Source organism: Marinomonas sp. 63XJN7_9_ISO-PGPR-S23-217 (assembly GCF_056173515.1).
Genome location: NZ_CM149678.1, coordinates 5025001 through 5082671, shown reverse-complemented (window position 1 = coordinate 5082671; position 57671 = coordinate 5025001). Strand labels below are relative to the sequence as shown.

51 protein-coding genes are annotated in these 57671 nt (G+C 45.4%); 38 read left to right on the top strand and 13 right to left on the bottom strand.

The window, feature by feature from the left end; genetic code table 11:
* Positions 1-8: 8 nt before the first annotated feature.
* From AC0VYI_RS23570 to AC0VYI_RS23550, 5 genes are all read left to right on the top strand, one after another.
* On the top strand, positions 9-1091 hold the full coding sequence (locus tag AC0VYI_RS23570) for an ABC transporter permease (protein ID WP_199478106.1): 1083 nt from the start codon (positions 9-11) through the stop codon (positions 1089-1091).
* Positions 1091-1885, top strand: a complete 795-nt coding sequence (locus AC0VYI_RS23565; RefSeq protein WP_199478107.1) for an ATP-binding cassette domain-containing protein — start codon at positions 1091-1093, stop codon at positions 1883-1885. Before AC0VYI_RS23570 ends, AC0VYI_RS23565 begins: the two co-directional genes overlap by 1 nt.
* Before the next feature lie 109 nt (positions 1886-1994).
* Positions 1995-2999, top strand: a complete 1005-nt coding sequence (locus AC0VYI_RS23560) for a substrate-binding domain-containing protein (protein ID WP_475446003.1) — start codon at positions 1995-1997, stop codon at positions 2997-2999.
* Positions 3000-3089: 90 nt separating this feature from the next.
* On the top strand, positions 3090-3674 hold the full coding sequence (locus tag AC0VYI_RS23555) for a mechanosensitive ion channel domain-containing protein (protein ID WP_475449842.1): 585 nt from the start codon (positions 3090-3092) through the stop codon (positions 3672-3674).
* Positions 3675-3834: 160 nt separating this feature from the next.
* The gene (locus AC0VYI_RS23550; protein WP_475446001.1) at positions 3835-4110 is read left to right on the top strand and encodes a hypothetical protein; all 276 of its coding nucleotides are present in this window, start codon (positions 3835-3837) and stop codon (positions 4108-4110) included.
* 23 nt (positions 4111-4133) lie between these two features.
* Here the strand turns inward: AC0VYI_RS23550 and AC0VYI_RS23545 are convergent, their stop codons facing one another.
* On the bottom strand, positions 4134-5309 hold the full coding sequence (locus tag AC0VYI_RS23545) for a thiolase family protein (RefSeq protein WP_475446000.1): 1176 nt from the start codon (positions 5307-5309) through the stop codon (positions 4134-4136).
* Positions 5310-5470: 161 nt separating this feature from the next.
* Here AC0VYI_RS23545 and AC0VYI_RS23540 point away from each other — a divergent pair, with 161 nt between their 5' ends.
* The 19 genes from AC0VYI_RS23540 (at position 5471) to AC0VYI_RS23450 (ending at position 25046) form a co-directional block, all read left to right on the top strand.
* Entirely contained in the window at positions 5471-7411 is a 1941-nt protein-coding gene (locus AC0VYI_RS23540; RefSeq protein ID WP_475445998.1) for an acetoacetate--CoA ligase, read from the top strand.
* Positions 7408-8592 carry a thiolase family protein gene (locus tag AC0VYI_RS23535; protein ID WP_475445996.1) on the top strand — a complete coding sequence of 395 codons (1185 nt, stop codon included), beginning with the start codon at positions 7408-7410 and terminating at the stop codon, positions 8590-8592. The genes AC0VYI_RS23540 and AC0VYI_RS23535 overlap by 4 nt, the downstream gene beginning before the upstream one ends.
* A complete protein-coding gene (locus tag AC0VYI_RS23530; RefSeq protein ID WP_475445994.1) occupies positions 8589-9026 on the top strand; it encodes a Zn-ribbon domain-containing OB-fold protein in 438 nt (145 codons plus the stop codon). The genes AC0VYI_RS23535 and AC0VYI_RS23530 overlap by 4 nt, the downstream gene beginning before the upstream one ends.
* Entirely contained in the window at positions 9016-9465 is a 450-nt protein-coding gene (locus AC0VYI_RS23525) for a MaoC family dehydratase (protein WP_475445992.1), read from the top strand. Before AC0VYI_RS23530 ends, AC0VYI_RS23525 begins: the two co-directional genes overlap by 11 nt.
* Before the next feature lie 2 nt (positions 9466-9467).
* The gene (locus tag AC0VYI_RS23520; RefSeq protein WP_475445990.1) at positions 9468-10685 is read left to right on the top strand and encodes an MFS transporter; all 1218 of its coding nucleotides are present in this window, start codon (positions 9468-9470) and stop codon (positions 10683-10685) included.
* A gap of 103 nt (positions 10686-10788) precedes the next feature.
* Complete coding sequence (locus AC0VYI_RS23515) at positions 10789-11640, top strand: GntR family transcriptional regulator (protein WP_475445988.1); 852 nt, start codon at positions 10789-10791, stop codon at positions 11638-11640.
* A 341-nt stretch (positions 11641-11981) separates the two neighbouring features.
* Positions 11982-12272 (top strand): hypothetical protein, encoded by a 291-nt coding sequence (locus tag AC0VYI_RS23510; protein ID WP_475445986.1) that lies wholly within the window; start codon positions 11982-11984, stop codon positions 12270-12272.
* A 14-nt stretch (positions 12273-12286) separates the two neighbouring features.
* Positions 12287-12943, top strand: coding sequence for a class II aldolase/adducin family protein (locus AC0VYI_RS23505; RefSeq protein WP_475445984.1), 657 nt, complete (start codon positions 12287-12289; stop codon positions 12941-12943).
* Between the two features lie 69 nt (positions 12944-13012).
* Positions 13013-13966, top strand: a complete 954-nt coding sequence (locus AC0VYI_RS23500) for a sugar ABC transporter substrate-binding protein (RefSeq protein WP_475430071.1) — start codon at positions 13013-13015, stop codon at positions 13964-13966.
* 92 nt (positions 13967-14058) lie between these two features.
* A complete protein-coding gene (locus tag AC0VYI_RS23495) occupies positions 14059-15573 on the top strand; it encodes a sugar ABC transporter ATP-binding protein (protein WP_475445982.1) in 1515 nt (504 codons plus the stop codon).
* Positions 15570-16559, top strand: a complete 990-nt coding sequence (locus tag AC0VYI_RS23490; protein WP_475430069.1) for an ABC transporter permease — start codon at positions 15570-15572, stop codon at positions 16557-16559. Before AC0VYI_RS23495 ends, AC0VYI_RS23490 begins: the two co-directional genes overlap by 4 nt.
* A gap of 10 nt (positions 16560-16569) precedes the next feature.
* Entirely contained in the window at positions 16570-17553 is a 984-nt protein-coding gene (locus AC0VYI_RS23485) for an ABC transporter permease (protein WP_475430068.1), read from the top strand.
* A gap of 10 nt (positions 17554-17563) precedes the next feature.
* A complete protein-coding gene (locus AC0VYI_RS23480; RefSeq protein ID WP_199478123.1) occupies positions 17564-18526 on the top strand; it encodes a carbohydrate kinase family protein in 963 nt (320 codons plus the stop codon).
* Positions 18527-18584: 58 nt separating this feature from the next.
* Complete coding sequence (locus AC0VYI_RS23475) at positions 18585-19343, top strand: SDR family NAD(P)-dependent oxidoreductase (RefSeq protein WP_475430067.1); 759 nt, start codon at positions 18585-18587, stop codon at positions 19341-19343.
* A gap of 10 nt (positions 19344-19353) precedes the next feature.
* A complete protein-coding gene (locus AC0VYI_RS23470; protein WP_475445981.1) occupies positions 19354-20796 on the top strand; it encodes a flavin-containing monooxygenase in 1443 nt (480 codons plus the stop codon).
* A 13-nt stretch (positions 20797-20809) separates the two neighbouring features.
* A complete protein-coding gene (locus AC0VYI_RS23465) occupies positions 20810-22231 on the top strand; it encodes an aldehyde dehydrogenase family protein (RefSeq protein ID WP_475445979.1) in 1422 nt (473 codons plus the stop codon).
* A gap of 171 nt (positions 22232-22402) precedes the next feature.
* A complete protein-coding gene (locus tag AC0VYI_RS23460) occupies positions 22403-23239 on the top strand; it encodes an ion transporter (protein WP_199478127.1) in 837 nt (278 codons plus the stop codon).
* 47 nt (positions 23240-23286) lie between these two features.
* Entirely contained in the window at positions 23287-23913 is a 627-nt protein-coding gene (locus tag AC0VYI_RS23455) for an RraA family protein (protein ID WP_475445977.1), read from the top strand.
* A gap of 278 nt (positions 23914-24191) precedes the next feature.
* On the top strand, positions 24192-25046 hold the full coding sequence (locus AC0VYI_RS23450; RefSeq protein ID WP_475445975.1) for an alpha/beta hydrolase: 855 nt from the start codon (positions 24192-24194) through the stop codon (positions 25044-25046).
* A gap of 143 nt (positions 25047-25189) precedes the next feature.
* Here the strand turns inward: AC0VYI_RS23450 and AC0VYI_RS23445 are convergent, their stop codons facing one another.
* From AC0VYI_RS23445 to AC0VYI_RS23430, 4 genes are all read right to left on the bottom strand, one after another.
* Positions 25190-26086 carry an EamA family transporter gene (locus tag AC0VYI_RS23445; RefSeq protein WP_475445973.1) on the bottom strand — a complete coding sequence of 299 codons (897 nt, stop codon included), beginning with the start codon at positions 26084-26086 and terminating at the stop codon, positions 25190-25192.
* Between the two features lie 181 nt (positions 26087-26267).
* Positions 26268-26402, bottom strand: a complete 135-nt coding sequence (locus tag AC0VYI_RS23440) for a hypothetical protein (RefSeq protein WP_475430060.1) — start codon at positions 26400-26402, stop codon at positions 26268-26270.
* A 1-nt stretch (position 26403) separates the two neighbouring features.
* A complete protein-coding gene (gene cydB / locus AC0VYI_RS23435; protein ID WP_475445971.1) occupies positions 26404-27402 on the bottom strand; it encodes a cytochrome d ubiquinol oxidase subunit II in 999 nt (332 codons plus the stop codon).
* Positions 27399-28820, bottom strand: a complete 1422-nt coding sequence (locus AC0VYI_RS23430; RefSeq protein WP_475445969.1) for a cytochrome ubiquinol oxidase subunit I — start codon at positions 28818-28820, stop codon at positions 27399-27401. The genes cydB and AC0VYI_RS23430 overlap by 4 nt, the downstream gene beginning before the upstream one ends.
* A 373-nt stretch (positions 28821-29193) precedes the next feature.
* Here AC0VYI_RS23430 and AC0VYI_RS23425 point away from each other — a divergent pair, with 373 nt between their 5' ends.
* Positions 29194-31122, top strand: coding sequence for an ATP-binding protein (locus tag AC0VYI_RS23425; protein ID WP_475445967.1), 1929 nt, complete (start codon positions 29194-29196; stop codon positions 31120-31122).
* Positions 31109-32488: a sigma-54-dependent transcriptional regulator gene (locus tag AC0VYI_RS23420; protein WP_475445965.1), complete on the top strand. Its 1380-nt coding sequence runs from the start codon at positions 31109-31111 to the stop codon at positions 32486-32488. The genes AC0VYI_RS23425 and AC0VYI_RS23420 overlap by 14 nt, the downstream gene beginning before the upstream one ends.
* Positions 32489-32498: 10 nt before the next feature.
* Here AC0VYI_RS23420 and AC0VYI_RS23415 read toward each other — a convergent pair whose 3' ends face one another.
* Positions 32499-33401, bottom strand: a complete 903-nt coding sequence (locus tag AC0VYI_RS23415; protein ID WP_475445963.1) for a LysR family transcriptional regulator — start codon at positions 33399-33401, stop codon at positions 32499-32501.
* Positions 33402-33508: 107 nt separating this feature from the next.
* On the opposite strand from AC0VYI_RS23415, the gene AC0VYI_RS23410 reads away from it, so the two are divergent.
* On the top strand, positions 33509-34909 hold the full coding sequence (locus AC0VYI_RS23410; RefSeq protein WP_475445961.1) for a M20 family metallopeptidase: 1401 nt from the start codon (positions 33509-33511) through the stop codon (positions 34907-34909).
* Between the two features lie 85 nt (positions 34910-34994).
* On the opposite strand, the gene AC0VYI_RS23405 is transcribed toward AC0VYI_RS23410, so the two are convergent.
* Positions 34995-36290, bottom strand: a complete 1296-nt coding sequence (locus AC0VYI_RS23405; protein WP_475445959.1) for an MFS transporter — start codon at positions 36288-36290, stop codon at positions 34995-34997.
* 434 nt (positions 36291-36724) lie between these two features.
* Between AC0VYI_RS23405 and AC0VYI_RS23400 the strand changes: the two genes are divergently transcribed.
* Positions 36725-38653, top strand: a complete 1929-nt coding sequence (locus tag AC0VYI_RS23400) for a methyl-accepting chemotaxis protein (RefSeq protein ID WP_475445957.1) — start codon at positions 36725-36727, stop codon at positions 38651-38653.
* On the opposite strand, the gene xseA is transcribed toward AC0VYI_RS23400, so the two are convergent.
* Positions 38650-40011 carry an exodeoxyribonuclease VII large subunit gene (gene xseA / locus AC0VYI_RS23395; RefSeq protein WP_475445955.1) on the bottom strand — a complete coding sequence of 454 codons (1362 nt, stop codon included), beginning with the start codon at positions 40009-40011 and terminating at the stop codon, positions 38650-38652. The two genes, AC0VYI_RS23400 and xseA, sit on opposite strands and share 4 nt — an antisense overlap.
* Before the next feature lie 93 nt (positions 40012-40104).
* Here xseA and guaB point away from each other — a divergent pair, with 93 nt between their 5' ends.
* The 8 genes from guaB (at position 40105) to AC0VYI_RS23355 (ending at position 49391) form a co-directional block, all read left to right on the top strand.
* On the top strand, positions 40105-41571 hold the full coding sequence (gene guaB, locus AC0VYI_RS23390) for an IMP dehydrogenase (protein ID WP_199478136.1): 1467 nt from the start codon (positions 40105-40107) through the stop codon (positions 41569-41571).
* Positions 41572-41697: 126 nt separating this feature from the next.
* Positions 41698-43275, top strand: a complete 1578-nt coding sequence (gene guaA, locus AC0VYI_RS23385) for a glutamine-hydrolyzing GMP synthase (RefSeq protein WP_475445953.1) — start codon at positions 41698-41700, stop codon at positions 43273-43275.
* 575 nt (positions 43276-43850) lie between these two features.
* Complete coding sequence (locus AC0VYI_RS23380) at positions 43851-44492, top strand: hypothetical protein (RefSeq protein ID WP_475445951.1); 642 nt, start codon at positions 43851-43853, stop codon at positions 44490-44492.
* On the top strand, positions 44489-45196 hold the full coding sequence (locus tag AC0VYI_RS23375; protein ID WP_475445949.1) for a hypothetical protein: 708 nt from the start codon (positions 44489-44491) through the stop codon (positions 45194-45196). Before AC0VYI_RS23380 ends, AC0VYI_RS23375 begins: the two co-directional genes overlap by 4 nt.
* Positions 45186-45863, top strand: coding sequence for a hypothetical protein (locus tag AC0VYI_RS23370; RefSeq protein ID WP_475445948.1), 678 nt, complete (start codon positions 45186-45188; stop codon positions 45861-45863). The genes AC0VYI_RS23375 and AC0VYI_RS23370 overlap by 11 nt, the downstream gene beginning before the upstream one ends.
* A 108-nt stretch (positions 45864-45971) precedes the next feature.
* Positions 45972-47684: an ATP-dependent nuclease gene (locus AC0VYI_RS23365; protein WP_475445946.1), complete on the top strand. Its 1713-nt coding sequence runs from the start codon at positions 45972-45974 to the stop codon at positions 47682-47684.
* A complete protein-coding gene (locus tag AC0VYI_RS23360) occupies positions 47666-49105 on the top strand; it encodes a UvrD-helicase domain-containing protein (RefSeq protein ID WP_475445944.1) in 1440 nt (479 codons plus the stop codon). The genes AC0VYI_RS23365 and AC0VYI_RS23360 overlap by 19 nt, the downstream gene beginning before the upstream one ends.
* 94 nt (positions 49106-49199) lie before the next feature.
* A complete protein-coding gene (locus AC0VYI_RS23355; protein WP_475445942.1) occupies positions 49200-49391 on the top strand; it encodes a hypothetical protein in 192 nt (63 codons plus the stop codon).
* Between the two features lie 299 nt (positions 49392-49690).
* Here the strand turns inward: AC0VYI_RS23355 and istB are convergent, their stop codons facing one another.
* From istB to AC0VYI_RS23330, 5 genes are all read right to left on the bottom strand, one after another.
* Positions 49691-50431, bottom strand: coding sequence for an IS21-like element helper ATPase IstB (gene istB, locus AC0VYI_RS23350; protein WP_475443432.1), 741 nt, complete (start codon positions 50429-50431; stop codon positions 49691-49693).
* A gap of 9 nt (positions 50432-50440) precedes the next feature.
* Positions 50441-51973 (bottom strand): IS21 family transposase, encoded by a 1533-nt coding sequence (istA, locus tag AC0VYI_RS23345; RefSeq protein WP_475443430.1) that lies wholly within the window; start codon positions 51971-51973, stop codon positions 50441-50443.
* A 190-nt stretch (positions 51974-52163) separates the two neighbouring features.
* Positions 52164-53408, bottom strand: a complete 1245-nt coding sequence (locus AC0VYI_RS23340) for an MFS transporter (RefSeq protein ID WP_475445940.1) — start codon at positions 53406-53408, stop codon at positions 52164-52166.
* A 416-nt stretch (positions 53409-53824) separates the two neighbouring features.
* Complete coding sequence (locus tag AC0VYI_RS23335; protein WP_475445938.1) at positions 53825-54766, bottom strand: LysR family transcriptional regulator; 942 nt, start codon at positions 54764-54766, stop codon at positions 53825-53827.
* Positions 54767-55149: 383 nt separating this feature from the next.
* Complete coding sequence (locus tag AC0VYI_RS23330) at positions 55150-56283, bottom strand: MFS transporter (RefSeq protein ID WP_475445937.1); 1134 nt, start codon at positions 56281-56283, stop codon at positions 55150-55152.
* Between the two features lie 321 nt (positions 56284-56604).
* Between AC0VYI_RS23330 and AC0VYI_RS23325 the strand changes: the two genes are divergently transcribed.
* Positions 56605-56730: a hypothetical protein gene (locus AC0VYI_RS23325; RefSeq protein WP_475445935.1), complete on the top strand. Its 126-nt coding sequence runs from the start codon at positions 56605-56607 to the stop codon at positions 56728-56730.
* Between the two features lie 105 nt (positions 56731-56835).
* Complete coding sequence (gene sfsA / locus AC0VYI_RS23320) at positions 56836-57558, top strand: DNA/RNA nuclease SfsA (protein ID WP_475445934.1); 723 nt, start codon at positions 56836-56838, stop codon at positions 57556-57558.
* Positions 57559-57671 lie beyond the last annotated feature (113 nt).

The following is a 57671-nucleotide window of genomic DNA, read 5'->3' as shown; positions in this document are numbered from 1 at the left end:
GTGACTCTATGAGTTCAACCGAACAAAAAAACTCAACAGCAGTGCTTGATCACGATAAAGTGGCAGATCAAGCTCAGGTTTACGAGGCCCGTTTTGAGCATAAAGAAACGCTTGTGCAGCGTTTTAAAAAGTTTCTTCATCATTACCCAGTTGCTGCCCCCAGTATTGTATTGTTACTGGCTATTTTCTGCTTTAGCCTGATTGTTGGCGGCCGTTTTTTATCGGCTTTTAACTTGTCGTTGGTGTTACAACAGGTGACCATCATCGGCATGGTAGGGATTGCTCAAACGCTGATTATTTTAACCGCAGGGATCGACTTGTCTGTGGGTGCCATTATGGTATTGGCATCCGTGGTAATGGGCCGTATGGCGATCGATTATGGTCTTGATCCTTGGTTGGCATTATGTGTGGGAATCGCCGTTGGTGCTGTCGCCGGTTTTATTAATGGTTCATTAATTACACGTCTGAAATTGCCACCTTTTATTGCTACATTGGGCACGTGGAACGTCTTCTTCGCGTTGAATTTATGGTACTCCAATAGTGAGACCATTAGAGCAGAAGACATCTCGAATACCGCTCCGCTTTTACAATGGTTAGGCAACACGATTGATGTGTTTGGTGCTCAGTTAACCTACGGTTCCTTGTTAATGTTGGCGATGTTTGTGGTGATTTGGTACGCCTTGAACTGGACCGCATGGGGGCGACATGTTTATGCCACGGGTGATGATCCAGCGGCGGCGAAGTTAGCCGGTATTCGTACCGACCGTATTTTGCTCTCTGTGTATATTTTAGCGGGGATTGTTTGTGCATTGGGTGCTTGGGTATTGATTGGTCGTATCGGTTCCATCAGTCCTCAGGCTGGTTATACTACGAACTTAGACAGTATTACTGCTGTGGTAATTGGCGGTTGTAGTTTGTTTGGTGGGCGAGGTTCAATCTTCGGCACGTTAATTGGCGCATTGGTTGTGGGCATTTTCCGCAATGGCTTAGCCCTAGCCGGTGTTGATGTACTTTGGCAAGAGTTCACTGTTGGTATCTTGATTATTGTTGCCGTCGGTGTTGACCAGTGGATCAGAAAAGGAACAGCATAATGACAACCAATACAAACCAAACCCCGATTCTGCAAACCAAGAGTTTAGTGAAACGTTACGGCAGTGTAACGGCCATTGACCATGCGGATTTTGAGTTATATCCGGGCGAGATCTTAGCGATTATTGGCGACAATGGTGCGGGTAAATCTTCCTTGATTAAGGCCTTATCTGGTGCTCTAGTGCCAGATGAAGGGGAGATTCTACTGGATGGTCAGCCAGTAAACTTTAGTTCGCCGATGGAAGCACGTGCTTTGGGCATTGAAACGGTCTATCAAAATTTGGCGGTTTCCCCAGCGCTCAACATTGCGGATAACCTATTTCTGGGACGCGAAATTCGCAAACCCGGAATCTTAGGCTCGGTTTTCCGTATGTTAGATAAGAAAGCCATGGAACAAAAAGCCAAAGACAAAATGACAGAGCTCGGTTTAATGACCATTCAAAACATTAGCCAAGCGGTGGAGTCTTTGTCGGGAGGTCAGCGCCAAGGGGTGGCTGTGGCGCGCTCAGCCTTATTTGGAACCAAAGTCGTGATCATGGATGAGCCTACCGCCGCATTAGGTGTGAAAGAATCGCGTCGGGTTTTGAATTTGATCAAGGAAGTTCGAGACCGAGGCTTGCCAATTATTTTGATCAGCCATAACATGCCTCACGTTTTTGAAGTAGCGGATCGTATTCATATTCACCGCTTGGGTAGACGTGCTGCTGTCATCACGCCGCAATCTCACTCTATGTCTGAGGCGGTAGCCATTATGACGGGAGCGTTAGAGGTAAAAAGCGACCCACAAGCCGCTTAATGTTTATTCATAGATACACACAGAGCGTCTATGTCTTCTGTGTTGCTCAATGGAAAAACGGCTTTCAATACTTGGAGCCGTTTTTTTCTCCAAGTAGAGGTTCTGCTCCATGCGTCGCGTCGCAGTATTGAAATCCTATGGGCGTTTTTCGCGTTTACATTTTTTTAGAGGACGATTACTTTCCTGTTTAGTGTTCGCGTTATTTGCCACCGCGTTGTTTGCCGCAACCCCCGTGCCATCAAGTTCGATAGAGGCGAAAAATGCGTCAGTGTTGAAGTCGATCGGTATTAGTGTCTCTGACCTTGGTAACCCTTATTTTGTCAAATTGATTGATGCAACCGCCGCCACAGCTAAAGAACTGACAGGCGGCCCAGTAAAAATGTTAATTCATTCCGATGCCTATGATTTAGATCGTCAAATCAAGCAAGTGAATGAATTTATTAAAGCGGGTGTCGATCTGATTATTCTAACGGCTGCGGATCCATACAAAATTGCTCCTGTGGTGGCAAAAGCTCAGCGGGCTGGCATTAAAGTCATTGCTGTGGATGTGAATGCCCAAGGGGCAGACGCGACCATCACCACGGATAATGTGCAAGCAGGAATGGAGGCGTGTGAACGACTTGCCAAGCAAATTCACTATAAAGGCAACTTTGTTATTATTAACGGGGTCTTAGTGTCGTCAGTAGTGGAGCGTGTGGCTGGCTGCAAATCGGTGTTGAGTAAATACCCGAACATCTCTCTGCTAAGTTACCGTATGAATGGCAGTGGTAGCGTCGATGGAGGAATGGAAGTCATGACCTATTTGATGGAAAAATACCCTCATATCGATGCCGTATTTGCCATTAATGATCCTACCGCACTAGGGGCGCTTCAAGCGGCACAACAAGCCGGCCGTAAGGATTTTATTATTGCCTCAGTGGATGGCGCTACGTTTGCCGAAAAGATGATTCACCAAGAGAACCAATGGGTGGCAACGGCGGTTCAGCGTCCGAAAGAGATGGCTGCCAAAGCGGTTGAAATTGGTCTTGCTCTGCTTGAAGGACGACCTGTGCCCCAGCGTTTTATTCAAATTCCTTCTGTTTTAGTGGAAAAGCCCCTTCCAAAGACACAATAATCGGTTATTTCATGCCATGATATGCGAGAATCTCTGAGAAATGGTTCTCGCTTATTTTATTGCGCGCAGGCTTAAAAGGTATTTAGAGTGATGAAGATCATGGTGCAAATTGGTTTAGTTGCTTTGCTGGTTGTTGGTTATATTGTAATCAATCGTATTATGCGGAGCAGTGTGGAATTGCTGGGTCATAAAAATGGGACAAGTGAGGTTCGCTTGCGCTATGTGACCAAAATGATGCAGCTTAGTTTGACCGCTTTGTTTATTATGCTGGCTTGCATTGTGATGGGGGTTGGATACGGTCAGCTGGCGGTATTTTTTTCCTCTGTGTTTGCTGTGGTCGGTGTGGCTTTGTTTGCCCAATGGTCGATTCTAAGTAATATTACTGCCAGTTTGATTATCTTTTTTGCTTTCCCATATCGTGTTGGTGATTGGATTCGTGTGGCCGAAAAAGATGAAGACGTACTTGGCCAGATTACTGATATATCAAGCTTTCATGTCATTATTCGTCGTTTTTCTGGTGATATTGTGACGTACCCAAACAGCTTAATTTTACAAAAACCTGTGGTACGTTTTGATAATGAGGCCGCTGCTCGGGCGATGAAAGAACGTATGGACGATGGAGGAAAAGATCGCCCTCAAACAGTACCCGATAATCCCCTGCCAAAAAAACCTTAAGCGATTGTTTCACAGTCTTCAGATCGCCTCACCATGGTTGTGACACGGACTGTCGGCGGTCCTATATGGAGGGTTTGAGTAAAAAATAGTCAATTTTTTAATTTTTGGTGTATTTTATGTCATAATAAAACGCTCTCGTACCTCATACGGAGAGTTTGATATGCAATCTGACCCAAAAGATTTATTACAGCAAAATGATAAGCTGGTTCATTCGGACGCGCTAAAAGTCAAATCCCATGTGCAAAGACCGCAGGAAGATTGGGTTTTACATACTTTGATGATCGAAGGCTACGATGTCCCCTTCCGTTTTAAGCGACAAGGAAAATACCGTACGTTGCGCGGATCCCGTGTTAACCTGACCTACTACCCAACGCAAGAGGTAGTGGCTGGTATTTCCATGGAAATTATGAAAGTCGTTCGAGTAAAACGGACTTAGTCAAAAGCTTAATGATTTGACTTTCAACATAACTCAAGGCAAATCGCTACGCCCATTCCACCGCCAATACATAATGTCGCAAGACCTTTTTTTGCTGATCGACGCTGCATTTCGTGCAGTAAAGAAACGACAATGCGACAGCCAGACCCAGCTAAAGGGTGGCCGAGGGCAATGGCTCCGCCATTTACATTGACGATTTCTTCTGCAATGCCGAGTTCTCTTAAGACGATGATCGATTGTCCAGCGAAGGCTTCATTGATTTCTGCCAACTCTATTTGTTGAATGTTCCATCCAGCGAGTTTTAGTGCTTTTTTTGATGCTCCTATCGGACCTAGCCCCATGTCCATGGGGGATAATGCGAAAGAGGAATAAGAGGCGATACGTACAATAGGGTCTAATTTTGCCTCTAATAATGCGTGTTTACTCGCCACGAGAACCGCAGCCGCACCATCGTTTAGCCCCGATGCATTGCCTACGGTGATGGTTCCTGTTTCCGAAAAAGCGGGCTTAAGCTTAGCCAGCTTTTCCAACGAAGAAAGATAAGGATGCTCATCTTTAGTGAAGTAGGCCTCTTCCCGTTTGGACGGGAGTCTGATCGAGGTTAACTCAGAGTCAAAGCGATTGGATAGTAGAGCGTTATTGGCTTTTATTTGTGATTGATGGGCGAACTGATCCTGCTCTTCTCGTGATATTTTCCACCGAGTAATAATGTGTTCGACTGTCTCTCCCATGTGAATATTATGGAAAGCATCCCATAAGCCGTCTGTGATCATGCTGTCTTGAACGGTTAGCGGACGTTGTCTTGCCGCAATCTGATTAGTCAGAATCAGTTGAGGCGCATTACTCATGGAATCTTGTCCACCAGCGATAATGAGGTTGGCATCTCCCGCTTTAATTGCTTGAGCAGCAAGGTGGATAGATTTTTGACCGGCACCACAGACTTTGTTGACAGTGAATGCACAGGTATTGCTTGGCAGTCCTGCGAGCAGTGTGGCTTGTCTAGCGGGATTCTGACCTGCTCCGCCAGCCAACACTTGGCCGATGATGACCTCATCCAGCAGGGTTGGATCTAGGTCTACATCCCTTATTAAGTGCGCGATAACCTGGGCACCGATTTCAGCCGCGTTCATGCTTGCTAATCCTCCTGAAAGCTTGGCTATAGGAGACCGTTTACCCGCCACAATGTAGACCTCTTTCATAATATCAACCTGTATATATTGATTGTTATTGTTTTATTTAATATCTAAGTATAACCAGAATGTTGATTTCTAGGTATACTTAGAATAGTCTTAATTATGAGGTAAATACAAAAATAACAATAAATCGTGCGTATTAAGCACATTGCTAAGAGGTATGTCATGTGAAAAAGCCACTGTGGTCACCGACACAATCAATGAAAGAAGATTGTGCTTTAACGCGTTTTGCTAAGCAGGCAGGCATACCAACACAGGATTATGATGCGTTGCATCGTTGGTCAATCAGTGATCTAACGGGCTTTTGGTCTCAGCTATGGGACTTCGCAGGTGTTATTGGCGAAAAGGGCCACGACGTATTTATTCCTAATACTGAACAATGGATGACGGAATCGCAGTTTTTTCCTTCCGCTCGACTGAATCTGGCAGAGAACCTACTGAGAAGAACGGGTAGCGCTCCTCTTGTTATTGAAACCAATGAATCAGGCGAACGCCATGTCTATAGCGCTGATGACGTGCGCGAAGAAGTAGCCCGTGTTGCGCAAGGCTTGAGACAAGCAGGCATTAAACCGGGTGACCGTGTGGCAGTCGTAATGCCCAATAAATTGTCGTGTTTAGTTACACATTTGGCTACATTAGCGGTCGGTGGAGTGTGGACTTCTTGCTCCCCAGATTTTGGTGTAGAAGCCATTATTGACCGTATCGGTCAGGTAAACCCCATATTACTTTTCGTAGAAACAAGCTTTCAATATGCTGGTAAACAGCACGACATTTCTCAATCGGCTCTCATACTAGCGCAGCGTATCGACAGCGTTGAGCAACTGATTATTGTCGGTGAACACAGTTTAACGACACAAGATAATTTCATACATTGGACCGATTTTGGCAGACAAGCGGACCTGCATTTCACCCGTGTTGGATTTAATGACCCAGCCTATATTCTGTATACATCAGGCACAACGGGGGCTCCGAAGGCGATCATTCATCGTACCGGTGGGGTATTGCTACAACAATTGAAAGAGCATCTTCTGCATAATGATGTTCGCGAGGACGATCGTGTATTGTGGTATACCAATACCGCTTGGATGATGTACCACTGGATCGTTGCGGCACTTGGCTGTCATGCGGTGTTAGTTCTCTATGATGGAGCGCCTATTTTAAAGCAAAAGGACAGACTGGATTGCGCACCTTTATGGCGCGTTGTCGAGCAAGAAAAACTCACTCATTTGGGGATTTCACCAAAATATCTTGGAACGCTTACAGAGGCAGGCTTTGAGCCAAAGCAGAATTTTAACCTAACTTCTTTGCGTTGGCTGTTGTCAGCTGGCAGTCCTGTTGCGCCGAATCAATATGATTGGATCTATGGTGCCGTTTCAAAGCAAGTTGGCTTTGCGTCCATTTCTGGTGGTACGGAATTGATGGGTTGCTTCTTGCTTGGCTCGCCTTGGCACGTTTTGCGAAAAGGCACCTTGACAACAAAAGCTCTCGGTATGGCCGTTAATGTTCTTGATAATCGGGGAGCACCGGTGATTGGTCGCCAAGGGGACCTTGTGTGCACTGAACCTTTTCCTTCCATGCCCATATCCTTCTGGGGCGATGATGGTTTAGCGCGTTATAAAAAAACTTATTTCGCTGATAGACAGGAAATTTGGGTTCATGGGGATCATGCCCAATTGAATGCAGATGGCACGGCGGTAATATACGGTCGTTCCGATAATACTTTAAATCCCGGTGGCGTCAGAATAGGTACCGCTGATATTTATAATGCGTGTGATGGCATAAAAGAGATCGAAGACTGTGTCGTGTTTGGTCGTCCGATTGAGGGAGATGAAGAGATTGTACTGTGCATTCAGTTAAGAGAAGGCGCGTTATTCAATAATGATTTGGTTCATTTCATACGCAAAAGCATTCGAACCGCTTGTTCTCCCCGCCATGTCCCGGCTGCCATCTATTTAGTGGATGAGGTACCTTATACATTAAATGGTAAGCGTGTTGAGGGTGCCGCTCAGTCTTCCTTATTGGGTAAGCCTGTTACTAATGTAGCTTCGTTGCAAAATCCCCAATGCCTTGAGCAATATAAACACCTTGCCCAGGAGAGTGCCTTATGAGCCGTCCAAAGGCAGCCATTATTGGTGTGGGAGAATTAAAACCTTGTCGAGTAACTGACGGTGCAAGTACGTTAGGTATGTTGGCGCAGGCATCTGTTTTAGCATTGCACGATGCGGGCATCGATAAAGCGGATATTGACGGATTATTAGTTGGTCCTCAAGTAGGAGAGACGCCCCAGCATGTTCCAGCTACCGTAGCCGAATATCTTGGTCTACAACCTAGCATGGCAAATGTTGTAGATTTAGGAGGGGCTTCTGGTCCGGGTATGATTTGGCGCGCAGCGGCCGCTATTGAAGCGGGAATGTGTCACACCGTACTGTGTGTGTTAGGGAACCATCGTAATCAAGATGCACTAAGAAGCCCTAATCGTAACCCCATTCGTGAATTTGATGTTCCGTTTGGCGCGTCAGGCGCTAATGCGACCTATGCACAATTAAAGCAAGCGCATATGGCAAAGTATCAATCGAAAGATGAAGACTTTGCTTTAATTACCCAGTGGGCTCGCCATAATGCTCAGCATCACCACCATGCTATTTTTAATGGCAAACCGTGTGATGCCAACGACGTGTTACAGTCCCCCCTCATAGCTGAACCCTTGCATTTGTACGAGATCGTCATGCCAGTGGCGGGAGCCGAGGCGGTAATTGTAACATCGGTGACGCGGGCACAAACCATAAATAACCCCGCTGCGTATTTATTAGGGGCGGGGGAAAAAGTAACGCATCGAGCATTATCACAAGCACCTGATCTGACTTCTGGTCCGTTGAAGCACGCTATGGCGCACGCCTTTAAGCAATCCAATACTTCGATTTTTGATATGAGTTTACTGTCGCTGTATGACTGCTACACCATCATGGTGGCGCTTACCTTAGAAGACAGTGGCATTTGTCCTGCTGGCAAATTTGGTGACTTCATACGTAGCAACACCTTTGGATACGATGGTAGCTGTCCTTTGAATACGCACGGTGGTCAGCTTGGATTCGGGCAGCCAGATTTAGCGGGAGGCATGACACATGTGGTCGAAGCTGTTCATCAGCTGAGAGAGTCTGCAACGGGACGGCAGATACCTTCAGCCCAATACGCCCTTGTGACAGGAAATGGTGCTACCTTATCTGAAGCGGTGGCGCTGGTGCTCGGTAGTGAAAGTGTCGCACTAGGAAAGCCTGGAGTGGGTCGATGAAATATACCCATTTCGCAAACTTAAAAGTGCCTGGGCCGACTAAAACTCCCCTTACGGAACCGTTTTGGCAAGCGGCGGCAAAAGGTGAGTTACACATACAATATTGTGAACGTTGTCATTCGTATGTGTTTTATCCGCGAGAAGTGTGTCCCTTTTGCTGGAGTAACCAACTGACCTGGCGTCAGCTGTCTGGACAGGCAAAGATAAAAACTTACACCACCATCTGGAAGCCAGGTCATCCTAGTTGGGCGTCAGTGACGCCTTACACTGTGGGGATCATTCAATTAGCAGAAGGGCCAAGTATGCTGGCCTTATTGTTATTAGAGCGAGAGCAATTAGAAATTGGTTTGCCTGTGAGTTTTAAAACCATAAATTTGGGCGGTCAAATGATGCCTGCCTTTACCATCCCTGAGGATCAATACCATGACAAATAAAAATAACGCTTGGACCAATACGATGCATGCTCAGCCCGCAGTGGGAGACATTGCCGAAATCAGCCGAACGACTTGTGCGGAGGACATTACTGCCTTTACCCAAATGACAGGCGATCATAACCCAGTTCATTATGACAAAGCGCTTGCGGAAAAAACGCCATTTGGCAAAATTATTGTGCAAGGTGGCGTGTCTTCCGGCATATTGAACGCGGTGGTCGCAGAACGCTTACCTGGGCCGGGAACCGTGTTTTTAGGTGTACAATGGAACTTTAAGAAAGCTGTGGGTGTCAATGAAACGATTACAGGTCGTGTTGAGGTGACGAGCGTTCGAGACGATAAACCTATTTGTCAGTTGAAAACTACGGTCTTGGATAGTGAAGGCGATGTGTGCATTGAAGGAACCGCTACGACTTATACCATGCCATTGAAGGATCTTTAATAATGTCAGACCAAGCTGCAGGCCGATGGCCCGCCCTGATGGTGATATGTATTGGTGTGGTAGGGGTGTTGGCCACTTGGTTCTCTGCAACGGCCATTATTCCTGAATTAGTCAAGGTATGGCACTTATCCAATGATGACGCGTCTTGGTTAACCAATGCTGTGCAATTGGGGTTTGTCATAGGAGCCTTATCTGCTTCTTTAGTGAATTTGCCGGATATTATTCGCCTGAATCGTTTGATGGCCTTGTCAGCGTTATTAGCGGCGGTAGCGAATGGTTTGTTGTTGGCCAACCCATCGATAGAAATAGCGATCCTATTGCGTTTTTTAACGGGCATGTTTTTGGCTGGTGTTTATCCCGCAGCGCTTAAGTTAATGGCAACTTGGTTTACTAAAGGCAGAGGGTTAGCGCTGGGTTTTTTGATTGGTGCTCTGACTATCGGTTCATCTGCTCCTCATTTATTTCGTGCTGTTACCGACCATATTCAATGGCAGTGGGTGGTATTAGTATCGTCTACAACCTCGCTATTGGCGGCGATCTTGTTTGTTTGGAAGGTCAGGGAAGGCCCTTATGCTTTTGGTAAAGCGCTATTTGATCCTAAGCAATGTTTGAAAGTCTTCACATCTAAGCCTTTATTTCTGGTTAATATGGGATATTTTGGTCACATGTGGGAGCTTTATGCCATGTGGGCTTGGCTGTTAGCCTATGCCAACGCTGCGTCCCATCATTTGATATCTTTTCCTTTTGGTTCGCCATCCATGTTTTGTTTTATTGTGGTGGCATCAGGCAGTATTGGGTGTGTTTTAGGTGGAGTGTTGTCAGATCGTTTTGGCCGTTGTTACACCACGATAGGCATGATGTTGGTTTCTGGTTGTTGTGCTCTGTTAATGGGGTTCGTTTTCGATGGTCCAGGTTGGCTATTGGCCATCGTTGCAGTGGTTTGGGGAATTAGTGTCATTGGTGACAGTGCGCAGTTTTCGGCCGCCGTAACCGAATTAGCGGATAAAGATTTTGTAGGTACTGCATTGGCATTGCAGCTAGGCGTTGGCTTTGCTCTTACCGTAGTCGCTATTTCCATATTACCTATTTTGGCGAATGCATTAGGCAGTTGGCAATGGGTCTTTTTGATATTAGTTCCGGGACCAATGATTGGTATTGTCGCAATGGGGTTATTACGGACATTACCTGATGCGGGAAGGTTAGCGGCAGGGGCTAGGTAAAAAGCATTGAAGAAAAAATATAAAGCATATTTTTACTGGATTGTAACAAACAGGCATAATGAAATATTGAAGAACTCAATAGGTTATAAGGACAGTAAAATAGATGAATGGCAGTGAAGTGGATCGGCGAAGCAGGGGGCGACCTAAAAATGATGACAATAATAGTCCCGCAGCGAAAGCATTACGCCACATGGCAGAAGACCGTGCTTTTTTTGATCGGAAATCCCATACCCCTCTGTGGGTGCAGTTTAAAAACGCGCTAGCAGACAGAATTCATTGTCAGGTTTTATTACCTGATATGCGTCTTCCTTCAGAGCAAACCATTTGTGAGATTTTTAGTGTTTCTCGTTCTGTGGTTAGAATGGCGTTAGGAAGCTTAGCGACAGAAGGGTTACTTTACAAAGTGGCGAGAACGGGCGTTTTTGTTGCTCAACCACGTATGGAAACGAACTTCCTGACGTCCAATATGTCTGTTCATGCCGATTTAGAAGCCCGTGGTTACAAGGTGACCTCGAAGACATTTGAATTTAATCGAGTACAGGCTGATGATGCTGAAATACGTGTATTTAATCTTCCAAAAGATGGCTCTGTGGTGCGTATTGGGCGAATTTATTATTCGGATGGGGCGCCTATTACCCACACCATTATTTCTTTGCCTGGCTATAAGGTGCCTGATTTCGAAAATTTAGACATAGAAGATAAATCTATGTTTCAGCTTTTAAAAGACCGTTATGGTTTAGTGGCTAAGCGGGCTGAGCGTTGGTTCACCGCAGCGATGCCGTCGGTGGAAGTATGTGAAAGGCTAGCTTTAAGTGGCGATCAACCAGTGATTGCTATCGAATCTATTGCCTATGACACGAATGATATGCCATTGGAGTTCTATCGAGCTTACTATAACTCTGCTGTGGCTCGTATCCATGTGTCGACAAGCAATACTGCTTCTGACGTTAGTTAAATACTCCACCACAATGGCTGTGTCTTACCATACTCATCTATGACCTTTGTTTTAGCGAAAAACAAAGGTTTTTTTATTCCTTAAAAGCACTATTTTAGACTTCCATATAAGAGCATCTTTCCCTCTCCTACCAAGCCTAAACTTTTATTTTTAGCTGATTAAACGGGCCTTTTACTCTTCATATATTAGCTAATTTCTAGTAATAACCAAAAATAATTCAATTTCTGGTCATTACCAGATTGACACGGTCGAATTTTATACACTATAGTGGTTTTAGACAGTCTGAACTCAGACTCAATTGGTGATTCGTTGATAATAATAAATAGAAAAATGAGATCGACATGAACTATCCAGATATTTTTGATCTATCAAAAAAAGTCGTTGCTATTACAGGTGCTGCCAGTGGTATTAGACTTGAATCCTCAGCTTTTGCTGCTTGCGGTGCTAATTTGGCGTTCATGGATCTCAATGACTTATCTCTAGAATCGCTAAAGCATCCCCTTCTTGATCAATACTCAATCAGAATTACATCCTATTCAGAAATCGCTGAGCTGACTCTATTTCTTGGATCAGATGCATCTACTTATTTAACAGGGGCCGTCGTGTTTATCGACGCTGATACCTGTCTTTAAACATGAGGGACATAATGAAAAACATAACAGAACAAACGGAAATCGAAATACGTCAAAGTATTATTGATGCGTGTATTGCCATGAATGCTTCGCAAATTAACCAAGGAACGTCGGGTAATATTTCGGTGCGTTTCGGTGAAGGGATTCTGATCACACCGACGTCGATGCCATATAACAAAATGACACCTGAAGACATTGTCTGGATGGGATTCGACGGACAAATTATTGGCACCAGAACGCCTTCCTCTGAGTGGAATTTCCATCTGGAAATCATGAGACATAAGACGGAATCCAACGCGGTCGTCCATGCTCATCCTACCGCCTGCACAACCTTATCGATTATGGAAAAAGGCATTCCGGCCATTCATTACATGGTCGCTGTCTGTGGTGGCCATGACATTCGCTGCGCTCCATATGCAACCTATGGGGTAAGCCAGTTATCAAAAAATGCATTGCAAGCCTTAGAAGGGCGTTCCGCTTGCTTACTTGCCCACCATGGAATGATTGCCACGGCGACATCATTAGATAAAGCTATGTGGTTGGCCGTAGAAGTGGAGACGCTCGCGAAACAGTATTTAGGTTGCTTGCCCATGGGGGAGCCGCCTTTGTTATCAGAAGAAGAAATTCAGACTGTTATCAATCGTATGTCTGGTTATGGTCATACGGACTGATGATAGTGAAATTGGCTGAGTCGCATTTGTTGCTGAACCAGCATTTATCCACAACATAGGAAAATCAAGATGCAATCAAATAAAAACAAAAATCGCACAATGATAACCACTGCTATTTTCTCCCTTGCTTTAGCAGCAAGCTCCTACGCAATGGCGGCAGATAAGCTGCCGTTATCTGGTAAAACCGTGGGCGTTACGATTATTGGTACTGATCATGACTTTGATCTAAAAGCCTATCAAGGTCAGATCAATGAATTAAAAGCATTAGGAGCAAAGGTGATTGCATTGGATGCGAATCGTAACGACCAGACTCAGGTCAGTCAGATTCAAACTCTGATTGCGCAACGTCCCGATGCCATTATTGAACAATTGGGTAACCTGAAGGTGCTTAATCCATGGTTGAAGCGAATTAAGCAAGCCGGTATTCCGTTGTTTACTATCGATACGGAAACGCCTTATGCGATCAATAATACGACTTCGAATAATTACAGTATTGGTTCTGAACTGGCTCTGCAAATGGTGAAGGACATGCATGGCGTCGGTAAGGTTGTGATGTTTAATGGTTTTTCGTCTGTACCTGTTTGCAAGATTCGTTTAGATGAAATTCGTTATGTATTTAAGTCGTACCCTGGCATCAAAATTATCAAGCCAGAGTTACGCGATGTTATCCCAAACACAGTGCAGCAAGCTTATTCTGATATGTCGGATATGCTGACTAAGTATGGCCCTGGCTCTGGACTAAAAGCGGTTGTTGCTTGCTGGGATGTGCCTATGATTGGTGCCACTCAGGCAATTGAAGCGGCTAAACGCACGGATGTAAAAACTTATGGAATAGATGGCAGTCCTGAGTATGTGGCCATGGTGCGCAATCCAAAATCACCCGCAGCAGCCGTGGTCGCTCAACAACCCTATGAAATCGGTAAGCAAGCCGCTAAAAACGTTGCCACCTATCTGAATGGTGGCTCAGTCCCTTCATTCACTTTGGTGCCATCCGTATTAATTACAAAAGCTGGCAAAAAATAGCGTGACTGAGTCCGCAACAGAATAGCCGTTTGATTAAACATGCCTGGAGGATATCGAGTCATGTTTAATCGCTGATTTCTAGGGGGAAGCACATGAATTCAATCGCAGTAGAAATGCGAAGTGTATCCAAGGTATTTGGGCCAGTCAAAGCGCTAAATCAGGCATCACTGATTATTGAGTATGGCACTATCCATGGCATTGTTGGGCAAAATGGCGCGGGTAAGTCCACTATTATTAAAGTGTTGGCGGGGATCTATCGTCACGATGAGGGTTCCGTGTTTGTTGGTGGGAAAGAACTAAAAAGTATTACACCGAAATCGATTGAAGAGAGCGGCGTTCATTTTATCCACCAAGATCGTTTATTAGTAAGCACCGCCACAGTTGCAGAAGCGATTTTCTTGCGTAACGAACCAAGATTTGGTCCTTTCATCAATCATCGCAAAATGAATGCTCAAGCCGCTGAGCTGTTAAAGCAGTATTTCGATTTGGATCTCGATCCTAGTACGTTGATTGCTGACCTTTCTACAGCACAACAAAAAATTGTGCAGATTACCCGATCATTGAGCCAACAGGCCAAAGTACTGGTGCTTGATGAGCCAACCGCCGCGTTGGTGACGAAAGAAGTGGATCGCTTATTTACGGTATTACGTCGTCTTAAAGAAGAGGGTATCGCCATTGTTTTCATTTCCCACTACATGTCAGAGATTGAAAATATTTGTGACACGGTGACCGTGCTACGTAATGGTGAAAATGTGGGACAAGTCTCTCCTAAACAAGTGGGCATTGAAAGAATCGTTACTATGATGACTAATCGGGATACCTCAGAAATGTACCCTAAACGAAACATTAAAGTAGGGTCTCCTGTCTTGGAAGTGAACAACTTATGCCTCAAAAATCATTATCAAGATGTGTCTTTTAACGTGGGCGCTGGGGAAATTGTTGGCATTGCAGGATTATTAGGTTCTGGTGATAAAGAAGTATTACAGAGCTTATTTGGCTTAACACCTCCTGACAGTGGTTCAATCGCTATAGATGGAGCGACTCATCAGTTAAATAGCTCGGTTAATGCTGTTGAAAATGGCATTGCTATGATACCTGAAGATCGGCGAGCTCACGGTGTTGCGGTTAGTCTTTCCATTGCTGAAAACATCTCATTAGCCTCAGTGAACAACATCTCTAAGGGTGGTTTTATTAATCGACGGCAAGAGGCTCAGTCGGTTAATGCTTTAATTGAAGAATTGGGTATCAAAACGCCAAGTGGAAATATGTTGGTGAGTAATCTTTCTGGTGGGAATCAACAGAAAGTGGTTGTAGCAAAATGGTTATCTTGTGATAGCCGAGTCTACTTATTAGATGAGCCGACTGTAGCCGTTGATGTTGGTTCTAAGATTGAAATTTATGGTTTGATTAATCGTTTAGCTTCAGAGGGAAAAGCCATTGTTTTTGTCTCATCAGACTTTGAAGAAGTGGCTGAAATGTGTGATCGCATTTTGGTGATTTATAAAGGTGAAATGATTGGTGAATACAAGGGTGGAGAGATTGATGCTGAGCAACTACTTGCCGCTGTATCCGGTAAAAAAATAACCATAAATAGGAGTGCCCTATGAAACTCCAAACCGATAAAACTGACACGAGTTCAAATGGATATACCCTACAAAAAATGGCGATACGGTTGGGCGCATTTGCCGCCTTTCTAGGCATCATGATCTTTTTTGCCGCAACGGCGAGAGGGTTTACGTCTAGTTACAACATTCTAAACATTGTTGAGCAATCTGCGATTCTAGGCTTTTTAGCTTTTGGTATTACCGTGGTGTTTATTGGAACGGGTACGGATGTACAAAAAGGAGGTATTGATCTTTCTATCGCTGCGAATGCTGGGTTGTGTACTGCTGTTTACGCCGTGCTATTAGAAGGGGGATATGGTGATAGTGTCGCGATTCCGGCAGCCATTGTAACAGGGCTGGGCATCGGCTTTCTGAATGGTTTTGCGGTGGTGACACTGCGTATTATGCCGTTATTAAGTACGCTTGCAGTTATGAATATCGCCGCAGGTTTAGAGCTGGTCGTCACGCAAAATACCGTTATTGGAGCCTCTTCTCCTGTTTTAGATATGCTTGCTTTTGATAAATTTCTGGGGATTAGTGCGTTAGCTTGGTGTCTCATTATTGGCTCCATTTTGATGGTTTGCATTATTCATTTTAGTCCTTTGGGGTTGCGACTCTACTCGGTTGGGGGAAACCTCGAAGCCGCAAAATCCGTGGGAATTCATACTGGTCGCTACATATATGGAAGTTATTTGTTCTCTGGGTTTGCGGCTGGTGCCGCCTCGATATTAATTGTCTCGCGATTAAGTTCCTCAACGCCAGGGACTGGTTTGTTATTGCTTCCTGTATTGGCTGCCGCATTGTTGGGCACAGTGTTTTCAAGACGCTTTGTACCTACCATTGGCGGTACTTTATTAGCAGTGCTTTTCATTGGTGCTTTATCGAATGGCTTCCAACTTTTGGGGATTTCTTCCTATTGGGTGAGCGGCGTTCAGGGTGCCCTTATTCTGGTGGTGGTCGCCATGACTTCATTTGCTAAAAAATCATAGGGGAAACAATATGACTGTTAATAATAAGAATTTTGCCCCAAAACTCTCAGTAGAGTTGCTTTCAAATTATGCTGTTTATGTCGCTTTTATTTGTATATTTGTTGTGTTTTCAGTGGTGGCTAATGGTTTTTTAAGCATTGATAACTTTGCGAATTTGATCGCCAATAAAGTGGTGCTGCTAGCTATCGTATCATTGGGAATGACTATTGTGATTGCTGCTGGTGGCATTGACTTGTCGGTGGGTGTTTCCATTGACCTTGCTTCAATGGCATTTATCATGATGATTGGAGCTGGTTTTAACGCCGTCTTGGCTGTCATTGTCGGCATTTTGATAGCGGCTTGTGTCGGGCTAACCAATTCCCTGTTGATAAATAAACTCAAAATCGACCCTTTCTTAGCGACATTAGGTGTGTTGTTTATTGGTAAGTCCGTACAGCAACTAGCCACACATGGCGGATCCCCAATCTATCTGACAACAGGCGCTTTTTCGGCACCGTTTGATGCGATTACTGGTACGTCTTTGTTTGGTATTCCAACACCTGTTTGGGTGCTTGTCGCCTGTATTGTGGCAGTGTATTTAGCGTTACACAGAGGGAAATTTGGTCGTTATGTGAATGCCTTAGGGGCTCAAGCCGGTGTGGCCAAATATTCAGGTATTCGTGTGCCGCTGCAACTTACCTTAGTGTTTGTCTCATGTTCTGTACTTTGCGGTATTGCAGGGATTTTGCTTTCTTCGACGGTGCGTTCTTATGTCCCGTTGGCTGGCGACGCGTTTTTGCTTGATGCTATTGGGGCTACCTTTATCGGAACTGCGATTAGTAAGGAGCGCAAGCCTTCTGTCTTCGGAACGATTTTAGGTGTGTTGCTTTTGGCAATGTTGAGAAATGGGTTGTTACTGGTTGGCTGGAATTTCTTCTGGCAACAAGTGGGCATCGGTGTACTGGTCTTCATCGTGCTGGGACTGTCTTTTGGTCTTCGTAAACGTACGGAATAAGGGGAATAAAATGCCAAGTTTTGATGTGAGTTCTGTGGGTTTTGCTGTTCTTGATATTTTAGGCTACCCAGTGAGTCGTATTCCCGAAGGTGGACACGCTGATTTTATCGAGCAAATACGAATGACCGTGGCAGGGACCGCCGCCGCGACCGCTGTTGACTGTGCCATTTTGGGGTTAAATACGCGCATGGTGAGTACCGTTGGTACCGACGAAATGGGCGATTTCTTGATCAATAAGATGAACCTGTTTGGTCTTGATACAGCATTGGTTCGACGTGACGACAGCGTACAAACATCCGCAACCATTTTACCGGTTCGGCCGAATGGTGAGCGTCCAGCATTACATGTACCTGGAACTGCGGCAACGTTTGATGTGGCTGAAGAAGATATGGAAGCGGCGCTGGACGCTAACATTATTCATATTGGTGGTACAGGGTTACTGCAAACATTCGATGGCGTCAACACGTTGAATTTTATGCAAAAAGCGAAAGCACTTGGCCGTATCACCACATTCGATTTAATCCAAGCGACACCGGAAACCACCGCACTGGTTCTCCCCTTACTTTCTTATATTGATTATTTCATTCCTTCTATAGAAGAAGCCTCGGCTATGGCTGGCTTGGCATCGCCTATTGAGGTTGCTAGGTGGTTTAAAGAACGAGGCGTGAAGAATGTCATTTTAACTATGGGGTCGGAAGGCGTATATGTTGATCCAGACCAAGGTTTGCCCTTTTCCTTAGCGGCCCATGACATTGAGGTTGTGGATACCACGGGGTGTGGCGATAGTTTTTCCGCAGGTGTCATCGTGGGATTAGCCAAAGGCTGGACGCTGCAAGAGAGTGTCCGTTTTGCTGGTGCCGTAGCGGCCAAAGTGGCGATGGGGCTGGGCTCTGATGGCAAGCTGATTTCTTTTGACGATACTTTGCATGCAATGAATAGCTGGCCGTTAAAAACGCTTAAAGCGCCATGTTAGCAATACCAGAATCGCACTAAGTGTTGACTATTTTTAAAACAAGAATAAGAGGTTCGTTATGTCTGATTTAACAAATAAAGTCATTTTGGTGACAGGGGCCAGTCGAGGAATAGGCCGAGCGCTTGCGGAAGGGGTCGCTCAGCATGGGGCAGATGTGGTTATTTGCGATTTGCCGCGTGAATCAAAAGGCTTAAGTGAAGTCCAGTCTGCGATCGAAAAGCTAGGTCGTAAATGTTGGCTATTTGGCGTTGATATTACTGATAAGAGTGCAGTGGAGAACATGGTGGCCCAAGCGACGAAGCAGGCAGGGCATATTGATGTGTTGGTGAATAATGCTGGCATTCTTAAACCATCATTGTTGGAAGAGCTTAGCGAAAGCGATTGGGACGCGCATTTTGCTGTTAACGGCAAAGGCCTATTGTTTGTGACCAATGCGGTTTTGCCTCAGATGCGACAACGGAAGAATGGACGGATTATCAATATTGCGTCGATTGCGGCTCGACAAGGTGTGCCAACACAAGGGCATTATGCTGCAACGAAAGCGACAGCGGTCACCTTAACTCGTGTTTATGCTCAAGAAACGGGCATGGACGGTATAACCGTCAATGCTATTTGCCCAGGTATCATTTTAACGGAAATGGGTAAGAATAATCTGGGGTCTGAGGAGGCGATTAATCATTGGAAGGAGGTCGCAGCACTTAAACGTCTTGGTGAGCCAAGTGATATTGTTGGCCCAGCGGTATTTTTTGCCTCTGACCTAAGCTCTTTTGTGACTGGGCAAGCACTGAATGTTTGCGGTGGGATTTATTTTCACTAAGGAGGTCATTATGGAATCGGTAGCAATTATTGGGGGAGGCCCAAGTGGCATCGCGGCTGCTCGCTATTTGAAATCTCAAGGTTTCGCCCCGGTGATTTATGAAAGCTATAGTGAAGTTGGTGGACAGTGGGCCTGTATGAACCCTAATTCCGGTGTGTGGCCTCAAATGCGCACTAATACAGCGAGAATGGTGACGCGTTTTTCTGATCTTGATCATGGAGACGATATTGCCCTGTTTCCGAAAAACACTGATATCCAGCAATACTTAAAAGAGTATTTGGACGTATTTGATTTAGCCGGCGTGGTTCACACCAATACGCGCCTTACATCGTTATTTCGAGTGAATAGTACATGGCATCTTGAACTCGATCATGATGGTGAAGTGGAACAGAAGACCTTTGATAAAGTGGTGATTGCAACAGGGGCTTATAACAATCCTGACATCCCCAATATTGAGGGATTAGCTGAATTTTCAGGGGATTGTGGTGTGATTCACGCGTTTCATTATGACGACCCAGAGCGCTACCGAGGGAAAAAAGTACTGGTGGCTGGAGGCAATATCTCTTCGTTAGAAATTGCGTCAGATTTAGCCATGCTGGGGACTGAAAGTGTGACAACGACCATGCGCCGCCAGCGCTATGTCATGCCTAAGTTGATTACGGGAACGCCTACTGAGTGTTTTGCCTTTACTCGTCGTGCGGCACTTTGGCAAGAACAGGCAAGTGCTGAAGCGTGGGCCGCAGAGACCCGTGAATTTATACTGAAATACTCTGGTAACCCTGCTTGGTATGGTGCGCCAGAGCCTGATGAAGATGTTCGTGTTGCAGGTACTACGGGCAGTCAGCATTTTTTGCATTTGATCGCAGAAAATAGGATTACTTGCAAACCTTGGATCGCCAGAGTGGAAGGCCGAGTCGTCCATTTCACGGACGGTAGTCAAGCAGAGTTTGACGGCATTATCTTTGGCACGGGTTATAAGTTGAACTTGCCATTTCTAAGTACGGAATTACGGCAGCAGCTAGAACTGTCCAGTAAACACATTACCTTAGCAAACCATACCTTCCATCCCGATGTACCGAACTTAGCATTCATGGGCCTATGGGGGCAAATTGGCCCTTACTTACCCGTGCTTGAACAGCAGGCCAGATATCTTGCCTACAGTTGGAGTGGATTGAATCCTCAAGATGAAGAGACCCTCCGTTCCGCTTGCAAAGACAGTGTGAACTCGAAAGGTAAAGATTTATATCAACACGTGCAGACGATTAAATTTGCTCGCCTGAATGGTTCCGACCCTGAAGGAAAAGTCTCTGAACAAGTGGCAACACTGATTAATGATCATCCGGTGACAGCCTTGACCTTTAAATTAGTGGGGCCAGATGCCATGCCTGATGCCTATGAGCAATTACAGCAAGAGTCGATGCGTTTCGGCTTAAAACCCACGTCTTTGCGTTGAAAAGGAAACTGCTATGAACAATATCGACAAATTTTATATTAATGGTCACTGGGTAGCACCGCATGGCACGGAAAAGCATAAACTCATTAATCCTGCAGACGAAAGCTTTCTCTATGACATTCCGATGGCTAATCAACAGGATGTGAATGCCGCTGTTCAAGCCGCACGACAGGCGTTTGATGCATGGCAATTAACCAGTAAAGCAGAACGACTGACGCTTCTGCGTCGATTATTAGCACTCTATAACGAGCGATACGACGACATTGCTGCGCTGATGACCAAAGAAATGGGGACGGTATTGTCTTTTTCTAAAGATGCTCAGGCTTGGGTGGGACGTGCTCATCTTGAAGCTGCGATTGATGCATTGGATGAATTAGAACTGGAAACTATGCAAGGCGATACTCAGTTGTCTTACGAGGCAATTGGTGTATGTGGTTTGATCACGCCTTGGAACTGGCCGATGAATCAGTTGGTGGTCAAGGTCGCTCCGGCCTTGGCAGCCGGTTGTACAGTAGTAGCAAAGCCATCGGAGTATTCACCGTTATCCTCGCTTTTGTTTGCCCAACTTATTGAAGAAGCGGGATTCCCTGCTGGGGTTTATAACCACATAACGGGCTATGGAGAAGTTGCTGGTGAAGCCTTGTCCGCCCACCCTGATGTCGACATGATATCTATTACGGGCTCGACCCGAGCAGGTATCGCGGTGGCGACAACCGCTGCACAAACAGTAAAACGAGTTGCACAGGAGTTAGGGGGGAAATCGGCTAATATTGTCACTCCAGAAGCCGACCTAAAAACGGCGATATTCGAAGGGGTCGGGGCTTGTTTTGTGAACTGTGGTCAGGCTTGTCGTTCGCCGGGGCGTTTATTGGTCCCGGCTGACAAAATGGAACAAGCTAAGCTATACGCCAAAGAAGCCGCTGAAGCGCATACGGTTGGTCATCCAGAACAAGATGTGAGCCTTGGCCCCGTTGTTAACCTACTGCAGTTTACTCGCATACAGTCTTTGATTCAGTCTGGCATTGAAGAAGGTGCGACCTTAGTTAGTGGAGGACTGGGCCGACCTGATGGTTTGGATTCAGGTTACTATATCAAGCCCACCGTTTTTGCTGATGTGGTTCCTGGCATGTTAATAGAGCGTGAGGAAATCTTTGGGCCAGTAATAACGCTAATCTCGTATCAAGATACTGATGAGGCGATTCGTATCGCCAACGATACGGTATACGGACTGTCTGGCTACATTCAGTGTCCTGACTTAGAAAAAGCACGCTATATTGCGCGACGTTTAAGAGTCGGATCGATTTGGATAAATAATGCAGCCTGGGATGCGAGAGCGCCTTTTGGTGGCTATAAACAATCAGGTAATGGTCGAGAGCATGGTAAATGGGGACTGCACGACTATCTTGAAATTAAATCGACAGCGGGTTGGGGCTAAACACTGAAAAAATCACTTCTCAAGCATACTGTTTCCTCCCCCAGCGGTTTTGCCCATCTCTACGGTGGGCTTTTTTATCTAGCACTTCTTTTCTTCTTATGTTGATGAACTTACACTGGCCTTGCTTGTCTTTAAGACAGGTATTCTTGGGCATAGTAGGTAGAGCATTCAATGGAAATCAGTCGTACTCATTCCTGGTTTGACGCAATAAAACGCGTCGAACGAAGTGTTGTTTTTCAAGGTTTTATCATCAGTGTTATTGTTGTTGCCGCGTTGACGGTGGGCGCCAAAACCTACCCGTTACCCTATGGCATTGATAAAGCCATTAACTATCTTGATACCTTTATTACCGTCTTTTTCCTCTTGGAAATCAGTTTGCGTTTTTTGGCTAGCGAATCCAAAGTGCGCTTTTTCAAAGAGCCTTGGAATATTTTTGATATAGTGATTGTGGTCGGTAGTTTGGTACCGATATCCGACACGGACATGGTGTTGGTCGCACGTTTGCTGAGAGTCTTTCGGGTATTACGTTTAGTCTCCATCATTCCTGATCTGCGTTTTCTTATTAACGCTCTGTTTAAAGCCATTCCGAAGATGGGCTACATTGCATTGCTGATGTTTATTATTTTTTATATATTCGGTGCTGTGGGGTCGATCTTTTTTCAAGGAGTGAATGATAAGCTTTGGGGGAACATTGCGATCTCCATGCTGACCTTATTTCGTATTGCCACGTTCGAAGACTGGACGGATGTCATGTACGAGACAATGGAAGTTTATCCACTGAGCTGGATTTTCTATATTGTCTTTATCTTTCTGACCGCGTTTGTGTTTTTAAACATGATGGTGGGTGTGGTTTTGGATGTCATGACACGAGAAACCGCCGCACAGGATCAGGAAAATCAAGAAAATAACCACCAAGCCCTGGTGGAACAGATCTCTCAACTGCAAGCCCAAGTATCACGCCTAGCCGATAAGCTAGACGCGCAGCAAGGTAATGATGAGCACAAGTAACGAAGGGCCTGTAAACCTCTCGAATTATGAAGAAGGTGACGTATAAAATGATAGATGATCTCTCTAAGTTAATGGCATTCTCTACCTGTAGCTACGCTGATTTTCTTGCGGACGATGCGTTTATGGACTTTGGCATAAAACCGCTATGGTCTGGAGCGCCACGATTAGTCGGCAGAGCTTTCACTGTGAAATGTGAGCCTGGTGATAACCTGATGGTGCATGCCGCTATTTATCAAGCGCCGCCAGGGTCGGTACTGGTGGTTGACGCTGGCGACAGTCGCTTTGCGGTTGCTGGTGGTAATGTCTGTGCGACGGCGGCTGAACGCGGTATTAGCGGTTTTATTATCGATGGTGTGATTCGCGATGTGGCAGAGGTTCGCGAGATGGGGTTCCCTGTCTATGCACGGGGGAACGTTCCAAAACCGGGTAAAAAAGCCAGGCTAGGGGAACTGAAAACGCCCATCCAGTGCGGTGGCATCACCGTCAATAACGATGACATCATCGTCGCTGACAAAGAGGGGATTGTCGTGATTAAAGCTGATGAGGTGGACGCGATATTAGCGAAAGTTGAGGCCAAAACGGCGAAAGAAAGTGAGCAATCTTTAGCCGACTGGCAACAAGCCCATCAGCAGAAGATAGCGTCGCTTATCTCCGCTTGCAAAGCACAGAGTTAGAGTAAAGAAAGATCGTTTTATAGTTGGTTGGCTCGACGACGAGCCAACCAATGCCCACCCAATGCCCACCCAATGTGTTCATCAGTAAACCAAGCAGTATGAGGACAAGGTCAATCCATTGTACAGGCGGGTGGTTCCGTCTAATAAAAGTGCCGAACTGCGGACTTGCATTGTTATTAGTTACCTTTATACCTTCACTTTCTTTGACTCTGATTCCGTATTTTTAAGTGGTAATGTTGAACTGAGTTTATGTCCTAGTTCGATATTCGGAGTGACAAATGTTGTATCAAAAGTTTAACAGTCAGCATGAAATAGATGAGCAATATAACCCTATGTTAGGTAAGGATGCCGCTTCTATTTTATCCGGTGTTGCGAAAAAAAGTGATGACACATGTGATGTATTGGGAGCACCGGAAACGCTAGCATTTGGCCCTACTTTAGATGAGCACCTAGAGGTATTTAAAGCTGCAGAGTCAAAAGCTCGTTTGCATATTTTTATCCATGGAGGGTACTGGAGAGCCTGTAGCAGTAAAGAGTTTGCCTTGGTGGCTCGTCAGCTGGTGCCGGCGGGTGTCACGACACTGATCGTTAATTATTCCCTTTGTCCTAAAGTGAGCATGTCCGAGATTGTTCGCCAGGTGAGATCCGCAGTGGCTTGGGCATGGCATAACGCTGACCGACTGGATATTGATCGAAATCGCATTTCGATCTCTGGGCATTCGGCTGGTGGACATTTGGTCGGGATGCTATTGGCAACAGATTGGGAAGGTGAGTATGGCTTACCAAGGGATGTGATTAAAGGGGCGCTTGCGGTCAGCGGGCTATTTGATTTAAGGCCTTTTCCGCACTCATGGTTGCAGCCAGTGTTGCAATTGTCTGAACGTGACCTACAGGATTTAAGTCCTATTCATCTAGAAGCGAATTATCCTATTCCAGTAAAAATCAGAGTGGGGGCGTTGGAGTCTGAAGAGTTTCATCGTCAATCTAAGGTTTATGCTAGTCATTTATCGAGCAAGGGGTTTGACGTTGAGTATGCAAGTGTACCTAATGTAGATCACTATAGTGTACTCGACCACTACTATAAAGCTGATGGGATGTTACTAAAGGATATACTTGATATGTCCTCTATGTAGACCTTAGCTTGGGGTGGTTCGGTAGCTTAATAGCGTAGTGACTCAGATTGCCGATTGGCAGGCTTACGTTGCACGCCTCACGGATAAAATCGACGTGCAACAAGCTAGAAGGGATGAATTTCTCTTTTGTTGCAAAAGGACGTTTAAGCGGTACGCTGACTGATTTTTTTTAGCCAGCGCCCACCGAATGTGTTCATCAGCAAACCAAATAGTACGAGGGTGATGCCAATCCATTGCATGGGGCTAATGGTTTCGCCTAATAAAATCGCCGAAGACGTTAAGCCAACAATTGGCACGCCTAAGCTGAGTGGTGCGATGGTGGCTGCCGAATAACGGGACATCAAATAACTCCATAAACCATAACCTCCCACTGTGGCGAAGATAGACAAATAGGCTAAGGTTGCTGCAGTCGACCAGTTAATATTCAGTAAGCTGTGTGTGATCACCTCTGGACCGTCGATAAACCAAGAGCAAAGAAAGAAGGGGATGGGCGGAATCCAACAACTCCAAATGACCAAGTTAACGTTGGCGTGATAGCCTTTTTGACCGATGATCTTGGTGCTGATATTGCCCAACGCCCAAGAGCTGGCGGCAGCTATGGTTAAACCAAAACCGATGGCCGTCATTTCATGATGACTGTTCGATAGGGCAATAAAAGCCAAACCACCCGCAGAGATAGCAATGGCGAGTAACTGATAGGGACGAACAGACTCTTTTAAGAAAAGCACGGCAAAGAGTAGGGTGAAAATGGCCTGAGATTGTAAAACCAAAGAGGCGAGACCTGCTGGCATGCCAAGTTTCATACCGGTAAACAATAGAGCAAATTGTCCGAAACTGATCGGTAAAGCGTACCAAAACCACCATTTTATTGGTGTCTTGGGGCGTTTGAAGAAGAAAGAACCGACCACAGCGACAATCAAAAAACGCAACCCGCCCAGTAACATGGGAGGCAGGCCATCTAGCCCCCAAGCGATGACGACGAAATTTAAGCCCCATGCAATGATAATTGCCAGTGCCAACAGCATATCTTTACGGGTCATGCGGTAAATCCCTTTAGCAGGTATGAGAAATAGAGGGGGATTCTACGATGTTTCCACTAACTTGCCTATGTACAGATTGGCGAATAATGTGACAGACAGATTAAGGCTTCATCATAAAAAAGGCTACCAGTGGCAGCCTTTGCGGTTGAAAACGAACGATACATTACGTCCTTCGAAATCTTTAAATAAACAATAATATGGCCAGATTCATCACTTGAGACAGAATGGCGATGCCGATAAAGCCACCTAAATACAGCAGGCAAAACCACTGCCAAGGCTTTAGCTTATCGGTTTTGGCTTTTAATGCTTTTAACATATTAATAACCCTCCTGATAATCCTCTACTTTGCCTGAAAAGATGCGGTATCCCCACAGGGTGTAGAGGCAAATAGTCGGAATAAAAATACACACCCCAGGCAAGACAAACTCTAAGGTTGTTTTAGGTGAGACGGCTTGCCACAAGGTCAGTTGTTGCGGAATCATGTATGGGAAAATACTGATAACTAAGCCTGCTAAACCAAGCAAGAAGAGCAAGATGCCACACCAGAAAGGGCGGGACTCATGGCGATGACTGTGAAGGTCTTTCCATGAGATCACCCCAGCAACAAGGCAGAGCAAAGGCAAAGGTGCAAGATAAACAAAGTTCATACCCGAGAACCAGCGCTGATAAATATAAGGCTGGGTAAGAACAGTCCAAACACTGACAACAACCATGGCAATCAGTACGGTGATCAATAGCGTTTTGGCAATATTGGCCGCATGGGCTTGGATATCGTGGCGACTTTTCATAAATAAGTAACAGGCTGCTAACATGGCGTAGCCTGCCATGACTGCAAAGCCCGTGAAGACCGTAAAGGGCGTGATCCAATGCAGACTGGAAAAGGCGCTGGAGTCTGCTGGAATACCCTGTACCACGGTGCCCAGTATGAGTCCTTGGCAGAAAGCGGCAATCGCAGAACCGGCGCTAAAGGAAAGATCCCAATAGGCACGAGAACGATCAGATTTGAAGCGATATTCAAAGGCGACACCCCGGAAGATCAAGGCAAACAACATCAACATCAAAGGGATGTACAAGGTTGACAGTAATGTGCCATACACTGCTGGAAAGACGCCGTATAACAGTGCACCACCCATCACCATCCAGGTTTCGTTGCCATCCCATACATGTGAGATGGACTGCATTAGATGATCTCTCTCCCCTGGTTTATCGAACCAGGGGTATAAGATGCCAATACCTAAATCAAAGCCATCTAGAGAGACATACATGAAGATAGCAAAGCCTAGAACCAAGAAATAAAATAAGGTTAAATCCATCATTTCTCTCCTTCTGGATGATGATCTTCATGTTTAAGGTTTTTTACCCAAGCAAGGGCGTAACCTGGCGCATTCATACCAATAAGTTGCTTTTCAAGCGTGGCCATTTTGGGTGGCCCTTTGCGGATGAGTTTGCGCATGAAGTACAAGTAAACAAGCCCCAATAAACTGTAGATAATAACAAAGGCGATCAAGGTAAAAAGGACACGCTGTGCGGGCAATGGAGACACCACATCGACGGTACGAACTAGGTTATAAACCACCCAGGGCTGACGTCCCACTTCGGCAACATACCAGCCTGCAATGGTAGAAACGACCCCCATTGGCGTAAAAAACGCCACGGCACGTAAAAACCATTTGTTTTCATACAATCTGCCTTTGCGACGCAATACCAAAGCCGCTAATGCAATCAATACCATACCAATGCCCAAACCAACCATGACGCGGAACGACCAGAATACCAAGGGGGCGTATGGTCGGTCTTCTTTAGGGAAGGCTTTAAGACCTGTGACGGCGCCGTCAAAAGAGTGCGTTAGAATGAGACTGCCCAAATGCGGGATTCCGACTTGGTAATCATTTTGTTCGGTTTTCATATTAGGGATGGCAAAGAGCAGTAAAGGAACGTTGCTCTCTTTTGCTTCCCAAATTCCCTCTATAGCGGCGAGTTTGGCAGGCTGATGTTCTTTGACTTCAAGCCCTGATTGGTCGCCCACTTCTACTTGAACCAGTGTCAACACCAGCAACATCCACATGGTCATGGATAGGCCTTTTTTGGCGAAGTTCGTGTGTTGCTTTTTCAATAAGTAAAAAGCACTCACACCAGCGACCAATAGGCAGGCGGTGATAAACGAAGCCAACAACATGTGGGTAACGCGATAAGGGAAGGATGGATTGAAAATAACATCCATCCAGCTATCTACATGAAACACGCCATTGACGATTTTGTAGCCCGCTGGGGTTTGCATCCAGGAATTGGCTGCCATGATCCAAGTAGCGGATATCCAGGTACCAATTGCCACAACAAGGGTCGAGATGAAATGTACTTTTGGTCCAACCCGTTGCCAGCCAAACAGCATGACACCTAAGAAACCGGCTTCAAGGAAGAAGGCCGTCAGTACTTCGTATACTAAGAGTGGACCAAGCACCGGCCCCGCTATCTCAGAGAATTTGGAAAAGTTGGTACCAAATTCGTAAGACATAACAATGCCGCCAACCACGCCCATACCAAAGGTAATGGCGAAAGGCTTAATCCAAAACTTGGCAAGTTGCAAATAGCGAGGGTCGTGGGTTTTAAGCCATAACCCTTCCCAGATCGCAATCAAGGTCGCTAACCCTATGGTGATGCTGGGGAATATAATATGGAAGCTAACGGTAAAGGCGAACTGCACTCGCGATAGCATCTCAGTGTTTAGATGTTCCATATATTGACCTAATAAAGCAGTGAACTGGAGGATAAGCCCCTTAAAACCTTGGCTTATCCGTTAGGATGTGAACGGTGAATTAAGACTTTTTATTAGACAATTCTTTGATCGCAAGCGGCGCAATTGCCAAGCAAATGATGATGAAAAAAGCGATGATTTCGGTCATAAAAGAAGCATTATTCATGGTGGCTATCCTATTAGTTAAAGAAGTATTGAGATAAATCAATTTATTTGTTCTGCATAGAGCAAAGCCCATGCCAGTCTGTGAATTGTCTTTAACCTTATGAAATATAAGAAGAAAAAATTCATGCTTGATATAGATGTAAACAATGTTTACGATTTTTGTTCTGTTTAGGTGTAAACGAGGTTTACAATGACATTTTCTTTGATGCTCGAAATTGCCATGTTGTTATGCAGCGTATGCGGCCTCTTGGTCGGAGCATGGTTATTATGGCGGGCTCGAAAGCAACACGATCTGCAAGCCCTAGCCGGATTTGCCATTATGATGGCCATTTGGTGCTTTGGTCATGTGGCTATGTTGCAAGGCTATGACGTGCTGGGGGTGAGTATCATCCTAGCCAACCCCTTTATGCCGACTTTCTTTTTGCACTTTGCTATTCGTTTTGTGAACTCGGGACCAGCACAAACCCCTTGGTTAACGCGCTTGTCACAGTCTATTCCGTGGTTTTATGTGGCGAGTGTTGTCGTGGTGCTATGGAGCTGGTGGATACAAGGCGGTGCGTCGACCAAAACCTTGCAAGTGGATTCATTCTTCATTTTTACCCGCAGTGGCATTGGAAACTTGGTGTACACCGTGTTATTGGGGGTATTGGCTCATGGGGTCTTGTTATATGGCTGGTATCGACATAAAGGCAATAAGCGCCGCTCGATTTTAGCTATGTTTGGCGTTGGTGCCTGGGGGTTATTACTTGCGACCAGTTTTGTTTTCCCCTCGTTTGGTATTGGCTGGTTTCCTTACCCAATGCTCTTACTGCCGACTTATTTGCTCTTGCTAGTCTATGCGGTGGTGCGCTATCAAATTTTAGCCGTGAATGCCTTCGCTAACCGCGCCTTGCTCTGGGTCGCGATGATGTTGGTCATTTTATGCTTGATTGCCGTCATCAGTGTGGTGTCCGGACGCCTTGGATTACAGGCGTTAGCCAATGTACCTAGCTGGCAACTTTGGCTCTATTCCTTGGTGGTTGTACTGCTTGCCACACTGCTTTACCAACCGCTGAGTCGTCTGATCTCCCGTTTGATTTACCCAGGTGCGGCGCTTAATGAAACCGTCCTAGAAACCTGGTCTACCCAACTCAACCAGGCTCAAGATTGGCAAGAGCTAGTGAAAATTGGTGAACACTTACTCTCACGACAGATAAGACACCGTGTGTTGATTCGTTTAAACATTCCTTCTCTTCTTGAGCTTAATGCACACACGGAAGGAGGGCTTTCTTTGGCTGTCTCTCGAGGAGAGAACGGTTGGCACTATAGCCTTGTTGGATGGGGCGATACCAGTCCAGGAATGCGCTTGAGCGCCGAGGTGTTTGGCTCTTTATTTTCGACCAGTTGTGGCTTATTGGAGCGCTCACTGGCTCTGGCCGAAGCCGAGCGAAAACGTTCAGACGAGAAGCATTTAGTGGAGCTTGGGGGCTTGTCGGCAGCCATGGCCCATGAGTTGCGTAATCCCCTCAATATTATCGCCATGGCGGCTTACGATACGCCTTCCGACATTCGTCAACATATCCAGACGCAGTTAAAACGTGCAGACCGTTTGGTCAGTGATATGTTGGTGTATTCAGGTGGACTGTCACTGCAACCCGTTTCGATATCACTAGGAAATTTGATCCAAGATATGTTGGCGCAAACCGAGTTGGGAGGAATCCAATGGGATATGGAGATTGAAGAGAACCTAGTGCTAGAAGCCGATCCCCAGCGGCTGCAACAAGTGTTCAACAATTTAATTGATAATGCGGTGTCTTTTTTGCGCAACCAACCGAATCCTCGCTTGCGGATTACCGCGAAAACGGTGAACGCACAGTTTGTACAGATACGAGTACATAATAATGGGCCTGGGATAGATACGTCGTTACAAACGTCTTTATTTCAGCCATTTGTGACGAAACGAGCGGGGGGCAGTGGGCTGGGACTCGCCATTGTTCGACGGATAATTGATGCGCATCATGGTGAGATTCAACACAGAAACGATCTCGGCTGGCCAGTGACATTTGAACTCAGCCTTCCCTGTTCCCAATCTAATAAACAATCAGTATCAACAACGGATGAAATCTATGGCAACCAATAAAATACTTTTAGTGGATGATGAACCAGCTTTTCGTGAATTAGCGGGTCGTTGGTTGACTAGGCAAGATTATGAGGTTCAAGGTGCGGGGACGTTGGATGAAGCCCGTGCGGTGCTGGCCTCGTTTGATGCCGATTTAGTGCTGTTGGATCTTTCCATGCCGCCACACTTTGATCCGCAACTTACTTTGGAGTCCATGGCGGATTTTGAGGGCCGCCCAGTGATTATCATTACTGGCAATGCGGATCGAGAGCTGGCTTTGAAAGCGGTGTCCCTTGGTGCATGGGATTTTATCGCTAAGCCAATTGACCCTGATATGTTAGCCGTTGTGGTACGTCGAGCCATTACGAAAACCACATTGGAACGTGAAATTAGCCAGCTTAAACAGTCTACTCAGCAGCCGACGGGGGCTGCGAGTTATTTAGGTCTCTCCCCAAACGCGCAGAAAGTTCGAGCGTTGATTGAACGTATTGCGCCGACCAATGTAAGGGTCTTGGTGACAGGGCCTTCTGGTACTGGGAAAGAAGTGATCTCCCGCGCTTTGCACGATGCTAGCCTGCGAGCCAATCATGCTTTTATTTCAGTGCATTGTGGGGCGATTCCGGCGGAACTGTTAGAAAGTGAATTATTCGGCTATGTGAAAGGGGCTTTTACCGGCGCGGAGAAAGACAAAGAGGGATTATTAGCACTGGCGGATAAGGGCACTTTGTTCTTGGATGAAATTGGTGAAATGCCGCTTCCTATGCAGGTGAAACTGTTACGAGTCTTGCAAGAAGGGACGTTCTTCCCCGTCGGTGGTCGTGAACAAAAACACATTGATGTGCGAGTGATCTCGGCAACCAATGCGGATTTGGTTGAAAAAGTTCGTGATGGCTCCTTTCGAGAGGATTTGTATTATCGAATCAAGGGCGTGAATATCGAAACACAGGCATTGGCGGAACGGCTGGAAGATGTGCCTATCCTGTTACAGACTTTTTTACAACGCCTACAGTCCCAGCAGTCAAAGGCGTTACAACTCACAACCGAGGCGATGCAGTGGTTTCGTCGTCAACAATGGCCCGGCAACGTACGAGAGCTAAAAAACACATTAGACAGCGTGGTATCCATCTGTCCACAAGGTCGCATTACCTTAGAGGATATTCAACTGCTTTATCCTGATGCGTCTGCACAGCAAAGCATGGAGCAATTAGCGATCGCCAATAATTTATTGCCGGACGACAAGACTTTAGAAGAGCAGGTTCGTGAACTGGAAATTCGTTTAATACGTCAAGCACTAGACGCGAGTGATGATAATCGTAGTCAAGCGGCTCGTCAGCTAGGATTATCACGGCAAGGGTTGCTAAAAAAAATTGAACGCTATGGCTTGTAGTGTATTTATATCACTGTGTTTGTTGTGTTAGTAGATCACTTAAATAGGTTAAAAAGTAGCGCACAATGATAGAGTGTTTACGGCGTGACATTACTTGCACCTGTAAGCTCCTCTGCATTAGTGAGGGAGCATGTATGGGGCGAATAACAAGGTTATCGTGTTTGGCTCGACGAGCCACTGTGAGTTCACCACATAAGGAAATGGCGTCGCTACTTTCTGCGACAAAGGTATAAATTGTTCCTACTGTGCTACTGGTAAGTGCAGGTGCCATTTGGATGCCTTCAACGTGACAGGCTATATCCAGTAAGTAGCTTAAAGTTGTGCCGGGCTCTGAAGATGCCAAAGGATATTCGGTTAAATCTTTGATGTTAAGAAAGGCTTTTTCAGCCAAAGGATGATTGTTAGATAATAATGCCACCACGGGGGAAGGGCATTGTAATGTGACTTCTACCCCCTGCTCAGGTTGTAAACTGAAGGTTAGGGCGGCATCCACTTTCCCCTCTTTGACCAGTTGCGTGGCTTTACTGGAACCGACGACTTGGATCGAAAAACGAGCGCTTGGGTAGGCATGGCGAAACTGGGCAACCGCATGGGGTAAAAAGTCCCATGCCATGCCTTCAGGGCATGCCAGCGCAATGGACTGCTGTTGAATATTATTAATGCCTTTCATTTCTGCCAAGACGTTTTTAAATTCCAAGGCATTACGCAGCGAGTAAGTATAGAGAATGTCGCCTGCTGTGGTGAGTGACATGCCTCTGGCTTTGCGTTCAAAAAGCGGCAGTTGTAGCTTTTCTTCTAATTGGGTTATTTGGCGACTAATGGCCGAAACGGCCACATGCAGTTCTTCTGATGCGGCAGACAGAGAGCCCGCTTTAGCGACGGCATGAAAGTACTTGAGTGATATATCGTGCATCAGCTTTCTACTTTATCGAAGCCTCGGTTATATAATTAATAATTGTTGTAAAGCTTCTCCCATCTTAAGCTAAATGTCGTATTTAAAGCGATATTTTGGGAGAAAAAATGAGTGATGTTTCCAGTCAAGGCCGACAATTGGCATTGCAACTCGCTGCGCAGACGCTAGAAGAGGGGCTTTTTATAGACACGTTAACACGCCGTGTTCGTTTTCCTACTGAAAGCCAAAACCCTGAGGCCAGTAGTCACTTGCATCGCTACCTTATTGAAGAGATTCAACCCACTTTAGAGGCGCTGGGCTTTGACTGTGAGATTTACCCGAATCCTATCGAATCTTGCCCGCCTTTATTGATTGCCAAGCGTATCGAAGACGATGCGTTACCAACACTGTTAACTTACGGGCACGGAGACGTCACGAATGGGCAGGCGGAATTGTGGCAAGCGGGTACGCATCCGTGGACATTGTCGCAGATTGGTGAGCAAATCTTTGGTCGTGGCACGGCGGACAATAAAGGCCAGCACACTATTAATCTTATGGCGCTAGCATCTGTTCTTGAGGCGCGCCAAGGTAAACTGGGTTACAACATCAAAGTGCTGTTCGAAATGAGCGAAGAAATTGGCTCAAAAGGATTGGAACATTTTTGTCGGGAGCACAAAGACGCGTTGCAAGCTGATGTGTTTTTGGCGTCCGATGGCCCCCGTCTTAATGCCCAAATACCAACGATATTTTTAGGTTCCCGTGGTGTTTGTCAGTTTCGATTGCGTTGTGAAACGGGCAACGGTGATCGTCATTCTGGAAACTGGGGTGGTGTTATTACCAACCCTGCCATACGTTTACAGCATGCGTTAGCCAGCTTAACAACCGCTGATGGTCGCCTCACCGCTACCTGTTTACGGGCGCCTTTGCCTGATGGTGTTGCCGCAGAGATGATGCGCGAGTTAACCATTGGTGGTGGTGCGAATGATCCTGTTTTGAATGATCAATGGGGGGAGGCTCAATTGAGCGACGGCGAGCGTTTATTTGGTTGCAATACACTTGAAGTGATTGCTTTGGGGGCGGGTGATATTAATAAGCCTATTGGTGTTATTCCAAATGTCGCCGAAGCCGTGTGTCATTTACGTATTGTTCCCGGAACCGATTGGCAAAACTTGGTGGCTAATTTGACTGCTTTTTTTGAAGAGCAGGGCTTAGGGGATGTGAAAGTCCTTTATGAAGGAGGCTACAATGCAACACGGTTGGACCCAGCTCATCCTTGGGTCGGATTTGTGAAAACATCGATGGAGACATCGTTGGGGCAAACGGTCACTGTATTACCCAACTTGGGCGGCACGATTCCGAATCACTGCTTTGCCGATGTATTAGCATTGCCGACGGTTTGGATGCCTCATTCTTATCCTTCCTGTAAGCAGCACGCGCCAGATGAACATCTTCTGGAGAGTATTGTAAAACAAGGGCTGTTATCAGCCGCTGGGGTGTTTTGGGATCTTGGTGAGCACTGGCCTAATTAGAGATAACAAATATCAATATCTGCACCATCCTAAAATAGGCGACCTCACTATGACGTCGCCTATTTTATGGCGCCTTATGATGGGCTTAGCGTATTGTAAAGTACTTACGGATCGCCATAAGAGACATCAAGCTAATAAAACTGGTGAAGAGCAAGTAATAACTGGGGGCTAGCTCATCTCCAGTTGCGCTGATCGTCCAGACCAATAGAAAGGGCGTAAAGCTGCCAAATATCGTGGTGCTGATGTTATAGCTAAGCGACATACCCGTCGCGCGAACGCGAGTAGGGAAAAGCTCTGACATCAAGGCAGGCAAGCCGCCAAAATACAGGGACTTTAAAATACTCAACCAGAATAAAACACTTGCGAGCATAATCAATGTTGGGTGATGGGACAGTAAGAAAAACACAGGACAAACACTAATAAAAAAGAGTAAGCCTGCGGCCATCATTAAGCGGGTGCGGCCAATACGGTCTGATAAAATCCCCACAAAAGGGGTGAGTACCATAAGTACGGTATAACTGATTAGCGTGCCACCATAGCCAATCGAATTGCTTAGACCAAGGTATTTTGTCGCATAAGTCGGCATGAAAATGATGGAGTAAGTCACGGATGTAGACAGAACCATGGCACCAATGTTGAGTAATATGCCAAGCTTGTTGGAGGAAAACAGTTCAACGAGAGGGATTTTCTCTTCTTTGCTTTGTGAAAACTCTCCAGCTTCTTCAATATGTCGGCGAATATACAAGCCAATTGGACCGATTAAAAGGCCAAAAATAAAAGGAACACGCCACCCCCAGCTTTCAAGTTGATCTGTGGTCAGTGTGGTGGTTAATAGCAACCCAAATCCTGCACCTAACAATCCACTCAACCCTTGGCTCGCAAACATAAAGCTCGAAATAAAGCCTTTGCGTTCAGGATAATGTTCTACCAACATCGCCGTTGCACTACCAAACTCTCCGCCAGCGGAAAAACCTTGTAATAAACGAGCGACTAATATACCGATTGGTGCAAGCAGGCCAATGGTTTGATACGTCGGCATTACCGCGATCAAAAATGTGCCTGCCATCATCAGCCAAATGGTGAGTAACATCGCGGATTTACGACCAACTTTATCTGCATAGTTACCAATGACAACGGCACCAAGAGGGCGAATTAAATACGACATGGCAAAGGCAAACAAGGCCAACATCAGTGATAGGGTGGCATTGTCTGTGGGGAAGAAGAGCTTAGAAATGGTACGTGCAAAAAAAGCATAAGCGATAAGATCAAACCATTCCAACGCATTACCAATGGAAGAGGCAACAACCAACTTGACGAGTTTCTTATCTGAGATTGTTCTATTCGAGAGGGGGGTATCAACGTCCACATGCGTATTCATCATGGATATGGCTCCGCAGTATTTTTATAATTAATTTAGCTAAACCTTGATAGTAGGGAGTCATCAAGGTTTGCACAATTATTCATTTATTAAGATATCTTTGCTTTTTTTAGAAATGAGCTGTGGCTATATTTGGGGCGTTTTATTGCAGAGAGTGTTGCTAAAGTCTTCGAGTATGACGGTGGTCACTATTTGTTCCATTCCACGTCAATAGTTTGCCTGTTTAAGGTGGTGGCAACGTTTATTTTATAGGACACTGGATTTTATCTTAATTTCTTTAAGTTAGGTGACGAATGAACATTTCTTTGCTATTACCATATAGGTCTGAGTAATGGTTTGTATCACATCGTTAAAACAAGTCTCTCTGATGATGTTTCATCAATGGGTGATCACTTGGTTCAATAGGTTTAAGGGATATAGGTATTTAAGGATAGTGTATGAGTTGGCAAGTTCTTTCTATTCGAAGTCGAATGTTTATCGCGTTATCTGTATTGTTGGTTGCCATCGGGGCTCTGTTATTAGGGCTTTGGGCCAGTTCCACAATGGAGTCAGATCTTAAGCAACTAAAAGAAGAGTTGCTGCCCAATCGACTGCACAGTCTCTCTTCTCGTATAAGTGAACAAATTTCTCCATTGATTAATGCCTCTAAGTTAATGACGAATGACCGTTTTATTGCCGACTGGGTAAAAAAAGGAGCAGACGAATCAAGATTACCTTTAGTAGCGGAAGAGCTGAATAGTATTAAACAGTTATCCGGCAGTGACTCGACATTTTATGTGGTCAATATGAAAAGTGGCTTGGAATTCTTAGGTTACGATCAAAAATTTTTCCGCACGCCTCTAGCTGATTACCCTTACAAAGAATTCTATCCTAACTTCTTAGCAAAAAATAAAGACTACGAACTGAATCTGCAGTATGCCGATCAAAAACTGTACATCAACTATCGCAGTCGTGAAATGGATCCCACAACGGGCAAACCCCTTGTCGTGGCAGGATTGGCGATTAAAGTCGATAAGCTGATTGATATGGTCAAACAACTGACCATTGGCAAAAGCGGCCGAGCCATGCTAGTGACGGATCAAGGTGTTATTCAGGCTAAAGGCGAGTCTCCTGCAATCGACTTGATCAAACAAACTGATATTGCCTCCCTGTTACAGGATAAAAACCAAGTTCAAATAGTCGAGAAAAGCATTTCAGGAAAAGATTACTATCTAGGGGCGTTGTGGGTGCCGATGCTGGATCGTTTTATCGTTATTGAAGTGCCTTCTGAGCAAATATTATCCCCCATCTATCAACAACTTATCACGGCGCTGTTGTTGGTTATTGGGCTTATTGCCATTTCTTTAGTGGCATTATACTTCGTCGTCGGCTCTTTGACTAAGCCGATAGTACTGATAAGTAAAGAAATTCATGCGGTGTCGAAAAGCTTGAACCTTAGTCATAAAGTGCTTACCAAGGACCAAGCAGAAGTCGGTGAGCTAGCCAACGCTGTTAACTCTTTACTTAACACTCTTAAAAGTTCGTTGACGACGGTAAACCATGCCGTCGAGACAACGGATGATTCGGTTGAGGGGTTAAATAAACAGGTGGACGAACTGTCTTTGGCGTCTGAAGAGGAGCAGAAGTCCGTTGAGCAAATCTACACAGCGACGCAAAATATTACGGAACAAAGTGCCGGGGTATCGGAATTGGCGGCCAAAGCGGGCGAGCTATCTCATCAGGGGAATGAAGAACTAAAACAAGCCAATAGCGAAGTAGAGCACAGTCTTGAATATTTACAGACACTCAAAACGGATATGACTGAAAGCAAGAGCAGCCTGAATGAGTTGAATGTGCATATCGAGAAAATTTTATCCGTTTTGGATGTTATTACCTCGATCTCCGAGCAGACAAACTTATTAGCGTTGAATGCCGCTATAGAAGCAGCGCGTGCTGGTGAGCATGGCCGTGGCTTTGCCGTTGTTTCCGACGAAGTGCGTTTGTTGTCTCAACGTACCAGTCAGTCCACCACAGAAATTCAAGAGATTATTACGCAATTACGCAGTGCCTCTTCCCTTGTGACGAATCAGATTGATACCGCCTGCGAGCGCAGCGAGGAAACCCTTTTGAGCCAACAAAAAGTCTATGAAAAGGTGTCGTCATTGGATCACTGTTTGCAGCAGTTGTTTGATATGAACGAGCAAGTGCTCGAACGAGCGGACAATCAAAGTGTGGCGGTGCAAGATATTAATAATCACTTGTCTATGCTCGCCGAGCAGAGCCAGCATACGACAGCGTTATTCAACCAGAGCCGAATTGCAACGGAAGCTATTGGGAATGAAATGACACAATTAAAAGCCAAAGTGAGCTTGTTTAAAGGCATTTAAAGGGCTTTTCTGTTTCTTCTTTTAGAGCTAACGCTCGCAGTGATGGTGCCGTCTTCTACTCGGATGGCAATTTTATCATCTTTGCTAACGTCTGCCACAGAGCGTATGACTTGCTTGTCTTTGCTGGCGATGGCGTAACCGCGAAATAAAGTGTTTAGCGGGCTGACAAGGTTGAGCTTTTCCACAAGACGCCCAAAGGCGGTTTGTTTGCTGGTCAATGTACTTTGTAAGGCGCGAGCAAGGCGTGTATCCATATGCTGGAGCGTCTGTTTGTTTTGCTCAATACGACGTGCTGGGCTGTTTTTTGCCAGACGATGAGCCAAATTGTCTGAACGTGTTTGGTGGTCCTGAATCTGACGTTGCATGCCTTGTTGTAATCGACGTTTTAGTTGAGCGAGCTGGTTTTGTTGTTGGTCGATGCGCTCTTTGGGGTGTCGAATGCGTCTAGTCAGAAAGTCGAGCTGTTGCTGATTTTGCTCCAGTATGCGTGATATATGCCGCGTTAGTTGGTTTTCTTGTTGCTCTATTTGGCGGATCAGTTGTGTGCGATCAGGGCTTAATAGCTCTGCAGCGGCGGTGGGCGTTGCGGCACGCATGTCAGCGACAAAGTCGGCGATGGTAAAGTCGACTTCATGGCCCACCGCTGAAACAATCGGTGTATTGGCGGCAAAAATCGCCCGGGCCAATGTTTCATCATTAAAGCTCCATAGGTCCTCTAACGAGCCACCACCACGACCCAGAATAATGGCATCGAAGTAACCACTTTCATCAGCGCGCCGAAGTTGCTTAAGCACATTGCGTGCTGCGTCTTGCCCTTGCACCAAAGAGGGGAGAACCGTGAGTTCGGTTAAAGGAAAACGGCGACGAAACGTGGTCACCATATCACGTACGGCAGCTCCAACTGGAGAGGTGATGATCGCCACACGTTCAGGTTTGGTCGGTAGTGGCTTTTTGTGTTTGGGGTCAAATAAGCCTTCTATTTGTAGTGTGTTCTTTAAACGCTCAAAGGCCTGTTGCAAGGCGCCTTCTCCGGCGGATTCCATGCTTTCTACAGAGAGTTGGCAGTCACCTCGTGGGCCATAAAAAGTGACTCGCGCACGCAGTCGTACCATGTCGCCATCTTTGGGTTGGAAACGTACCGCATTGTTTTTGCCTTTGAACATGGCGCAGCGGATCTGAGCTCGGTCGTCTTTTAATGAAAAATACCAGTGTCCGGAACTCGGCTTGGCTAGATTGGATATTTCGCCTTCCACTAAAATCCATGGCAAGCTGGCCTCAAGCAGCTGCTGTATCTGACGGTTGAGTTGTGAGACGGTAAAGGCGGTCTCTTGTGTCGGGCTGGTTGTAAATTTTTTCATCAATCTCTCGTTGTTTTGATTTACCGAGTGCGACTATTGGAGTAGAATTACTTGCCATCTTAACACCCTAGTTGGCATTGGAAACTCCCCATTATGTTACGAATCGTGCAAGAAGCTTTAACGTTTGACGACGTACTGCTTGTCCCCGGCTATTCCGAAGTTCTTCCTAAGGATGTTAGCCTCAAAACGAAAATCACAAAAGACATTGAGCTGAATATTCCGCTGACGTCTTCTGCGATGGATACCGTCACCGAACACCGCATGGCAATCGCTTTGGCACAAGAAGGTGGCATTGGTATTGTCCACAAAAACTTGACCATTGAAGAGCAAGCTCGTGAAGTTCGCCGTGTGAAAAAATTCGAGAGTGGTATTGTTCGAGATTTGGTGACGATTCACCCAGAAGCCACTGTCCATGAACTAATGGAATTGACTGCAGCAAACAGCATTTCAAGTGTCCCTGTTGTTCAAGGTACCGATTTAGTGGGTATTGTGACCAGCCGTGATGTACGCTTTGTGAAAGATTATGATAAAACCGTCGCTGACATCATGACACCAAAAGAGCGTCTTGTGACGGCCCTAGAAGGCGCATCAGCAGGCTCTATTCGCAAATTGCTTCATGAAAACCGCATTGAAAAAGTGCTTATAGTGAATGAAGAATTTGAGCTGCGTGGCATGGTGACTGTCACTGACTTCAATAAAGCCACAACGTTCCCGAACGCTTGTAAAGATGATCAAGGTCGACTACGAGTCGGCGCGGCCGTCGGTACGGGTGCGGACACACCTGAGCGTGTTAAAGCCTTGGCGGATGCGGGTGTTGACATCATTGTTGTGGATACCGCTCACGGTCATTCTAAAGGCGTGATTGATCGTGTTCGTTGGGTAAAAGATAACTTCCCACACATTCAAGTTATTGGCGGTAACATTGCTACCGCAGAAGCGGCAATTGCCCTCGCGGAAGCGGGTGCGGATGGCGTAAAAGTGGGTATCGGTCCAGGTTCCATCTGTACCACTCGTATCGTCGCTGGTGTAGGGGTTCCTCAAATCAGTGCGGTAGCGAATGTGGCAGAAGTGATGGATCCACTAGGTATTCCTGTAATTGCCGATGGCGGTGTGCGTTTCTCTGGTGATATATCGAAAGCCATTGCCGCAGGCGCCAGTGTGATCATGGTGGGCGGCTTGCTTGCAGGTACGGATGAAGCCCCTGGTGAAGTGGTTCTGTTCCAAGGTCGTTCTTTTAAAGCCTACCGTGGTATGGGGTCTCTTGGTGCCATGTCACAAGCACAAGGCTCTAGTGATCGTTATTTCCAAGACTCCAGTAGTGTGGAAAAATTGGTGCCAGAAGGTATTGAAGGTCGTGTCCCTTCTAAAGGGCCAATGGCAGCGGTTATCCATCAATTGATGGGTGGTGTTCGTTCTTCAATGGGCTACACAGGTTCGCCAGATATTGAGACAATGCGCACCAAAACGCAGTTCTCAAAAATCACCGGAGCGGGCATGCGTGAAAGTCATGTGCATGATGTGACCATTACTAAAGAAGCGCCGAACTACCACCTCGGCTAGACAGGCTAAATTGACACCGGGATGGGGCGTATAAGACGCCCCTTCTTTATTTATTGCTCTTAATTATTAATCGCTCTTACTTGCATAAGCTGATCTTGGCTGGTGAGGGGAAAGGACAGGCTAACAATGTCGCAAGATATCCACGCTCATAAAATTCTTATTATTGATTTCGGTTCACAGTACACACAACTGATCGCGCGTCGTGTGCGTGAAATTGGCGTTTACTGTGAAGTTCGCGCTTTTGATATGGAAGATCAAGAGGTTATCGATTTTGCTCCCAAAGGCATTATCCTAGCGGGTGGGCCTGAATCCGTTCCTGAGCCTGGTTCGCCACGCGCTCCAGAAGCGGTTTTCACAATGGGTGTGCCTGTTTTTGGTATTTGTTACGGCATGCAAACCATGGCAGAGCAATTGGGCGGTAAAGTTCAAGGCTCTGAGATTCGTGAATTTGGCTATGCGCAAATTCGTAAACATCAAGGCCCCTCACTATTCGAAGGCATTGAAGATCATATTGCGAATAATGGTCTTGCCATGCTTGATGTGTGGATGAGTCACGGTGATAAAGTCATTGAAATGCCAAGCGATTTCACCTTGATGGCCTCCACCGAAAGTTGCCCCATTGCCGCGATGGCGAACGAGGCGAAGAAATTTTATGGTGTGCAATTTCACCCAGAAGTAACCCATACGTTACAGGGTGGACGTATTTTGTCACGCTTTGTCGTGGATATTTGTGGTTGTGACACCCTATGGACACCTGCCAACATCGCTCAAGATGCGATTGAACGCATGCAAGAACAAGTGGGTTATCGTAAAGTATTGCTTGCCTTATCGGGTGGTGTGGACTCGTCTGTTGTTGCCGCTTTGTTGCACAAAGCCATTGGTGATCAACTGACCTGTGTGTTTGTGGATAATGGTCTTCTTCGTTTAAACGAAGGCGATCAGGTGATGAAAATGTTTGCCGACAACATGGGTGTAAAAGTCATCCGTGTTGATGCCGAAGACCTGTTCCTCGGTAAATTAGCAGGCGAAGCGGATCCTGAGAAAAAACGTAAAATCATCGGTAATACTTTTATCGAAATATTTGACACCGAAGCGGCGAAATTGACGGATGTCGACTTCCTTGCGCAAGGCACCATCTACCCAGATGTAATCGAATCGGCGGCTTCTAAAACGGGCAAAGCGCATGTGATCAAATCACACCACAACGTGGGCGGCCTACCCGAAGACATGAAGTTCCAATTGGTTGAGCCACTACGGGAATTGTTTAAAGACGAAGTACGTAAATTGGGTCTTGAGTTAGGTCTTCCATACGACATGGTTTACCGCCACCCATTCCCAGGGCCAGGGCTTGGGGTACGTATCTTGGGTGAAGTGAAAAAAGAATACGCCGACATCCTACGTCGTGCCGACGCGATCTTTATTGAAGAACTGCGTAAATCCGGTTGGTACGAAAAAACCAGCCAAGCCTTCGCCGTCTTCTTACCAGTGAAATCTGTTGGTGTAGTAGGTGACGGCCGTCGTTACGAATACGTCGTCGCGCTTCGTGCCGTTGAAACCATCGACTTTATGACCGCGCGCTGGGCACACCTTCCATATGAATTATTGGAAAAAGTATCTGGCCGCATCATCAACGAAATCGAACACATCTCCCGTGTGACCTACGATGTATCCTCTAAACCACCTGCGACCATTGAGTGGGAATAAGTCAGTTAGGCACACCTTAACTGAATAAACAGAAATACCTAAAAGCCCGCCTCGTTTGAAGCGGGTTTTTTTATTACCAGAAGAAAAGAAGTGATGGTGTAAATAGGAGACAAGAGCCTTCAGTCATACCGCCCAACAACAATAGCCTCGCCAACCGTCATTCCTTGCGAAGGCAGGAATCCATCTCGCCGATATAAAATAGCTTCTAGGGTTCCGCTTCCGTTATCTCAAAAAGCTTTAGGGTTGGATAAACCAAAGTGGTTGCTTTAGCGAGCTATCAGGGTTTGACCAGGAAGAAGCCCACTAGGCCCACGCCGACTGGCAAGCCCGCGATCCCGAGAAACACACGTTTGATGTAGAGGATTACGTTGACTATGTCCAAGAGAAGCAAAGGGAGCGAAACGAAGAGATAGCGGGCTTTGTGGGGAGGTAGTCATCTCATTGAAGCCAATTTGTGCCCTTAACATTAGTTCGGATAGATTTCATATAAAAAAATAAATTGACATCCGAGAAATTTTCAAATAACAATCTGTCCACAGTTTGAAAATTGTGGACAATGTTGTTTGGAGGTGAGGGTGAAAGGTCAAGATATTTTGCTGCTAGTAAAACTTCTCTGTTTAGAAAGCTGGAAATCAGGAGATATTGCAGTTTCAAAAGTAAGTGAGGATCTTAGCGGCTGGTCTGATGAGGGTGAGTTGAATGTTCAACTTCGCAGCATTGATGCTATGCTCGAATCCGCAGAGTACTATGAATCTTTGTTTACTCTACGTGGTCTAGCAGCGGAGCTCGGTATCAGTAAAAGTGAGATTAGTAAAAGTTTAAAGAGATGTGTAAACGTCAATTTGGCTAAACATAATCGTTTTACTGGCCGACCCGAGGTAAACAAAAAGGCGTTTGAGGAGTTTGTATCGCATGGAATGAAATACGTTTTTCCTGTAAGGCCTGCTCAACTTACTCGTGGAATACCGACTACTTTTTCTGCACCCGTATTAGAGAGTAAGCTTCTATCTGCTGGTGAGTTAAAAATGGTTTGGCCTGACCCTAGAGGTAAAGAGATGGGGCAAGCTATTGAACCCTTATACAAGTCAGTACCATTTGCTGTGAAAAGAGATAGCGAATTATATGCATATTTAGCTCTTTTGGATGCAATCCGTATGGGGAATGCAAGGGAGAGCAACTTGGCTTGCAAGATGCTTAATGAGAGGCTTTTTAAATGAATCAGAGCACTTTTGAGAAACTTAAGGAAATGATAGCGCAAGTGGCAGAAGCTCTTGGGCCGGATATTTTAAGTGAAACCGCTTTTGTTGGAGGGGTTACAACAGGATTGCTTCTTACCGACCAGTTTGCGCAAGAATCTGTTCGGTCAACAGATGATGTGGATTTGATTATTAGTGCGCTTGGGTATGCTCAAAATGTAGCTTTTGATAAAAAGTTAAGGGAAAGAGGTTTCACAGAAAATCCTGAAGACGACGTGATTTGCCGTAAGCGCCTTGGCGATATTCAGGTTGATTTCATGCCTACGGACAATACGCTCGGGTTCACTAACCGCTGGTATGCTGCAGCGTTAGAGCATGCTCAGGATTATGAGCTGAAGCCAGGTTTAGTGATTCGACTTCTTACACCACCTTACTTTTTAGCAACTAAAATTGAAGCATTTAAAGGGCGTGGAGCCGATTTCTTGTGGGAAAGTCGAGATTTAGAAGATATCGTAAGCTTAATTGACGGTCGCGACTCTATTGCTGAAGATATTTCCGATGCTGATGAAGAGATGCAAGCATTTATATCCACTGAGTTAGATATCATTCGTCGTGACCCTGACTTCGATTATCTATTGCAAAGCGCGACTAATGGTGACGAAGGTCGCATAGAGTACTTACACGAGAAAATCGATAGCATTGTGAGGCAAGGGAATGAGCAATAGAGCAATATCTTTGTCGATCAAAGGAGCTGACCAAGATATAAACCAAGACTATTTAGAGCACTGCATAGTAGGCAAGACTAAAGAGTTTTGGGTGATTGCTGATGGCTCAACTAATGCAAAAGAAAGCGGCGCATTTGTTAAGGCATTCTGTGACGGGTTACGTGAAAATTGGCTGAAGTTACAAACTCCAATCACAAGGGAAGATTTGCTATGTGCGATAAAGACTGTTCATAGGCAAATTCAGCGCGATTTTATATGTGCTAAGGGGAGTTTTTTGCTGCTAGTCATTGAGCCTGAGATACAGCATTGCTTTCATCTAGGAGATTGTCGAATTGGCCTCATAGAGGAGAGTGGCAATATAGAGTGGCAGACCTATCCACACAGTTTGACATTTAGCGCGGTTGGGCCTGATGAGGAGAAACTGCGTAATGCCCCTGACCGGCACACATTATATAAGTCTCTGAAGGGGATGCGTCTTAGTGAGCCAACCTATGAAGAGCTTCATCTTGATTTGAGTAAGCCGTTTATTCTTGCCTCAGATGGGTTTTGGTGCCAAGAGTCTGTCCAGATCCCCAGACTATTGACCGAAGATAGTGTCAATTCATATCTTCAAGGCCTGAGTCTCAGCGATGATTGCACCGTCCTTATCAGAAAAAGTGGTTTTTAAGCTCTACCCTTAAGCAAATTTACTTACTTTGTATGTAATCGCGATATTAGCCTATTTGTATCCAGCAAAACAGCTAATGTAACTATATTATTTGAGGTGGTTCTTTTTATGTATGTAATTAAGCATTTAACTATTAAGCATTTTCGCTCCATCTCAAATCTGGCTATTCATCCTTCTTCCGGTATGAATTGTATAATAGGCCCGGGTGACTCAGGTAAAAGCACTATCCTAGATGCGATTGATTGGGTGCTGGGTGCTCGACGTAGTCTGAAAGTATCGGATAGCGACTTCTACAAAGGAAATATAAGTCAGAATATTGAAATCAATGCTACGGTTTCTGTGCCAGAGCAAGTAATGTCACTTGATAGATATGGGTACTTCATACGCGGATACAATCCCGAAACCAAAGAAGTTCATGAAGAGCCGTTGCCTAACGATATACCAGTACTAACGATACAATTGGTAATCAGTGCTGATCTGGAGCCGATATGGAGACTTTACTCTGAACGTAGCCAAGCTTTAGGAATAGAGAAAGATATTCAATGGAAACACAGGGAACTTCTAGCTCCAGCAAGGCTTGGGGTTGGGAATAATACGCAATTTACGCTAAGCACTCGATCAATATTAAGGAAGTTAGTAGACGCAGACTTAGATTTCTCAAAAGAACTATCATCCTTGCATAGGGCCTCGCGACTCAAATTCTCGGACGACACAGATATATCTATGTTGTCATCTCTAAAAGAATGTGTTGAAAGTATTTCAAGAGAGCTTGGGGTTTCTCTAAACGATGTCACGTTTGGGATAGATGCTGAATCCGGTTTGTCTAATTCGTCTATTGCATTGCATGATCAAAATAATTTGCCAGTTAGAGGGATAGGAACTGGATCCGCAAGGCTCCTTTTGTCTGGACTACAGAACTCAAGTACACAGTCATCAGTTTTATTAATAGATGAAGCTGAGTATGGTCTTGAACCTTATCGTATAGCTTTATTGTTGAAGCTGTTGGGAAGCAAAAATCCAGAATCAGCTAGTCAGTCTTTTATTACGACACACTCGCCTTTCGTTATTCGAGAGTTGGCTGCGACCCAGCTTGCTATTCTAAGAAAATCTCACACCGATAAGGGTGAAATTGACCATATACTTATTCAGCCGAAAGGTACTGCCGAACAACAAGCAACTCTTAGAGCGTGCGCAGAAGCTTTTTTTGCTAAAAGGGTCATAGTGTGTGAGGGGGCTACTGAAGTTGGTTTTCTACGTGCCTTTGATTATGCGTGGAGCTTATGTGGGCCAGGATACATAGGCCTGCAAAATTCGGGTGTGTATTGGAGTGACGGTAATGGTGAAGGGAATATGATTAAGCGTGCGGGTGTATTTCATGAACTTGGCTATGAAACCTATCTTTTTAAAGACTCAGATATTTCTACTAAATCGCATTTAGAAAGGACGCAAGATTTAAAGGAAAAAGGAGTTGGCATTATCGAGTGGGGGGATGGGATGTCTATTGAAAAAGCGATCATCAATCATTGTCCAGTCAAATTGCTTGATGGGATTGTCTCTATTGCCAAAGAGATGCATTCAGAACAGCAGATTTCTCAAAATATCGTGAATTTCTCGGGCGGGAACCTTACTATGCAGACGCTTCCAGAAAGTTATGGCGAGATGCATAGAAGTTACATTTCTGATGCTGCAGGTAAGTACGAATGGTTTAAGTCAATTTATCAAGGAGAAGAATTAGTAGCGCGAATTATCGCTCCATATTGGCAAGATTTTACACCGGAATTTCAAAATGTTGTAAACCTGATATGGGGAATAACACAGTGACAGTAGAGTATATGTTAGATACGCATAGGGGCTTGATAGAGGCTCCAGCTGGCTGCGGTAAGACTCATTTAATTGTCGAATCTTTGAAGTATAACACTACAAAACCTATTCTGCTTTTAACGCATACTACAGCTGGAGTTACGGCTCTCCGTAAGAGACTGTCCATGCAGGGGATTCCAAACAATAGAGCAGTAATAAGCACTATAGACGGATGGATCACTAGGATGGCATCTTTTTTTCCAACTTCAATGGCGATAAATGATGCGGCTCCAGAAAATAGAAAAGACTATTATCCATTTATTAGGCAGCAATCAATTAGTTTTATAGGCCATAGCCCTGCTATTAGATCAGTAATTTCCGACTCATACTCTCGTCTGATTGTTGACGAGTATCAAGACTGTGATGTCGATCAGCATCAGCTAGTTTCGTATCTTGCAGGAATCTTACCTACAGTCGTATTAGGTGACCCACTACAAGCAATATTTACTTTTAGTTCACCGATGCCGTGTTGGGAGCAGCATGTAAAAGGCTTTTTTGGTGTTCCTGGATGTGCATTGTCTACTCCGCATCGATGGCTAAACGCAGGTACGGGAGATCTGGGTTATTGGTTGCTTGAGTTGAGAAATGAGCTGTTACAAGAGAGTTCGGTCAACCTAGAAAAAATTCCTAAAAATGTCAGTGTTTTGGCATTATCATCAAGTTCACAACAGAACATTACTGAGCAGAATAAACTTCAGTATAGCGTCAGCAACTCAAATCCCCATGAGTCGTTATTAATAATAGGTGATTCAAAGTCGCCTAAAAGCCGTCACCTTTTTGCTCAGAGAGCGAATAACTTAGATGTTGTAGAGCCAGTTGATCTAACTGATATAGTTCAGGCTTGTGAGTCTTTTGACCGACTGTCAGGAAGAAGCTTAATTGAGGCATTCCTAGGCTTTCATGCGACCCTCATGACTGGAGTGGATATGGCAAACTCACTTAGACGTATTAATTCAATAGCTAATGGTACAAGTAGAAAGCCACCTTCTCCCAAAGAAGCCCTCGTGGCGCAGCTAGCCACAAATAGAACTACACTGGCCTTAATGCAAGCATCGAGGGCTATAGTTTTAGCTGAGGGAACACATATTTTCCGTAAGGTTGCATTCAGAGCCTTTAATCAAGCATTAGATCTGGCTCAGCAGGAAGGAATGCTGTTGAGAGATGCAATTCTTAAGGTCAGAGAAAGAAGAAGGCTGACGGGTGAAGAGCGAATAGCACATAGGGCAGTTGGTTCTACTTTGCTTCTCAAAGGTTTAGAGTGTGATCATTGTATAGTTTTAGATGCTAATAGCATGAATAAAGAAAACTTCTATGTTGCAGCTACGCGTGCCGCTAAATCATTAAGTATCTACACGAAATCGGTGAATCTTCTTTTTACATAAGAATGTCTTACCAGGGAGTAAAATTATTGAGTTTGGTGATAGCGATTAACTTATTCTTAAGGTTGATGTCTTGTCGGAGTTGTGAGTATGCAATATGAGTAAAACAGAACTTTTATTGGGCTTGGTGTCAGGTACAGAGAAAGAAACTCTCCGCCGCGATATGGCTGAATCCTCTGCTTGGGCACGTGCTGAGTTGAAGAGTCGCCAGGACGAAAAGGCGAAACAAAACGCTGAACATGGTACTAATAATGGTACTACGACAGAGCCAAGCCCCAAACAGCCGTAGTTACAGGGCTTGCGGCCCTCATTGACGATAGAGTGGGAATAATTCAGCGTTAGGTAACACCTTGCGCTGAACAGCAATAAACACTCTAAAGCCCGCTTTCCAGCGGGCTTTTTGTTGTCTAACGGCCAGATATCTGGCATTGACTAGATAGTTTTAAATCCGAAAATCGAAGTGCCCGACATCCTATTCTAGGAGCGTTTAAGCGTTACGCAGTTGCCGTTGCATATTCCGCTGATTCCGGACACCGGTACCGTTTTAATCCGGACACCTTTTTCTCTTCATTTTCTCAGTCTCTAGTTTTACTCCATGTGTCCGGATTGCGCCAGTTTTCTCATCGATTCTCCTCCTAGTTCTATGCGGTGACTGTTGTGGATTAAACGGTCCAGTAAAGCGTCCGCAACCGTGGCATTGCCTATCATGTTGTACCACTCTTTCACTGGCAGTTGACTGATCATGATCGTGCTGCTGGTTTGGTAACGATCTTCTAAAAGCTCTAATAAATGGCCTGCATGATCGGCACTGAGTTTTTCCATCCCCCAGTCATCGAGTATCAGCAGCTGCTTTTTGGCGAGGGCGGCAAGTTGTTTTTGATAGGTGCCGTCTAAGCGGCCAAGGCTGAGGTCATCCAGCAGTCGACTCAGGCGCAGATAGCGAACGCTATAAAGTTGCTCGCACGCCTGTGAGGCAAGGGCGCAGGCAACATAGGTTTTGCCCGCGCCCGTTGGGCCTGTGATGAGGATATTTTGATGCTTTTGCAGGTAACCTCCTGTCAACAGTTCTCCTAGTTGGATGCGCTTTAGTCCACGCCCTTCTTTGTAGAGTAGTTGGCTGGCGCTGGCTTCTACGCGCAGTTTTGCTTGTCGTTTGAGCCGTTCGATTTTGCCATGATTTCTGCCTAGCAGCTCACTGTCAAGGAGCAGTGTGAGACGTTGCTCGAAGTCCAGTTCTCCATAGGTGGTTAACTGTTCTCGTTGTTGTTCTAACGCGGTAACGGCATGACTCAGTCGCAGCATTTTGAGTTGTTCAGTCAGGTGATTCATGTTGTTCTCCTAGTGGTAGCAGTGTGGCCCGCGAACATTGCTGTGCGGGGTGTCGGGTGTCGAGTCAGAAGGAAGAGACAGTGTGCCTTCCCGATGATGATCGAGCAGATTTCGGATAAAGCGCAGAGAAGGTTTGTTGACCAGTAAGGCATCCTGACAGGCTTGCTCTAGGCGGACATCCCCATGTTTGCGCGCGAGACTCAGTATGCCAAGACAGCGACGAGTGGCTTGGGCTGGATGGGCTTTGGACAGGATCTGTTGTTTGATGACGTTTTCGGTGGCGACACCAATCTGCTTGCTCCATCCGATTAAGCGTTCTGGTGACCATTTTTGATGTTGATGATGGCTCGGCATATGTTCCATGTGGGTGCTCAGACCATAGTCTTTTCGGCTGATTGGGTGAGACGAGACGGGCTGACCTTGATGGAAGATTTGTATGATCTGCGACGTCGCTTCCAGCGTCACATATTGACCCACAAGCTGATGCGGTACCGAGTAATAATGCTTTGCGTACTCAATGTGGTAATCCGGTCCCACTTTGGCGCGTTTATGTTCTGTGTAGACATACTTCTGCATCGGTAACGGTTTCAACGCGGGTTTATCGAGGGTGTCAAAAAGGGCTTGGCGACTCACGCCAATCTTTTGCATCGGCCGTTGGTTCAGAGCGTTCATCAGCTCTCGAACCGCATTATTCAGCTCTCTTAGGGTATGGAAGGTGCGATGACGAAGGCGCATCATGATCCAGCGTTCGACAATCAGAACCGCATTTTCGGCCTTGGCTTTGTCTTTGGGTTTATAGGGACGAGCCGGCATAATGGCGGTTTGATAGTGATGCGCTAACTGACGATAACTGTCGTTGAGTTTCGGCTCATAACGATCTGTTTTTGTCACGGCAGCTTTTAAGTTGTCTGGCACCAATAAAGCGGGAACGCCACCGAAGTGTTCAAACGCATTGGCGTGACACTGTAGCCAATGCTCCAGCTTTTGACTTTCGCTGGCTTCAACGTAGGTGTAGTTAGACGCTCCCAGTGTGGCGACAAACACTTGTGAGTGGCGAACGTCGCCCGTTTCCGGATTGACGATCGGGATAGTCGGTCCGCAATAATCAATGAATAACTTGTCACCTGCGGTATGGAGTTGACGCATACTGCGTTTTTGTGTGGCGAGCCAACGACGGAAGTACTCGCAGAACTGGCTGTAGCCATAAGTGCGCTCTTGGTGCTCGGCAACATATTCTTCCCACAACAATTGCTTCGTCGCCCCTTTGCGCTTGAGTTCGATAAAAAAGTACGCAAAGTCCGGCATCACTTTCAGGCGATTAGCCGGTTTTTCTTGATACAGCGCTTTAGACAGATCGGTATCGGAAACGTCACTGGCAAGGGGCCAATAATAGTCACTTTGTTTGAAACGAGTCAGGACATCGGACACGGTAGAGCGGCCGACATTCAAACAAGAAGCAATCTGCCGCGTGGATAAATGGCACTCATGTTTGAGACGCAAAATCTCTTTAATATTGGTCATTGAGGTTCTCTTTCTGGTCATGATCACTTCCTGGCAACGTATTAGGTGTAACCAAGTGTAGTGAGCGATTGATTTAAAAGAGAAAACGAAGGGATTCCGGTGAATCCGGACAGGGTTTACGCTAATCCGGACAGGGATTCCGGGGAAAGCCAAAAAGTGTCCGGTTTAGAGCGTAATAGGTGTCCGGATAAAAACGGAATGGGTGTCCGAGTTATATCGGAATGGGTGTCCGGATTGCTCCGGTATATGCAGCCGTATTTAAACGTGGGACTGGTTTGTCATTGATTGGAAGATGAATCAATGCGGAGATAAACGCTAGCGCAACCGCAGTCCACCAAATAGGGGCGTATGAGCCGTAATAATCGTAGACGACACCACCGGCCCATGCACCCAAAAAGCTGCCTAATTGGTGAGAGAGAAACACTAAACCGTATAGCGTCGATAGGTAACGAGGGCCAAAAATTTGACGTACTAAGCCAGATGTTAAGGGCACCGTACCTAACCAGCAAAAACCGATGGCAGCGCCGAAAATGATAGCCGTCATGTCAGTGGTAGGGAATATCACAAAAGCACTGATCACAACCGTACGCATTAAATACAGTGCAGACATCACATAACGTTTGTTATAGAGGTCTGCCATGGCTCCCCAAAAGTATGAACCAAAGATATTGAATATACCTACACAAGCCAGTGCCATGGCCGCTGTTGATGCGAGTAGGCCTTTATCCGACAAATAACTTGGAAGGTGAGTGGCGATAAACATCACATGGAAACCACATACAAAAAAGCCTATATGAATCAACCAGTAGCCTTTGTGTGAAAACGCTTCTTTCAAAGCCTCTTTGAGGGTTTGCAGGTCTTCTTGTAGATGGTGTGTAGTATGTGTTTCTTGCTTTGCTGTCTTGATGAATACGGCAAACACCACAATAAAACTACACATGACAGCAAATATTTGCATAGCACTTTGCCAATCATAAATACTCAATAATGTTTGTGCGCCAGGGATCATCGCAAACATACCAAATGACCCTGCCGCCGTGGTTAAGCCAAAGGCTTTTGCCGCATGTTGCGCAGGCACCACTTTCGCTACCGCCCCTAGGACGATTACGTAGCTGGTAGCACTTAAGCCAAGCCCAACAAGCACTCCTAAGGATAGGTACATCATAGTCGGCTCGACGGCAATCGAGGTTAAGTACAGACCAGCGGCATAAGAGGCCGAGCCTATAATGATGATACGTTTTGGCCCCCAACGGTCGGCGGCCATTCCCACAAACGGCTGGAACGCGCCAAATAGTAAGTTTTGCAATGCAATGGCAAAGCTGAAAAACTCTCGCCCCGTATGGAAGTAGTCAGAAATAGGCGTCATGAAAATACCAAAGGATTGCCTGATTCCTAAGCTGGTAATCAAGATGCCTATGCCCAGCCAAACTAGCAATGGAAATCGAAAAGTAAACATAAATTGCTCTTAATAATGCCTGCAGTGATCAGAGGGCGTTTCATTTATGTCCATTGGTTCGTGGCCGCCATGGTTAATGGCTTGCGCTGTTATTCGGTTCTCTAACTTGGGTAGGTGATAGAGAAACATTCATGACAGACGCAACATAACTAACAATCTCAGTACTTTAGCGAAAGTGGAATGAAACGAGTGCGGATACGCGCTCAACTAGGATATGTAAGGAGTTTAGAGAGTATTCAGAGGGGACTCAAATGATAAAAAGTGAAGTGGTCTATGCAAATTATACATAAATCAAATTTATCATTGAGAAGGCACCGCATCAATAAATGGGGGCAGTTGCGTTGAGAGATAGGATATAATGAATGTTATGGGGCAAAATGACATTCTTCTATGCATAAGACGCATTGGCGGCGAACTCACTCCAGTCCCATTTCTACCACACGATTAGCGATTAGCTTGCCACACTCTTCCTTTACGATGCTTCTTAACCATTCCTGTGCAGGTGAATGCTCACAACGAGGGTGCCAAATCATGGAATAATCAAACGGTGTAAAATGAAAGGGTAGCGGTTTGACGATTAGATCATGCTTCTCAGAAACTAAGTAGGCTAAATCTGCTGGTACTGTAATAATGAGAGGCATGGTATCAACAATCGCCAGTGCCGCTTCTAAATAATAAGTCCTCAGAATCATGCGTCGTTTAGGTTTATCTTCCAATGCCTGTTCAATAAGGGATTTCACTCCATCGCTAATGGCAATCATTGCGTGAGGAAAATTCAAATAATCCTCTAGACACATTGGCTTATTCGCTAACGGATGTTGCTTAGATAATAGACATGACACTCCAACTCGCCCTAATGTTTCATACTGTAATGGCTCTATAGAGTAAATTGGGCGACTAATAGCTAAGTCTGCTCGACCGTAAGTGAGTTGCTCTTTTAAATGTTCATCTTGCAGCGGCAAAAACTCAAACGCGACATTAGGTGCTTCCTGATATATGCGAGGTAAAGCAAAGGGTAAAATAGTTTGCATTGCATAATCAGTCGTTAAAATCGTGAATGTTTGATCACAAAACGTGGGGTCAAAATCAATGGGAGACAAGAGTTGTCTAAGAGAGCCAATTGGCTCGTCTAGCGCTCTATTCACTGATAACGCTTTTTCTGTTGGGATTAGCTGTTGCCCTTGACGTGTAAATAAAGGGTCTGACAACAAACAGCGTAATCGCCCCAGAACCCGGCTCATGGCAGACTGGCTCAAGTTTAAGCGCTCTGCTGCTCGGCTGACACTGCGCTCCTCAACCAGAACTTGCAACGCGACCAGCAGATTTAAATCCCGACGGTAAATCTCTTCTATTTTCATACCCATCCTTAAGCAATTCTAACCATATTGACAGTGTAACCAATAAATTATGGAAAACATCTCTTGAGTTGGAAGCATTTATTTTGGCAAATCCCCATGCTTACTATTTCCTTGTATTAAATATTTTCCATCCTGTCTATACAGGTCTTCCGATTGCTTCTGTTTAGTGGGCAGGACAGGAGACACTGACTCGTTAACTAACGGAGCAGAACTTGCTGCTACGTTAGCTTATGAGCTGGAAGGAAGATGGCCGAAGATCTCTCGATCTAAATCTTATGGCCTGCAGCGAGGCGGTTGCGATGTTCAATACTATGACTGCGCATACTCCAATAGCCTTTGCTGGGATTAATGGAAAGGCGGTAGCTGGCCGCTATAGTTGATTCTTACGGCTCCTTCACTTCCGTCGTATATTGTGTTTTTCCTTGGATGAGGACAATGGAGACAAGCGCATAGAGTGCCAATAAAAAGGCGAAAGACATAGCTGTTGAAAAGGTCAGGCTTGTGACCAAATAGCCTCCTAATCCTCCAGCGCACATTTGCAAGCATGTTATATAGCCTAGTAGTTTCCCATGGCCTTTATGAATACCTGATAAGCTCATTGCCATAGCGTTGGCAATCGTAATCGGAAAGGAAAAACAATACGTAGCAAAACCTAAAAGTGAAAGCCAATAAAAACCATGGCTAAAAAATATGATCATGGCACTGATGGCTTGCAATAAAATACCCAAGGTAAGTAGTTTTTTCGAAGACCAATGATTGGAACGGTTTCCAGAGAAAATGCCTCCCAATATGATAAAAACAGCATTGAAAGCAAAGGCAATCAGAAAAAAAAGCTTACTGAGCCCCATGGCGTCAATAACAAAAGGATATGCTGAGACATAAGTAAAAAGTCCACCTAAGCTTAATATGGAAATAATACCGTATCGAATATAATCCTTATTGAAAGAGACTTTTTTGCTCATCGTCGCGTGACTTTTAGGGATAATGCTAAGGTTTCTCAACAACCAAAATAGAAATGCTATGCCAATAACGAAAAGGACTAAAAATGTGGCTCGCCAGCTTCCCGTTAACTCATATAAAAAAGTACCAATGGCTGGGGCCGTAGCAGGAATGGCATTCATAATAGATTGTTGATAGCCAAGGTATTTTTGCTTTTCATTGCCTTGAAAACTTCGATCAATAAAGAGTATGGATGACAAAGATAAACCACCCGCAAAGACGCCTTGACCAAAGCGAGAAATGAGCAAAGAAAGATAGTCGGTAAATAAGAAAATAGCGCCAGAGGTTAAGATATAGCCGATCAAGGAAAATACAATCAAGAACGGCAATCCCTTTTTATCATTAACCAGACCAAATAGAATTTGCCCTACGCCTAGTCCAAAGAGAAAAATAGATAGAGTAAGCGAAGCACTTGCATGAAACTCACCTTCGATGACGCTCATAAGGCCAAGGTACATATCGATTGCTAACGGGCTAAAAAGTGACAGTAAAGCAGCAAGGTAAAAAGCTTTTTTCATAAGATAAAATTTTATTAGAGAGTGAGAGGATAATTTTATTTATTTGTATAAATCAGTATGGGCTTATTGTGCCGTAAAGAGTGGGATACCAATGATATTTTGAGGAGGGTGTCCATGTTGCTGCTCCTTTGTGATGGTATCTATATCTTGTATCGGTTGGTGATTGACGGGTAAGTGCCAAAATAACCGTATTAGCTTGTCATAATAAAGGGAGAATAAGAAAATGCTACGTTTTTTACCAACAGCGCTGCCATTCCAAGACTGTATCCATCACACGAGTGAGCATAATCAGATTCAATTCGCGCTGGCGTAGGGTGCTGTTTGCATTTCGTCTGTCGTCGAGCAATAGCGGCTACCTTTATCGATGTATTTGACACAGAAGCGACGGCGGTAGAAGCCATCGACTTTATAAATGCGCTGGGCGTACCTTCCGTACAAGCGACTTAGTGGGAATAATCTTCCTGTGTTAATGGTTTAATGAAGCGGCTCTCTTTATAGTAAAGAGGGCCGTTTTTGTTTGTGTTGAATAGTAAAAAGTGCTGGAGCATTGTTGTGAAATTTCCAACGCCCTTAATAGAGGGAAAATTGATTAAGCGTTATAAGCGTTTTTTGTCTGACATTGAGTTGCCGAGTGGCGAGGTCGTGGTGGCCCATTGTCCAAATACGGGGTCAATGAAACGCTGCCAACAAGAGCGTGCACGCGTTTGGCTATCTAAGAGTGATAACCCTAAGCGCAAGTTGGCTTATACCTGGGAGCTGGTAGAAGTTGATAATCAATATTTGGCTTGTATCAATACTGGCTATCCAAATAAGCTGGTGGGCGAAGCCATTGCTAATGGTGTGGTGAAAGAACTTGCTGGTTACGCTGAGCAAAAAGCGGAAGTGAAATATGGCGGAAACAGCCGAATCGATTGGTTGCTTACGGGTGAGGACGGCCGTAAGTGCTATGTGGAAGTGAAGAATGTCACGTTATTAGAAGAAGATGGAATGGGGTACTTTCCAGATGCGGTAACAGATCGGGGTCGTAAGCATCTATACGAACTGGCGCAGATGGTCGAAGAGGGGCATCGTGCAGTGATGTTTTTCTGTGTGAGTCATACTGGAATCGATTCTGTGACACCCGCTGCACATATTGATAAGAAGTATGCACAAGCTTTTATCGAAGTGGTTGCAAAGGGGGTAGAGGTTATTGCCTATCAAGTTGAGATAAGTCCACAGGCGATGAAAATCGAGCGCCAACTTCCAGTGGAAATGCCTAGAGTACTTGATGCATAAAATTGGCTTGGTTTTGAACTAGATTTTTGCTTTTTTGTTGGCTTATTGAACGATTTTAGACTTTCTAAAATAAAATCATCGGAAACCTAAAAAAGTACTTGCGCTCAAAATTC

Excerpts from the sequence above, each read along its gene's own strand:
- AC0VYI_RS23570 (WP_199478106.1), top strand. The coding sequence starts at position 9 with ATGAGTTCAACCGAACAAAAAAACTCAACAGCAGTGCTTGATCACGAT.
- AC0VYI_RS23565 (WP_199478107.1), top strand. The coding sequence starts at position 1,091 with ATGACAACCAATACAAACCAAACCCCGATTCTGCAAACCAAGAGTTTA.
- AC0VYI_RS23560 (WP_475446003.1), top strand. The coding sequence starts at position 1,995 with ATGCGTCGCGTCGCAGTATTGAAATCCTATGGGCGTTTTTCGCGTTTA.
- AC0VYI_RS23555 (WP_475449842.1), top strand. The coding sequence starts at position 3,090 with ATGAAGATCATGGTGCAAATTGGTTTAGTTGCTTTGCTGGTTGTTGGT.
- AC0VYI_RS23550 (WP_475446001.1), top strand. The coding sequence starts at position 3,835 with ATGCAATCTGACCCAAAAGATTTATTACAGCAAAATGATAAGCTGGTT.
- AC0VYI_RS23545 (WP_475446000.1), bottom strand. The coding sequence starts at position 5,309 with ATGAAAGAGGTCTACATTGTGGCGGGTAAACGGTCTCCTATAGCCAAG.
- AC0VYI_RS23535 (WP_475445996.1), top strand. The coding sequence starts at position 7,408 with ATGAGCCGTCCAAAGGCAGCCATTATTGGTGTGGGAGAATTAAAACCT.
- AC0VYI_RS23530 (WP_475445994.1), top strand. The coding sequence starts at position 8,589 with ATGAAATATACCCATTTCGCAAACTTAAAAGTGCCTGGGCCGACTAAA.
- AC0VYI_RS23525 (WP_475445992.1), top strand. The coding sequence starts at position 9,016 with ATGACAAATAAAAATAACGCTTGGACCAATACGATGCATGCTCAGCCC.
- AC0VYI_RS23520 (WP_475445990.1), top strand. The coding sequence starts at position 9,468 with ATGTCAGACCAAGCTGCAGGCCGATGGCCCGCCCTGATGGTGATATGT.
- AC0VYI_RS23515 (WP_475445988.1), top strand. The coding sequence starts at position 10,789 with ATGAATGGCAGTGAAGTGGATCGGCGAAGCAGGGGGCGACCTAAAAAT.
- AC0VYI_RS23510 (WP_475445986.1), top strand. The coding sequence starts at position 11,982 with ATGAACTATCCAGATATTTTTGATCTATCAAAAAAAGTCGTTGCTATT.
- AC0VYI_RS23505 (WP_475445984.1), top strand. The coding sequence starts at position 12,287 with ATGAAAAACATAACAGAACAAACGGAAATCGAAATACGTCAAAGTATT.
- AC0VYI_RS23500 (WP_475430071.1), top strand. The coding sequence starts at position 13,013 with ATGCAATCAAATAAAAACAAAAATCGCACAATGATAACCACTGCTATT.
- AC0VYI_RS23495 (WP_475445982.1), top strand. The coding sequence starts at position 14,059 with ATGAATTCAATCGCAGTAGAAATGCGAAGTGTATCCAAGGTATTTGGG.
- AC0VYI_RS23490 (WP_475430069.1), top strand. The coding sequence starts at position 15,570 with ATGAAACTCCAAACCGATAAAACTGACACGAGTTCAAATGGATATACC.
- AC0VYI_RS23485 (WP_475430068.1), top strand. The coding sequence starts at position 16,570 with ATGACTGTTAATAATAAGAATTTTGCCCCAAAACTCTCAGTAGAGTTG.
- AC0VYI_RS23480 (WP_199478123.1), top strand. The coding sequence starts at position 17,564 with ATGCCAAGTTTTGATGTGAGTTCTGTGGGTTTTGCTGTTCTTGATATT.
- AC0VYI_RS23475 (WP_475430067.1), top strand. The coding sequence starts at position 18,585 with ATGTCTGATTTAACAAATAAAGTCATTTTGGTGACAGGGGCCAGTCGA.
- AC0VYI_RS23470 (WP_475445981.1), top strand. The coding sequence starts at position 19,354 with ATGGAATCGGTAGCAATTATTGGGGGAGGCCCAAGTGGCATCGCGGCT.
- AC0VYI_RS23465 (WP_475445979.1), top strand. The coding sequence starts at position 20,810 with ATGAACAATATCGACAAATTTTATATTAATGGTCACTGGGTAGCACCG.
- AC0VYI_RS23460 (WP_199478127.1), top strand. The coding sequence starts at position 22,403 with ATGGAAATCAGTCGTACTCATTCCTGGTTTGACGCAATAAAACGCGTC.
- AC0VYI_RS23455 (WP_475445977.1), top strand. The coding sequence starts at position 23,287 with ATGATAGATGATCTCTCTAAGTTAATGGCATTCTCTACCTGTAGCTAC.
- AC0VYI_RS23450 (WP_475445975.1), top strand. The coding sequence starts at position 24,192 with ATGTTGTATCAAAAGTTTAACAGTCAGCATGAAATAGATGAGCAATAT.
- AC0VYI_RS23445 (WP_475445973.1), bottom strand. The coding sequence starts at position 26,086 with ATGACCCGTAAAGATATGCTGTTGGCACTGGCAATTATCATTGCATGG.
- AC0VYI_RS23440 (WP_475430060.1), bottom strand. The coding sequence starts at position 26,402 with ATGTTAAAAGCATTAAAAGCCAAAACCGATAAGCTAAAGCCTTGGCAG.
- cydB (WP_475445971.1), bottom strand. The coding sequence starts at position 27,402 with ATGATGGATTTAACCTTATTTTATTTCTTGGTTCTAGGCTTTGCTATC.
- AC0VYI_RS23430 (WP_475445969.1), bottom strand. The coding sequence starts at position 28,820 with ATGGAACATCTAAACACTGAGATGCTATCGCGAGTGCAGTTCGCCTTT.
- AC0VYI_RS23425 (WP_475445967.1), top strand. The coding sequence starts at position 29,194 with ATGACATTTTCTTTGATGCTCGAAATTGCCATGTTGTTATGCAGCGTA.
- AC0VYI_RS23420 (WP_475445965.1), top strand. The coding sequence starts at position 31,109 with ATGGCAACCAATAAAATACTTTTAGTGGATGATGAACCAGCTTTTCGT.
- AC0VYI_RS23415 (WP_475445963.1), bottom strand. The coding sequence starts at position 33,401 with ATGCACGATATATCACTCAAGTACTTTCATGCCGTCGCTAAAGCGGGC.
- AC0VYI_RS23410 (WP_475445961.1), top strand. The coding sequence starts at position 33,509 with ATGAGTGATGTTTCCAGTCAAGGCCGACAATTGGCATTGCAACTCGCT.
- AC0VYI_RS23405 (WP_475445959.1), bottom strand. The coding sequence starts at position 36,290 with ATGATGAATACGCATGTGGACGTTGATACCCCCCTCTCGAATAGAACA.
- AC0VYI_RS23400 (WP_475445957.1), top strand. The coding sequence starts at position 36,725 with ATGAGTTGGCAAGTTCTTTCTATTCGAAGTCGAATGTTTATCGCGTTA.
- xseA (WP_475445955.1), bottom strand. The coding sequence starts at position 40,011 with ATGAAAAAATTTACAACCAGCCCGACACAAGAGACCGCCTTTACCGTC.
- guaB (WP_199478136.1), top strand. The coding sequence starts at position 40,105 with ATGTTACGAATCGTGCAAGAAGCTTTAACGTTTGACGACGTACTGCTT.
- guaA (WP_475445953.1), top strand. The coding sequence starts at position 41,698 with ATGTCGCAAGATATCCACGCTCATAAAATTCTTATTATTGATTTCGGT.
- AC0VYI_RS23375 (WP_475445949.1), top strand. The coding sequence starts at position 44,489 with ATGAATCAGAGCACTTTTGAGAAACTTAAGGAAATGATAGCGCAAGTG.
- AC0VYI_RS23370 (WP_475445948.1), top strand. The coding sequence starts at position 45,186 with ATGAGCAATAGAGCAATATCTTTGTCGATCAAAGGAGCTGACCAAGAT.
- AC0VYI_RS23365 (WP_475445946.1), top strand. The coding sequence starts at position 45,972 with ATGTATGTAATTAAGCATTTAACTATTAAGCATTTTCGCTCCATCTCA.
- AC0VYI_RS23360 (WP_475445944.1), top strand. The coding sequence starts at position 47,666 with ATGGGGAATAACACAGTGACAGTAGAGTATATGTTAGATACGCATAGG.
- AC0VYI_RS23355 (WP_475445942.1), top strand. The coding sequence starts at position 49,200 with ATGAGTAAAACAGAACTTTTATTGGGCTTGGTGTCAGGTACAGAGAAA.
- istB (WP_475443432.1), bottom strand. The coding sequence starts at position 50,431 with ATGAATCACCTGACTGAACAACTCAAAATGCTGCGACTGAGTCATGCC.
- istA (WP_475443430.1), bottom strand. The coding sequence starts at position 51,973 with ATGACCAGAAAGAGAACCTCAATGACCAATATTAAAGAGATTTTGCGT.
- AC0VYI_RS23340 (WP_475445940.1), bottom strand. The coding sequence starts at position 53,408 with ATGTTTACTTTTCGATTTCCATTGCTAGTTTGGCTGGGCATAGGCATC.
- AC0VYI_RS23335 (WP_475445938.1), bottom strand. The coding sequence starts at position 54,766 with ATGAAAATAGAAGAGATTTACCGTCGGGATTTAAATCTGCTGGTCGCG.
- AC0VYI_RS23330 (WP_475445937.1), bottom strand. The coding sequence starts at position 56,283 with ATGAAAAAAGCTTTTTACCTTGCTGCTTTACTGTCACTTTTTAGCCCG.